Here is a 57,671-nt window from a genome sequence, read left to right as displayed (position 1 = left end):
TATAAAGGCTTGGTGGGTATTGGCCTGGTTTGCCTTCGCCCCCACATGCGGTTAAAGGGAGTGTAAACGCTAAGAGAACAGCTGCTAATAGTAAATATTTCATGAGAATCTCCTTTGTTATTAAAATCAAAAATTGTTTTTAAACAAATTTAATGTCACGTTGAAACTTTATTAATTACAAACCATATCCCAAATCTAAAATCTTTATCCGGAATTAAACTTTCTTATATGGAGAAAGATTCCTTTTTAGAAGGTCATTTAGTTTCCCATTTGCAGATTTTTCTAAAATCCCAACATATGGTTTTATTCGAATAAGAAAAGAACTTACTCGCAATAAGGATAACATTAAAAAAACCAGTATGGAATGGAAACGCATCAGAAGACTGCATTGTGATAGAAATCATTGAATGTTTGTATACTAAATTTCTACTTGTGATTTTTAATAAGGGCAAGGAATATTGAGTATTTGTTGTTGTAATTAATAAATATTTATAATATTTTCTGGCGCATATGATATAAAAAAATATTTTGTGTAATTGTTTATTAAGATTTTATTATTGTGGTCTAGACGGGTAGTGGAAGGGTGAATATTTGGTTAAGTGTGTCTTTTTTTAATCCATGCATAAATTCTGTTGAAAGAAAGGTAAGTAACTTTATGCAGTTGGCGTAGATACTTTCGATACTGTAATAGCCGGGCACATCAAAGAGTTGAGTGACTATTCTGCGTAGTAATTACATTCTTGCGAGGTTACTATCTCAGCATCTTTAATTCTGATATTTTTAGATTGTGTTGAACGAACCATTTGGCTAAAGCATTCATAATCTGATTGTCTGGAATAAACTTGACACTTGTTTGTGTCACAAGCAAACTCAACCGTATGCGTATTAGTGCTGTATGTATCAATTGTTTATATAGAATAGAGCTGCGTATGAAACTAACTGAAATGATGAGCAGTGATTTCTTCAATAAAATACTTAATCAACTGAAAAGTTCGTTGCGTTTGCTTCTGATTCCTTATTTGATTGTGTTAATCACTCTATTTTCGGTCTGGGTAATCAGTTGGCAGTACAACATATTGATTGATAATTTCTTCCGGGAGCCTGCTGCAATACTCAAATTCAACCCGTTTCTCGGGGTCATGTCTAATTTGGGAGTATTGCTATGGGCATTTACAGCAGCTATTTGTCTGTTTGTGGCAGTGCTCTTGATAAAAAGGGGCAGCAAGAAAATTGGGCTATACTTATTATATTCGGCTACGCTGACCTTTGTATTATTGGTCGATGATTTTTTTTTATTGCATGAGCATATCTTTCCACGGTACTTAAATGTGCCGGAGAAAGTTTTTTATTTGGCGTATATTTTAGCAATGCTGTTTTTTTTCCTTCTATTTGCCAGGATTATTTTGCAGACGGATTACCTCATTTTGTTGATAGCCTGTGGTTTTCTGGCATTATCCATGCTTTCTGATCTGGTGTTACGGCAAACGGGTATTGCAGTTCTGGTCGAAGATGGTTTCAAGCTGTTTGGTATAGTAACGTGGTTGATATATTTTACTCGTACCTGTTATCAACAAACAGTGCCATTACTCAAACAGTGAAGTCGATCTGGAGAGTGTGATCCGAACGATTGTCTCGTTCGCAACGGTATCGAGTTAATCGATAGCTTGTCGATAACTTGTAAGCAACGTTGACGCTTGCATGTGTGTTCAATCGGGCCGGCGGATGTGTGCCAGTCATTTATCCATGTCTGAGTATAAATGTAATCTTTATCAAATTTCTTGAGTTGCGTTTCTGGGTTGAAAATTCTAAAATAGGATGCGGCATTCACACCACAACCTGCTACCCGCTGCCACTTTCCGACATTGCTTGCAATTTCTCAATCCATTAATTTTCTGGCGAAATATGCTTCTTATCAACGCCAATTAATCAATAAATGTTTACACAAGAAACTCGCGCTGATCATGCGGAGCCGCTTGTGCATTACGCCGGTTGCACTATGTTGCAGTATGCCGTCATCGACCAGTGGATAACCGATTGTTCCCTCACACCAATGCCTGAATTTGGTTTCGTCATTTAGCCACTCAATGCGATCATGGTGCGACTTGAAACTGCTATTTTGGGTATGGGGGAAATGCCATAATATTTGGCGTGAAGAATTCACGCCAGACCAGTTCATTACTGAAGCTATCGTCTCCACTGTTTGGTGCTTTCTGAAAGATTTTTCGAATACTTATAGTGCCGAATCGCAAATGAGGCCCCAGCAGCGATGTGGCGGTTAATGCAGGAAAATCCCTGTCACGCGTATAATGTTGCACCAATGCCGCGTTCAATCGATAGCCTGGAATGACTATCCTAGATCGAACAAAACCAATATCTGCCAGAGAAAGATTCGGCAGCCGTTGATGTTTTATCGTATTCTCTAGTTTTGCCAGGGTTGAATAAGTCATCAGTATTGTCTGATTCTGAATCTTTCTCCATTTGCGCAGATAGGGGGTATACCCTAGATAGGGGCTGCTCGAATCCTTGTTGATCTCTTTTTTCAAATAACTCATGATCTTTATAGGTATAAAAACCAACCGATCGTGCTTGCAGTCATTTCCGGATTACTTCGCCCCGTTCGCCCACATAGGTTTCATAGTCATGGTTAGTGAAAACTGCTACGACAGGATATGAAGGCAGGATTTGATCGAAAACTTCTACTGGCTTGCCATAAAACAGCGCGATTGAACTCGCATATTTTTTCTCAAGCTGTGTACGCAAGGTTTGCAAGGTATCGTAGATGAACGTAGCGCGCATCGTTTTCGGGTAATCCTGTCAGAATTGATGGATCAAAAATAAAAACCATCAAAACCGGGTGTTCGGATGCCAGTGCATGTGAGAATCCGACTTTGTCGCCCGGTCGCAGATCACGCCGAAACCAGAAAACAGCAAGCTGTGGTGCCATTGCGTTTCTGGTTTTAATGTTAGGACTTGGTTGCGGGAAATAAATCGTTCAGCGCTGCCGTCAAGTTATTAAATTTAAACCTAAAATTATAGTCTTCCAACAATCGTCTGGGTGTGATGTGATAACTATTTAGAGCCAGTGCAGCCGCTTCGCCTAATACCAGTTTCAGGATAAATGCCGGAGTAGGAAAGTAGGAAGGACGACGAAGCGCCTTGCCAAGCGCGGTTGCAAATTCGCGATAGCGAACCGGACTGGGTGACACGGCATTTATCGGACCCTGATAGCGCACATCCAGCGCAGCCTTGCAAAACACCGAGACAATATCATCAATATGTATCCACGGTAGCCATTGGCGGCCATCGCCGACCGATCCGCCCAAGCCCAGCTTGAATATCGGCAGTAGTTTTTTTAGCATGCCGCCTTCGCCCAGCACCACCCCGGTACGGATACTGACTCGGCGCACGTTGCTGTGTTCAATCCTGACAGCTTCCTGTTCCCAGTCATGGCAAAGGGTTTGCATAAAACTGAGCCGCTCTGGGACAGTATAGGATTCATCATACAATTCATCGCCTACGCCTGGATAAATGCCGATTGCCGAGCCGCAGACGAAAGCTTGCAAGTTTTTTGGAGCAACTGCAATTAATTTGCGTGTGCTGAGGATGCGGGAAGCATAAATTTCATGTTTGCGTGCCTCGGTCCAGCGGCCATCGCCGAGATTCTCCCCCATCAGATTGATGATGATCTGACAATCGTGCATTGCTTCAGCAGGCACGTCTTGGGTAGCGTAATCCCAGTCAAATGCCGGGACGCCGAGTAGTTGGCTTGCACGCTTGCCGTTGCGGCTCAGTGCTTTAATCGTGTGATTCTCAAGTTGTAAGCGCTGCATCAGGTGGCGACCGATAAACCCCGTCGCTCCGGTCATTAGTATGTTCATACTCTGCCCCTCGCTTGGAATATAAGATAACTTCAGCATACACCCTTTCCTGCTCTTTTTCAGTCGAGTTCTGTAGTGAGGTAATCTCGGACGGTGCTATACCTGTATGGAATCCTTATGAATTTACTGGGAGTTATGATGCTTCAAGAATCGCCTCAAATGGAGATACTGACAGTATCCATCAATAAGTTAGTGAGAATGCAACAATGATCAACGGTAATTACAATCGAGATAGATGGGTGATGTGCTGCCCAACAGCATCAGTGGCGACAATGATCAAGTGGTGTTCGATATTGATTCATTTCACTGCTTCAGGCACCAAAGACGTGGTGTTGATGTTTTATTATTATAAATTCTTACCATGTCCCCTGGCCAGATAACTTTTCGACTGCATTTCCATTAGACGCGAAATTGTGCGTTCAAATTCGAAACTGATCTCTCCCCCGGCATATAGTGATTGAAGCGGTACCGCGGCTGAGCACAAGAATTTGACGCCATTTTCATACAGTGCATCGATCAAATGCATGAAGCGCTTGGCTTCGCTGTTGTTTTCCTGGTTGAATTGAGGGATCGCAACCATGATGACGGTATGATAGGTCCTGGCAATTGCGAGATAGTCTGCGGCTCCCAGAGGATTTGCGCACAGACGCTTAAATGAAAAAACAGCGACGCCTCGCGCAGCTTTGGGAACGAATAGCGTTCGCCCCTGTACGTTTAACTCTTCGCTGGGAACCTTATTCCGATCTTCGATGCTGCGATCGGTCAGACGAAAGAATGTTGCCGACAACTCGGCCGTAGTGGCTTCGTTAATCGGGAAATAGTAGGTTTGCGCACCTTTCAAGCGGTTATAGCGATAATCAATTGGGCTTTCCAGTGAAATAATCTCAAGCCTTTCTTTTATCTGCTGAATGAATGGCAGAAAGCGTTGACGATTCAAGCCATTTAAGTAGAGATCATCGGGTGGTCGATTAGAGGTAATGACTACAACTACGCCTTGAGCAAACAGTGCGTTAAAGAGCCGAGTCAGTATCATCGCATCAGCGATATCGGTAACCTGGAATTCGTCAAAACATAATAGCATTGTGGTATCGGCTAATTTCCGTGCGATCGATGGGATCGGATCAACGTCACTGGCGCGCCATCCCTGTTGTGCACGTTCCCGTACAGAAAATTCGTGCCAGTCCTTGAGTCGAGCATGTATATCCAGCATGAATTCATGGAAGTGGACTCGTTTCTTTGATGTTATTGGAATAGTCGCGTAAAACAGATCCATCAGCATGGATTTGCCTCGTCCTACTCCTCCATAGAGATAAATGCCTTTAGGCGCTGATTTTTCACTGCCAAGCCAGTGAAATAATCTGACAGGCCATTTCTTTCCGGTTGTACGGCATCCGATTAAATCGCGATGTAATCGATCCAGAGCGGCAACTGCTTTAGCCTGATCGGCGTCCGGCTTCAGTTCGCCCGCGCATAACAGCGCATTATATTCAGATTCTGGGTTTTTTTGCATGGGAGCATGTGGCATGATTGAATATAAAGGCTGCTATTGAGAGGAATGCGTAAACTTAGCCTGCCCGGCGAGCCAAACCAGAACCAAAACAGGCAGGCCTAGTATAGCGGTGGCTATGAAGAAACTTTCATAGCCGTATGCATCGACAAATTGTCCGCTGAATCCGGCGATAAATTTGGGCAGCAACAGCATTACCGAACTGAATAATGCATATTGGGTGGCTGAATATGCCGAATTGGTTAGGCCGGATAAATATGCGATAAAAGCGCAAGAAGCAATGCCAGCAGAAAGGTTGTCTGCTGATATGGTGAAAATTAACCCGCTCACATCATGACCCCGCCCTGCGAGCCAGACAAACATTAGATTGGTCGCAGCAGACAGCACAGCCCCTAAAAACAGTGTGCGCATGATGCCGATTTTGACAGTCAGCACGCCGCCGATCGCGGCCCCTACGATAGTCATAATTACGCCATACACTTTTGAAATCGTGGCGACTTCTTCTTTACTGTATCCCATATCGACATAGAAAGGATTGCTCATTACGCCCATCACAACATCGGAGATACGGTAGATGGCAATCAGGCCCAGGATCAGCAATGCCTGCCGGCCATGCCGCATGATAAAGTCGCGGAATGGCGCTATTAATGCACCGTAAAGCCAAACCAGCAGGTTGCCGATGCGGGGATGAAGATGCCACGCTGCAATGGCCTGCTGTGCGATTTTTTCGTTTTCTGAGATTAATCGATTGTAAGGTACATCTGGTTCGCGAATGACCAGCGTACTGATAATTCCGACGATCATGCTAAAGGCCATTACCAGATAAGCGAAACGCCATGGTGCGTGGTCGTAGGCATCAGCAGTGACATCAACCGCCGCAGCAATCCACAGCACGCCAGCTGAAGCCAGGATCATCGCGACACGATAGCCGGCTTGGTAGGTGGCGGCCATTGCGCCTTGCAATTCCGCTGCGACAGCCTCGATGCGATAAGCATCAAGTGCGATGTCCTGAGTGGCGGAAGCAAAAGCCACGGCAAGTGCAAAAAATACCAAATGTGTCAGATTGATAACAGGGTCGGTGAATGCCATGCCTGTCAACGCCATGGCAATGGTGATCTGCGACAGTAACAACCAGGCACGGCGGCGGCCCAGCCATCGCGTCAACAGTGGCAGCGATAGTCGGTCAACCAATGGAGACCACAGCCATTTAAAACTGTAGGCCAAGCCAATCCAGCTCAGATGGCCGATTGTAGTGCGATCGATACCTGCTTCCCGCAGCCAGAATGATAATGTGCCCATAATCAACAGCAACGGCAATCCGGCGGAGAATCCCAGCGACAGCATGCCGAGTACGCGGGGGTGAGTATATACCCGCAGTGCCTGCAACCAACTGGATAGCGCATCCGATGTCATAATTCGTGATCGTAGTCGATGATCAGTGGCGCATGATCGGAAAAACGCTCATCTTTATAAATTGAAGTAGTTCGCGCTTGTTGTGCGATAGCAGGCGTGGCGATTTGGTAGTCGATGCGCCAACCGACGTTTTTTGCCCAGGCTTGTCCACGATTCGACCACCAGGTGTAATGATCCGGTTCGGTGTTCAGCTGGCGAAATACATCGATAAAACCGAAATTTTCCAATACATTGGACAACCAGTCGCGTTCTTCAGGCAGGAAACCGGAATTTTTCTGATTGGAGCGCCAATTTTTAAGGTCGATTTTCTTGTGCGCAATGTTCCAATCTCCGCATAAAATGATTTCTCGATTACTAGCTTTTAGGTTCTGCAATACCGGAAAAAATTTTTCCATGAAATAAAATTTTGCAGCTTGCCGATGCTCGCCGCTGGAGCCGGACGGCAGATAAATTGAAATGATACTTAAATTGCCAAAATCGGCTTGCAAAAAGCGACCTTCGATATCGATATCAGAAATTCCAATACCTTCGATCACTTGATCCGGTTTTTTGCGAGTATATATGCCGACACCACTATAACCTCTTTGCTCGGCGCAATGGAAATAACCGTGATAGCCATTCGGCGCCTGCATTTCGGCGGAAAGGTCAGGCAATTGCGCTTTTAATTCTTGTACGCATACGATATCCGCGGCTTGTGACCCGAGCCATTCAAGAAAGCCTTTTTTCACCGCCGCACGGATACCATTTACGTTAAGCGTTATAATTTGCATCTATTCATTCAGGAGTTGATTAATTTATGTCCGATTTCCGGCAAGCCTTCATTGAATTCGCCATTGCGTGCAATGTATTATGTTTTGGTGAATTTAAAACCAAAGCCGGGCGCATGTCACCGTATTTTTTTAATGCGGGATTATTTAACGATGGCGATTCGCTGCGCAAACTTGGGCAATTTTACGCCAAAGCGATAGTTGCTGCAGAGCTTCCGTTCGACATGCTGTTTGGTCCGGCCTATAAAGGCATTCCATTGGTCAGTGCCATTGTCATCGCGCTGGCTGAGATGGGGTATAACTACCCATTCTGCTTTAACCGCAAGGAAGCCAAGGATCACGGTGAAGGCGGCGTATTGGTCGGTGCCTCGATGGTGGGTCGTGTGTTGATTGTCGATGATGTTATTTCAGCGGGTACTTCAGTGCGTGAATCGGTCGATTTAATCAAAGCCTCCGGTGCAACACCAAGCGGTGTCGTCATCGCCGTGGATCGCATGGAGCGGGGTAGCGACCAGTTATCGGCAGTGCAGGAAGTGCAGCAAATGCATGGCCTTACTGTGACTTCGATTATTAATCTGAACGATCTGGTGGTTTATTTACAGAATCATCGAGAATTCGAACAGCATTTGCTGGCGGTGCAGTGTTACCGAGAGCAGTATGGGGTGAACTACTAGCAGATTGTTTTCAATATATCCATTCCTCATGAAGAAAGTATTTATCAGTTACAGCCATGATTCTAAAGAGCATAGTGATAAGGTAATCGGCTTAGATGCAAGCCTATCCCGGGAAGGGTTTGATTGTCGCCTCGATGTTTACAAAGATACCGATGAAGACTGGCCATTATGGATGACTAAACAATTACGCGATGCAGATTTCATACTTTGCGTAGTTACTGAAACTTACAAGCGCCGTTTCCAGCACGAAGAATTACCCGATCAGGGATTGGGTGTTGGCTGAGAAGCTGGATTGATCCGGCGTTCTCTTTATTGCAATAAGCTTCATAATAGCCGAATCTTTCCTGTTTTCTTCAATACCTCGGATAGAAATCACATTCCGCTCGAACTTCAAGGCTACGATAGTTTCCTGCTCGACGGTTCAGCTGGTTATGAGGCGCTTTTACGTAAGCTTCAGAACCGCCCGCTTTATTCCAAGCCCGCCATCGGTATCCCACCTGACCTCGAAACGAGTACAACAAAACCTTTGTTTGCTCGCCCCGGTGAAGTTTCGTTAACAAAAGATATAGTTCTCAAGGTCGACATCTCCCACATCCTCAAATACGCACCTACCCAATTAATTGGCCGCGAAGATGAAAGCGCATTTCTCAGCGACGCTTGGGATAAAGTCGTGCGTGTGGAAAAGGAGCGCTCCCGCATTCTCACATTTGTTGCTTTTGGCGGCGAGGGAAAGACTTCCCTGGTGGCCAAATGGATTGTGGATGAGATGCTTGCCAAAGATTGGCCCGGTTGCGATGCCGCTTTTGCGTGGTCGTTCTATAATCAGGGTACGAGTGAACAACTGGTGACTTCCTCCGATTTATTTCTGAAGGAAGCAATTAGCTTTTTCGGTAATGCTGCAGACAAAGGATTTGCCGGCAGTCCTGTCGGAGCATACGAGAAAGGCCGGCATCTTGCACGCCTTGTAGGGCGGCAACGCAGCCTGCTTGTTCTCGATGGTCTCGAGCCACTCCAATATGCACCCACTTCGCCTACACCGGGCGAACTGAAGGATCAGGGTATCTCTGCGCTGCTCAAAGGGCTAGCGCAAAACAGTCACGGTTTATGTGTGATTACCACCCGGTATTCATTGCCAGATTTACGGGCGTTTCAGAATAAGACTGTGGTTGAAGTAACGCTGTTACGTTTGTCGCCCGACGCCGGTGTATTTCTACTAAAAACACTCGGTGTGCGCGGTATGGCGCAAGAATTAGAAAAATTGGTTGAAGACGTGAAAGGACATGCACTCACGCTGACCTTGCTCGGAGGATTTCTGAAACGCGCCTTTAATGGCGATATTCGCCGGTGCGATCGTGTAAGGTTTGAGAAAGCTGACGAGAAGATCAGTGGAGGGCACGCTTTTCGCACTATGGCGGCCTACGAAAAGTGGCTGTTGAACGGCGGCGACGAAGGACAGCGCGAAGTAGCTGTGCTGCGGCTTATGGGATTGTTTGATCGGCCCGCAGACGCCGGCTGCCTTGCGGCTCTGCGGAGTGAAACCATCCTCGGAATCACTGATCCACTCACCGAGCTGGCCGATGAGGACTGGGCGCTCTGCCTTAGTGGCCTCGAATCCGCGCAATTACTTACGGTGAACCGGGACGCTGCAGGCACACTTGTTTCGCTCGATGCGCATCCGCTGCTGCGAGAATACTTTTCGCGGCAACTGCGTGCGCAACAACCGAATGCGTGGCGCACGGCCCATCGTCGGCTCTATGAGTATCTATGTGCAACCACGCATGAAGGTAGTCAGCCCACGCTCGAAGACCTCCAACCTCTCTACCAAGCCGTGATCCACGGCTGTCAGGCGGGATTGCAATTGAAAGCATGTGACGAAATTTATTTGAGGCGCATTTTGCAATACCGTAACTACTATAGTTCACGAAAACTCGGAGCAATGGCATCTAATTTAGGAGCGGTTGCCTGTTTTTATGATCAGCCGTGGAAGTCCATTTCACCCATACTTTCAGAAAATTTACATATTTCACTATATAGTGAAGCTGCAATTTATCTCATCGCCTTGGGTAGATTGACCGAATCCTTGGAACCAATGCAGTTAGCAATTAATATGTTGGGCAAGGAGAAAAGTTTGAAGGATGCTGCTATCCTTCTTGGAATCCAGAGTGAACTGAAGATGTCTCTAGGCGATGTGATTGGGGCCATCAGTGTCGCCGAGGAATCGGTTATTTGTGCGGATCATAGTGGTATTCTGCACGAACAAATGACCAAGAGATTTCGATATGCTGATGCCCTGCATCAAGCGGGTCGTCTGACTAAAGCGAAGGCTTTATTCAGCGAAACCGAGAAAATAGGCCCTGATTATATGGACAGACTACTGTTTTACGGTCTGGCGAGTTTTCAATATTGGAATTTACAACTTGCTGATCCTGAGCGTGCCGCGTGGCAAGCAATGTTTTCTTCATATTGCTTGCAAGAGTTTGAACGCAAGAATCCGTTAGAAATTTGCACTGCATTTTCTCAACAATGCGCAGAGAGAATGTTTAGGCACGATGATCTTATCGACCTTGCTCTGGAGCGCCTCACGTTAAGCAGCGCCTTGCTCTACGAGGCGATTTTGGCAAAATCTGACACCCGGCATGCACAATTACAGGTAGAGCAAACCGTTAATGGTTTTCGTCGCGCTGGCATAATTGGGCATCTGCCTAGAGGGCTTCTCATCCGTGCTTGGCTAAGGTTTATTGGAGGCAAGCATACCGGCACCGACAGTGCACAAACCGACCTCGATGAAGCCTGGGAAATCGCCGAGCGTAGCTCGATGAAGCTTCATATGGCGGATATTCATTTGTATCGGGCGAGATTGTTCGGACAACTGCGAACTCTGGACGGCAGTTTGGATTATCCGTGGCAGTCGCCAAGCGCGGATCTGGAAGCTGCAGAAAAAATAATCAATACATGTGGCTACCATCGCCGCGACAAAGAACTCAGCGATGCCAAACAAGCATTGTTAGATTGATCTGACTATTCATTATCATTTCGTTACATGATTTGAAGTCGACCTATCAATTAACCTTAGCAGGGTCAGGTACCGAATCACGAATCCCAACAAAATTATCAGATGCAGAATTAAGAATACCTTTGGCACTGTGTAGATTATTGATTTTTTCAGCGCCGGATGAATCAGCAATGGCTAGTGCTACTTTCGAGAGTCAAGAATACGTATGTGCAGACAGATTTATATTTACCCGCCCCAGAAACGGTAGTTCCCAGTGTCCAAGTGAACAAAATTAGACGATGGATAATAACCGACACCGCCAATTTGCAATGACATTGCGGCGCTGCGCAAATCGGATAGTTTACGTCCCGGCAAGCGAATATCAATGGCTTTTCCATGCGTATGCAGGCTGTTTTTGGCGACACCGCCACTTTGTGCTGCCAGTTTGGCATTGGTGGCAGGAGAACGGTATGCGGAAATTACATGAAATTCTTGATTGGTTCTTAGTTTGTGTTGTAACAGATGCAGGAAATCGAATAAAGTCGGGTCAATGGAAACTCTATCGCCGGTGCGGTGGTCACGCAGCACTTGATTAATGGCGCGCATGCCTTCCGGAATATATCGGCCATTGGCCCAAAAGGTCGCACGGGTCCGTTCGCCGGTATGCAGATTAAGAAAACTCAGTTTCTTCTCCAAAGGTTTCTTGATGGCAGCATGTACGGATGTTGCCGCCATTGGCAGTGCCAACAAAGTGCATGCGCCTATGCCGGTTTTTAAAAAATTTCGGCGGCTAGGTTCTGTTTCTGATAAATACGTTTGATCCAGAAATTTTCGTATCATCGATTATTTTCTCCTGAAAATGCTGCGATTGTGTGCGAAAATAATTTACCAGCGAGCATGACGCAACGCACGTAAATCACGGTCATATATATCCGGGTAAAAATGAACTTTGTTTTGCTCATCAGCCCAGGCCGTAATATACACCATGTAAAGCGGTAATGGTTTAGGTAAATGGGTAGTAATGGTTTTATCGCTTACCAGATCAGCGCTGAATTTCTCCGGCAAGCTTTGTTTTTTTAGAGCAAAAGCTGCCAGTTCGAATGGTTTTTCGAGTCGGATACAACCCGAGCTGAAGGTTCGAATATCCTTCCTGAACAGTGACTTAGATGGCGTGTCGTGTAAGTAGATACTAAACGGATTGGAAAACATGAATTTGATTTTTCCCAGTGAATTGTGACTGCCAGGATCCTGACGTAGGAAGTAGGGAAATCCTCTCTTAATTGCGTTCCAATCGATTGTATCCGGATCAATCGCCTGTGCACCACGCTCCTGAGCGGGGAAAACCTTGAATCCAGCGGTAGTGAAGTACGTAGGATCCTGCTGCTGCTTGGGTAATAAATCTTTGCGTGCAATGCTGGCCGGAACATTCCAATAAGGGTTCAGCACCATATACGAGAGTGCACCGTTAAAACTGGGCGTTGAACGATAATCACGCCCGACAATAATGCGCATATTCAGGACTGGCTCGTCATTTTCAACAGCGGTGAGATAAAAACCTGCGGTATTGATCAGCAGATGACGCTGCCCCAGGTCTCTGGGCAACCAACGCAGACGTTCCATATTGATGCGTAGTTGGCGTACTTTCCATTCAAGAGGAATATTCAAAGCGTTAATCGTGTTTTTCCCGATAATGCCATCAGTATTTAGGCCATGTTGTTCCTGAAATGCTTTGATGGCGGTAACGAGTTCAGTATCGTAGAGTTGGCTTTCGCTGGGAATCAGATTAAATTCAGATAAGCCATCAGCCATATAAGCTTGCGCCATACGCTGGCGAATCAAAGGAATGCTGTCATAGATATCGCCGGGTCGGATAGACGGTGAACTGGGAATGCGAATCCACTCTATGGAGTCTCTGAGTAATGCCTGGTAGTGAGTCAATGTCTGTTTAAGTAATTGATAATTGGATGTTTGTGGAGACAGTTTCTGGAGTGATTGTTCCAGGTGATTGGAACGAATTGCTTCTTGCAGGAAAGCAATCGCATCAAATTCCGGTTGCGGGATATGCCAATCCCGATCGATTGCAGTGGCGGAAAAACGACCGCGAGACAAATCTCTTGCCAGCTTTAATAATGCATGCGTCGTGCGCACTTCCAGCTCAATCGCTGCTGATGAAGATTGATCAATCTGCTGTAGCAATTGTGTCAATTGCTGCAATTGATAGTCCTGGCTTTCCAACCCTTCGGCTTCTGCGCTGGCAATAAATGCCAGTGCTGTTTTCAATTGAGATAAACCCGGCTCTCCTGTAATCCATAATGGTTGAAATTTCCGTGCCGCATAAAATCGTTGTAAATCGTCAATTTCAGTTTTTCTTAATCCTGTCGCGGAGTTGGATAGTTGCTGTTCAATTCCTCTTGAATCAATGATGAGTGCAGCGGAAGTAATCGGATTTAATAGAAAAAGAAGATAACAAAGAAAACGGAGAGTCGTCAGTAAAGCAGATTGGGATTGATAGCGTGTCACGCAGAAATTCCTTTGTTGTGCTAATGTTTTATTGAGAGATTCCGGGATTTTAACATCAATGTTCTGCAGTGATATATTTGCTTGAAAGGGATAATTGTCTTTCATTTATCGAATTCAGAGCCATTTCAAAAAAATTTATGGATAAATACTAACAGGCCGTTGAGAAACGTTTTCGAGGCAACTGATACAAGGCAAAAACAGGCGAAAAGAACGGCTTAATAAATGAGCATTCTGTTTTACGTTTATTTCGCTTCATAAAAGGAGTGACACTTGGTTTTTGCACTGAAACGGATAAAGGCGAGATGTGCCCAGTGTTCATACCGAGATTAGAAGTAAGGGTAATGGGCGTCCCTTACAAAAAACTATTTGATGACACATCTCAACTTAGCGCGTGGTTCGGAATGACAGTTTAAAACCATCCCTCCTGCAGCATCACGCTGCCGATCAATTGTGCTGCTGCTTCTGTACTTTGTGCAATTTCAACCGCTAGCCATTGCCGATCAACTTGATTGTTAACCAGGCGGGAAACCTTAATGCTGAGTTCATCGGCTGTTGCAGAGCGTTCCAGTGTCTGAGAGTAGATCGTTTGCACGTACTCTGCATTGGATAAGGCATCCAGATCCGCATGTTGCTGGAACCAATCCAGAATCATGTCAGGATTGACCTGAGCTTGCAGTGCTTCTCGCCCCAGTTGCCATTCATCAACGCTGGCATTCCGATGCATGAAACTATGGAATAATCGACTTAGAGTACCTTCAGTTGCATTGTGCGCAATCACGACGGTTTCCCCGCTGTCAAAAGCAATCATCTCGGCATTTTTCAGGCTCAACATGGCGCCATCGCTCAGTTGTGTCAATTCCAGTCGGTCATCAACGAATTCCAAGTGCACGTCGTCGCGGGTACCTGGCATTCGCAATACATCATAACCTGCGCCTCCATCCGCTTGCAGAGCGAGACCCAGCGGCAAATAGCCCTGATTGTCCTCAACACCGCCCGTAAATTCTCTGGTTGCATTGATTCGGATAATATCTGGATTGGTCTCGAGACCATCGAGCAATTCAGCGCTGGTTCTGTCCTGCAATCCGGCAGCTTCAGGCAGGCTATAAAAGGCAGCCAAGATATCATCGGTTGTGGCATTCTGCCAATTTTGTATGGCGTTTCCTTCGGCCGCTGTTAAATCACGGTGCAGCCATGTTTTTGCCAGATGATGCGCAACGGCTTCATTTTCAGAATAAGCTATGGCCACGGTGTTGCCTGTGGCAAACTGGATCAATTCGATATCAGTCAATGAATCAGTCTCACCATTACTATTCTGTATCAGCGTGACTTTATCATTGCTTACTTCAATCCGGTAATCTGATAATTGCCCTTCCTGTAACGCAATATCGAAACCCAAACCGCCATTGAGTTGGTCATTTCCGCTTCCGCCGCTTAAGCGATCATTGCCGCTGCCGCCGAAAACGATATCATTGCCGCTATCACCCGAAGTTTGATCGTCGCCGCCGAGACTGCCGATCGTATCATCGCCGCCGCCTCCAAACAGAATGTCATTCTCAGCGCCCAGCACAATAAACTGATTCTGATCATCGCCGACAGCAAAATTTTCGCCGCTTCCACCAACAACCCGAGTGGCTCCGATAATTGATGCAAATGCAACATTATCGAGCTGAATGATAGTGCCAGATGGAAGGTTTCTGACATCGACTATCAAGATTTGCTTGCTGTTGTTATCGATACTTGACCCAGTAATAATAATGGGGATATCCGGTGCCCGATTGTCACTGATCGATGGCGTGATGGTATGTACCGTAACGCGTTCATCTGTATTTAGTGTCGATAAAAACTCTTGTGCCCGATTGATGATTTCCTGACTTAGAGTGCTATTTGAGCCAGTTTTCTGCTCAATTCGCTGCATCAGATCATTGGTAGCATTCTGCAGACTCTGCAACTGAGGTTTTCCCGCACTGTTCAGGCCGACACCCACAGGCAGGCTGATAATCAGCGAAGCATTGCCATTTGCATCAGTGGTAACAGGAATATCAGCATAATGACCGAATAAGCTGTTCGGATCATCTTGACGGTTACTGACAACCGGTAAAACTGTAGTCACAACGGTGCCATTCGATTGCGTTGTAACAGTGGCGGCTGCGCCATCAATGGTTTTGGAGTTAGGGGATGCATTGCCTCCGCTGCCAGAATTTCCTGATGAAGTGATCGGAATAGTTGCATTAATGCCATTGCCAGTGAGATCGGCCACATCGACAGATGCATCAGCACCTGCTGCCCAGTCTTCGGCGGCAGCCAGATTGTAGGTTTTTGCATCATTTGAAGCTGTGCCACTTTTGTTGATGATCATGTTTGCGCCAGCCTTGTCAGTCGCGCTCAGGGTGAGCGTAAAGGCTGTGCCGGAAGTAATATCGACATTGGCGGTATCGGTCAGCGTATAGGTTGCGCCGCCTTCGCCGGTGAGCGTGAATTTATTGGCGATGATGTCGTTGGCGGCACCGTGGCTACTCAGGAAGTTAGTGCCGGTTATCACCAGAACGCCACTGCTGGCGTCGTAAGTGGCGGATGTAATGGCAGGTATAGCCACGTTGGAAGCGGTAATGCCATTACCGGTCAAGTCAGCCACATCGACAGCCATAGCGGCACCTGCTGCCCAGTCTTCGGCGGCAGCCAGGTTGTAGGTGCTGATATCGGTAGAGAGTGTTCCGTTTTTGTTGATGATCATGTTTGCGCCAGCTTTGTCAGTCGCGCTCAGGGTGAGCGTAAAGGCTGTGCCGGAAGTGATATCGACATTGGCGGTATCGGTCAGCGTATAGGTTGCGCCGCCTTCGCCGGTGAGCGTGAATTTATTGGCGATGATGTCGTTGACGGTTCCGTTTCTACTCAGGAAGCCGCTGCCGGTTACCACCAGAACGCCGCTGCTGGCGTCGTAAGTGGCGGATGTAATGGCAGGTACAGCCACGTTGGAAGCGGTAATGCCATTACCGGTCAAGTCGGCCACATCGACAGCCATAGCGGCACCTGCTGCCCAGTCTTCGGCGGCAGCCAGGTTGTAGGTGCTGATATCGGTAGAGAGTGTTCCGTTTTTGTTGATGATCATGTTTGCGCCAGCTTTGTCAGTCGCGCTCAGAGTGAGCGTAAAGGCTGTGCCGGAAGTAATATCGACATTGGCGGTATCGGTCAGCGTATAGGTTGCGCCGCCTTCGCCGGTGAGCGTGAATTTATTGGCGATGATGTCGTTGACGGCTCCGTTTCTACTCAGGAAGCCGCTGCCGGTTACCACCAGAACGCCGCTGCTGGCGTCATAAGTGGCGAATGTAATGGCAGGTGCAGCCACGCTGGAAGCGGTAATGCCATTGCCGGTCAAGTCGGCCACATCGACAGCCATAGCGGCACCTGCTGCCCAGTCTTCGGCGGCAGTCAGGTTGTAGGTGCTGATATCGGTAGAGAGTGTTCCGTTTTGGTTGATGATCATGTTTGCGCCAGCTTTGTCAGTCGCGCTCAGAGTGAGCGTAAAGGCTGTACCGGAAGTGATATCGACATTGGCGGTATCGGTCAGCGTATAGGTTGCGCCGCCTTCGCCGGTGAGCGTGAATTTATTGGCGATGATGTCGTTGGCGGCTCCGTTTCTACTCAGGAAGCCGCTGCCGGTTACCACCAGAACACCGCTGCTGGCGTCATAAGTGGCGGATGTAATGGCAGGTGCAGCCACGCTGGAAGCGGTAATGCCATTGCCGGTCAAGTCGGCCACATCGACAGCCATAGCGGCACCTGCTGCCCAGTCTTCGGCGGCAGCCAGGTTGTAGGTGCTGATATCGGTAGAGAGTGTGCCGTTTTTGTTGATGATCATGTTTGCGCCAGCTTTGTCAGTCGCGCTCAGAGTGAGCGTAAAGGCTGTGCCGGAAGTGATATCGACATTGGCGGTATCGGTCAGCGTATAGGTTGCGCCGCCTTCGCCGGTGAGCGTGAATTTATTGGCGATAATGTCGTTGGCGGCACCGTGGCGACTCAGGAAGTTACTGCCGGTTACCACCAGAACGCCGCTGCTGGCGTCGTAAGTGGCGGATGTAATGGCAGGCACAGCCACGTTGGAAGCGGTAATGTTATTGCCGGAGTCATCAGAAATATCGGTATCACCGATCACAGTATTCCAGTCATCGGCAGCTTCCAGATAGTAGGTGCTGATATCGGTAGAGACTCCGCCGTTTTGGTTGATGATCTGATTGACGCCAGCCTTGTCAGTCGCGCTCAGGGTGAGCGTGAAGGCTGTGCCGGAAGTGATCTCGACGTTGGCGGTATCGGTCAATGTATAGCTCTCAGCACCTTCGCCGTATAAAGTGAATTTGTTGGCGGTAATGTCGTTCGTGGCACCGCTGGCTTTGACGAAATTTACTCCGGTAACGACCAGGCTTCCTGTACTGGCATTGTAGGTAGCGGATGTGATGGTAGGTATCTGTACGTTGCTGACAGTAACCGGGTTACCCGTAGTGTCCGAATTGCCGGTCTGCGCAGGATTCCAGTCAGCGGCAGCGGCGAGGTTAAACGTTGTGGCGTCGACGGCGGAGGTGCCGTTCTTGTTCAGCAATCCTTCTACATTGATTTGATCTTCAGCATTCAAGGCAACGGTAAACTGAGTTGCTGAAGTGATTTCCACGTTTGATGAAGTCAACGTATAGGTTGCGCCTCCTTGGCCGGTCAGTGTCAGTTTTGAGACATCGATATCGTTGGTTGCACCGGATGTGGCTACCATGTTGGTGCCGGTGACAACCAGCGAATTGGTGCTGGCGTTGTAAGTGGCTGAGGTGATGGTGGGAGGAACAACCGCTGCCGAGATGTCAATATCATCAATGGTAAGTTCTACAGCACTGTTAAAAGCAAAACGTATTTCGTCAATATTGTTGAATGCAGAATTAAATGTCAACAATCCACTATATTCTGGTCCTGCGTTGCTTTGCTGCGTATAAATGATATTTCCGGTTGCATCGCTGGTAATTAAATTGACTGCTTCCGCACTAACGATCAAAGCGTTATCACGGTACCCGGAAATGGTCAAAGAATTTGAAGCGCCATTTGGGCCATTGTCAATCTTGAATGAATTGAGCTGAAAATCGGAGCCATCCGAAGATTTGAAATAGAAATTGGTTACATTGGCTCCGCCATAATTGAGAATAATGGACCGTCCACCGGATTGATTCAGAAGCACTGATATATCTACATCATGGGCATTTGCGAAATCAACAGCGCTGCTGGCACCGAACGTCCATCCGCTATAGGTAGCTGAAGTAACGCCATCGTTAAAGATTAGCGAACCGCTGTCGAAATTTGTAGTCGTCATTGCATAACTCCTTTGAATGTTTTAAAACTAGAGAATAATTATCGATTTTGGAAAGACGTTATTTAAGCGTTATCGTTTTCCGGGCGATAGCTTTGATACCAGTACGATTAAATTTCATCAGATGGTTTCCGCTTAATTTTCCTGCAAGTGCTGTGCCACTTTCTGGTCGAGTTCGGCGAGCCATGTTTGCGGCATCACGACCAGTATTTGTTCCAGGATCATTTTTGCTGCGGTGATTTCTTCCATATCCTCGGATCGTTGAATCGTTGCTGACAGCCACAAATAGGCTTTTGCCAGATGTTCTGCGGACAGTTGATTTGTTTCTGGATCAGGTTCTGCATGAAAAAAATGTTTTCCTGCCTGAAAATAAGCTGGAACATATTTGAGTGCTGCGGCTTGTTCAAACAATTGCCTGATTTCTTTTGGCGCGTGCCTGGCCGGTAAATCGGACTGCAGGATGAGGCCCAAATAATAGAAAGCTTCGGGCGCTTGTTTTTGTGCTGCGGCTGCAAACCAGCGATAGGCTTCTTGTTTATCTCGGATGGCTGAGTCGCCTTGCAGATAAAACTTCCCCATCCATATCTGCGCGGGGATGGAACCTTGCTGTGCAGCAGGGCGGCAAAGCTCCAGCGCTTTAGCAGGATCTTTGGGAAAACCTGTGCCGGTCATCAACAGATTGGCGAGATGGCAATAAGAATGAATATGTCCTGCCTGAGCCGCTTTTTGGAACCAGTTGGCTGCCGCAATGGGATCTTCCGGATGATGCGTGCCTTGCTCAAAACATACCCCGACTAAATGCTGAGCGGTCGGAATACCTTTTTGTGCGGCTTTTTCGAACCACTGACACGCCACGACTGGATTGGTTTCGCGCCCCCAGCCATTGCGGTAGAAAAGACCCAGCGAAAATTGTGCCAGGGCATTATTGTCATGCACGGCGGCATCATAATATCCGCTAAAAGCTTTTTCATAATTGCCGGATGCTAGTGCATTTTGGGCATTTTTAATGATCAGATTGTTGCTTGTTTGTTCTTTTGCGTCGCTTACTTTATCCGCCAAAGCTTCGGATAGAAAGATAGCGGCGCACAGAAACGCCCATAAAGCTTTTTTCATTTTGTGCTGACGGTTGCGATTCAGTGTCAAACAGAGCCAAGCTAAGGCCGCGAAGGATAAATGCCATCTCCGGCAATAATGCAATTCACAACGGTGTATGGCTGCATAACTGAAAATGATTGAGATCCTCCCGCAGTGCCGATATCGACGTTGGTACTGGTTGTGGTGACGATATTGAGTCCATTCAGCGTAGTCTCGATCGAGGCGGAATGCATGTTAACATTCGGTGCAGATGCCGAATAAGCTGTGTTCAATCCTTTAGCATTGGCCAGCGAATTTCCTGCCGCAGTTTTTATGTCAGCATCACTATTCACCGCTTTCAATGTCGATGTTGCGGTACTGCCCGGTGCTACAGCTGATGTGGAAGCCGAGGTGGCTGTGGCGGAGTGACTATGGACAGGCATATTATTCACAGTCAGTGTCATGGTTTCTGTGCCGCTGGATCGTCCCAAAATGAATGTCGAACCACCCGGGTGTTGCCCTTGATGGACAGGAACTCTTCCGCGCATGTCAGGAAGGGCAAAAGTAGTTGTTCCATTACCGCCATATGTTGTACCAAGTAGCGAGTAGAGGACTGCATATTGATTGATAGAGAGCGTTTGACCATCACATGGAAACCATCCTTGCGGTGCAAAATTAAATGCTACATAGCTTATTTCGCCGACAAAGGGCTCCATTCCGGCGTTGGCGCTGTTAGGCGCTGTGCTCATCAGCATCATGGCTGCGGCTAAAGAAAAAAAACATGGCGTTTTCATGCTCGGTTTCATCAGTTTTCCCCTTAATTAAGATTTAACTTTCAATTTATTGTGTAACAATTTGATATTAACAATGAATTACACTTTACACAATAGTATAGCATCGCGATAGCTCTATTAAATCGTTGTGGTAAGTGGTTTTATATCTTTTGTTTTACGCATACATCCAGCCTTATGTCTGCTGCACTCTAGTGATAAGATGGCGACGTGATGAAATTGAGCGATCTGAAAAACTGGACAAATTACTGGGAACAGCTTCGCACGGCTTTGCTGGAACCCAGAGTCGACGAAAATTTGCTGGAAGCCTCTTTGCGTGAAGCGCGCGCGAAGATGCCGATACCAGTGCTATGGTTGTTGGGCAAAACACAGGCCGGCAAGACCTCAATTATCAGGGCATTGACAGGTAGTCCAGCGGCTGAGATCGGTAATGGTTTTCAGCCATGTACCCGCAATTCCCGTTTTTATGATTTTCCAGTCGATATACCGATCGTCAGGTTTCTGGATACCCGCGGCTTGGGTGAAGTTTCTTATGATCCGGGTGACGATATTCAATATTGCGAGTCTCAGGCGCATTTGTTGGTTGCTGTCATGAAAGTGGCTGATATCAATCAGGACGCAGTGTTTGAGGTGTTGCATTCTATCCGTCGGCGGCACCCTGAGTGGCCTGTATTGATCGTACAAACGGGTTTGCATGAACTTTATCCCAGCGAATCCGGCCATGTGCATCCTTGGCCTTATGATAATGATCCATTGCCGGAAGCGGTTCCGATTGATTTGCGTCGTGCTATGCAGGCACAACGTAGCGCTTTGGGACAATTGCCCGGTTTTGCTGCCATACATTGGGTAGCGGTGGATTTAACGTTGCCTGAAGATGGATTTGAGCCACCTGATTACGGACTGGAAGCGCTGTGGCAGGCCATTGAATCGCTGACTTCTTTAGGTCTGCAACACCAGCTAAGTGGCGATAAGGAGATTCACGATCTATATGCCCGCACAGCGCATCAGCATATTGTCGGTTATTCGCTGACAGCGGCAGGATTGGGCGCTTTGCCTGTGGTTGACCTGGTTGCCGTGACGGCTGTACAGACTAAACTTTTGCACAGTCTTGCAACCTTATACGGTCAGTACTGGGATAAAAGCACAATCTCAGAATTTTTGAGCTTGGTAGGTGCGGGAATCGCTTCCAGTTTTCTTACGCGCATGCTGAGTCGCGCGGTGGTCAAGGTAATCCCATTCTGGGGGCAAACGGTGGGTGCGGTATGGGGTGCCAGTTCCAGCGGCGCGACTACTTATGCGTTAGGAAAAGCTGCTATCTATTTTTTTGCTAGACGTAAAAATGGCTTGAATGTTGATCCTGAAACATTACGCAGAATTTATGCGGAGGAGCTGAAACAGGGTGCCTCCGTACTCAAAGATCGGTTACGGGATCATCCCAAATGAAGAAACCGGTTGCAGCCGTTGATCCGTTACGATTATTGGTTGCCATTCTGCTGCTTTTGCCGCTGCTGGCATTAATGGGTTTCGGCATGCTTTGGCTATGGCAAAGCGGATACCTGCTGTATTGGCTGATTGCGATGGTGGTGTGCGGTGTTCTGGGCTATGGTTTGCAACAGTTGCTGGTGCGGCAGGAACGTCAATTATTAATGAATGCGGCTACTGAGCCCAATCCTGAATGGCCACCCAGTGCAGATGCGGTATGGCAGCAGGTTGAAGCGCTGTCTGCAACCTGCAATCCGGAGGACTGGCCGCTTGAAGATGGCAGATGGATATGGGATTTGGGACAGAAAGCGTTGGAAACAGTGGCGCATTGCTATCACCCAGAAGTTGACAAGCCTCTCTATGAGCTGACCGTGCCGCATACTTTACTGATTATTGAGCGGGCAAGTCGCGAGCTGCGCAGAGATATCGCAGAAAAAATACCCTTTAGCAATCGTCTGACGGTAGGCGATTTATTTCGGATTCAACGTTGGAAGGTTAAGGCAGAAAAAGCATTCAATATTTACCGCGCGGGCAGTATCCTGATTAATCCGGTGAATGCCTTACTGAGCGAAGCCTGGCGACATCTGCGCGAGCGCAGCTTTGATCAGGCCAGAAATGAATTGCATCGCTGGTTTTTGCGGGCTTATGTGTGCAAAGTGGGTTATTACGCTATTGATCTTTATAGTGGGCGTTTGGCGCTTGGCGATGAAAATTATGCTGAATCTGTAACACCGGAATCCAAGGCAGATCTAGAGCAGACTGAGCAAACAGCAGAAGCGACGAATGAGCCATTGCGGATTCTTGTTCTTGGGCGCTCCAATTCAGGCAAATCAAGTTTGATCAATGCCTTGTTTAGGGAGCTTAAAACTGTCACTGATGTGCTGGCGGGCACTACCCAAGCGCTGGAGCCATTCGTATTGTCACGTGAAGGATTCACCCAGGCACTGATCTTCGATAGCCCAGGTTGCGATAGTCCGTTTTTTGATAGCAAGCAAATGCTGATAACGGCTGGCAGCGCAGATCTGATCTTATGGGTCAGCCCGGCTAATCGCCCGGATCGGCAAGCTGAACGGCAATTTTTGGATGCCTTGCGCAGCTACCAGGCTGCACGAATGGATCGGCGCTCTGCGCCGTTGCTGGTTACTGTTAGTTTTGTGGATCGGCTGCGTCCGGCGAATGAATGGCATCCGCCCTATGATTTGACCGACACAACGAATATCAAGTCGGCTAATATAACCGCCGCCGTGCGAGCGATTGCTGCTGATCTGGCGGTGCCGGCCGAACAGGTTATTCCTGTCTGCTTGTTGGAGGGTAAAATTTATAATGTGGTGGATACGCTGTGGTCGGCTATTCTGAACCATCAGGATGAAGCGTTGAGAATCCGCTTGATGCGTTGTTTGGATGCCAAAAAAAGAGCGGAAGACTGGGTCTTGCTGCGTCGCCAGATGGCGGGAGCAGGGCGGTTTTTGCGTGATTTGCCGGAGATGCTGGGCAAACGTTCTGAACACTAACTGGTTTTGCTATATTTTATTTAATCTGGACATTCCATCATTTGATTAATGTGGATTGGATCAATTACTCGTTGGGTTGATAAGTGAGTCGTGTTTTACCTATATTTTTTTGTGTCTTGTTATTAAATCTTATATTGATAGCGATTTTTCCGAGTTGCGCCCAAGCCCAATACTGGTGGAATGCGAGCCGCGAACCGGTCGGTATAGCGCCGGATCCCGCCACGAATCCTGAGGCGATTATTCAGGTTTATGGCGCGCGCGCATTTGGCTGGCGCGGCTATTTTGGAATTCATACCTGGATTGCGGTGAAGCCTTCGGGTGCTCAGTCTTATACTATTTATGAAGTGATCGGATGGTTGCGGCGTAGCCAGAGGTCGGTATTAGCGGTTTATGAAAATGCGCCTGACCGGCGCTGGTACGGGAATGTGCCCGAGATCCTGGCAGAGAAAAGAGGCGATGGCGTGGATGCGTTGATCGAGAAAATTGATCTGGCGGCTAATCGTTACCCTTACATGAAAGATTACACCATGTGGCCGGGACCGAATTCGAATACTTTTACCGCCTGGGTTTCACGAGCGGTACCGGAGCTGCAGTTGGATTTGCCGCCTACGGCGATTGGCAAGGATTATCTGGGTTACCGGTTTATATCGCATGCTCCAAGTGGCAGTGGTTTGCAGATTTCATTTTTTGGCTTGCTGGGTGTGTTGATTAGCGCGGTGGAAGGAATTGAATTCAATTTTCTGGGTTTGTCTTTTGGTATTAATTGGAATCCCCTCGCCATTAAATTGCCACTGCTGGGACGCATTGAATTGAATCCATGGTCATGGCCGGTAACCGAGAATTGATCGGAGTCTTGCCATTCTTTGCCGCAGATATTTAATTGATAATTATTCTTATTCATACTATAGTATTTGCCAGTGATTAATTCAATTGATGAAACTTTTTCCCCGGAATTTCTCTCATGACGAGCTCAAATTTAAACCGTTTTCTTATCTTTGTTTCTTTGCTTTTTTCGTTATTTATTATTCATCCAGCGCATGCCAATGAAGTGGTTGTTTATTCGGCGCGAATTGAGCAACTGATTAAGCCGATGTTTGATGCTTTTACCCAGGAAACCGGGATTAAAGTTAAATACACCACCGACAACGAAGGTGCGTTGCTTGCCCGGCTGGAGGCAGAGGGTAAAAATACACCGGCAGATGTGTTAATAACTTCGGACGTCGGTAATCTCTGGGCAGCTGCACAGAAAGGATTGTTAAAACCTGTTAAATCCGAGGTGCTTGTGGGTAATATTCCAACGCATTTACGCGATCCTGAGAATGAATGGTTTGGGTTGTCAATACGCGCCAGGACTCTGGTTTATAACACCAAAAAAGTAAAGCCCGAGGAACTTTCAACCTATGAAAATCTCGCCGATCCCAAGTGGAACAAACGGCTTTGTTTACGCACTTCGAAGAAAGTGTATAACCAGTCGCTTGTCGCTATGATGATTGCTGAACATGGCGAAGCTGAGACAGAGAAAATTGTTAAGGGTTGGGTGGCTAATCTGGCAACCGATCCGTTATCTGACGATACCCGGGCATTAGAGTTTGTGGCTGCCGGAAAATGCGATGTGACTTTGGTCAATACTTATTATTTTGGCCGCTTAATGAAACAAGATCCCAAGTTGCCGTTGGCGATTTTCTGGCCCAATCAGGATAACAGTGGCGTGCATGTCAACATCTCAGGTGCGGGAGTCACGCGCTATGCCCGCAACGAACAGGCTGCCATTAAGTTGTTGGAATTCTTGTCATCCGCTAAAGCGCAGAATCTTTTTGCTGATGTGAATATGGAATATCCAGTTAATCCTCAAATTGCGGCTGATCCGTTTGTCGCAACGTGGGGTGATTTTAAGCAAAATCCAATGAATCTGGCTAAAGCTGGAGAATTGCAGACGACTGCTGTAAAACTCATGGATCGCGCAGGATACCGGTAAAACAGTGTGAGTAAGGCGGTACATGCGGTGGTAGCAAATCAGTTTTCTGAAGACGCAAGTTTTTTTCTGTTCTGTTTTTTTTCAAACGTTTGATGATCATCTGGCGCTGGGTACCTTTTGTCGCCGCTGCATTGGTACTGGTACCCGTTGGCGTGATTTTTTCATCCGTATTGATGCCGGCAGGTGAGATTTGGCGGCATCTGGTTGAAACCACACTGATTTCCTTGTTGCTCAATACGTTTTGGCTGGTGTTGGGCGTAATCGTTGGGACGGCACTATTAGGTATCAGCCTGGCCTGGTTTACCGCTGTTTATGAGTTTCCCGGACGACGATTTTTTTCATGGGCGTTGTTATTGCCGATGGCGATTCCTGCCTATGTGACAGCATTTGTTGCACTGGGTCTGTTTGATTTTACCGGCCCGATACAAACTACATTGCGTGCCTGGTTGGATTCTGATCTGTCCTGGTTTCCAGATATACGCGGCAGGATGGGCGTTATCATCGTCATGACCCTGGCTTTTTATCCTTATGTCTATTTGCTGGCACGGAATGCTTTTTTGAGCCAAGGCAAGCGTTCATTAGAAGTTGCGCAATCACTCGGTTTCAGTCGCAAGCAGGGTTTCTTCAAAGTAGTGTTGCCGATGGCGCGTCCCTGGATAGCCGGAGGTATCATGCTCGTATCAATGGAAACATTGGCGGATTTCGGTACCGTCGCAGTGTTTAATTACAATACGTTTACCACAGCTATCTACAAAGCGTGGTTCAGCATGTTTTCATTGCAAGCAGCGTCTCAACTTGCCTCTCTATTGATTGTTATGGTTTTTATTGTGATTGTGCTGGAGCAGCAGTTCAGATCGCGTATGCGTTATGCGGAAACCAAAAGCAGTGCGAAAGCGCAACGTATTCAATTGGCAGGTTGGCATAATTGGATGGTTACCGGTTTTGTAGTAAGCGTATTGTTTTTTGCATTTTTTCTGCCTGTTGCGCAATTGGGTTATTGGTCCGTGCAATCGTTTGCGCAGAACTATGATGTGGGTCGTTACCTGGAATTTCTCTGGCACTCCCTGACTTTATCCGGTCTGTCGGCTTTGTTGATTTGTCTGGTTGTAATTGCTATGGTTTATGCGCTGCGGCGTTATCCTGATTCCGCTACGCGTTATGCAGTGCGTGCTGCAACCATTGGTTATGCATTACCTGGCACAGTATTGGCAATTGGCGTATATGTGCCGCTGGTCTGGCTGGATGGTCAGCTTAGCGAATTGGCGTTACACTGGTTGCAAATAGAAACAGGTCAGTTGATTCAGGGTACATTAGCCATTATGTTGATTGCTTATTTGATCCGATTTATGGCCGTGAGTCATTATCCTATTGATAGCGCAATGCAACGGATTACGCACAGCATTGATGAGGCGGCGATGAGTTTGGGCATACATGGCTGGGCGATGATCAGAACAGTACATATTCCAATATTGAAGCCGGGTATTTTTACCGCCGCCACCCTGGTGTTTGTCGACGTGATGAAGGAGATGCCGATTACCTTGATGACCCGTCCATTTGGTTGGGATACGCTGGCTGTCAGAATTTATGAATTGACTTCAGAAGGCCAGTGGGAGCAGGCGGCTTTACCTGCGGTTACGCTGATATTGGCCGGACTAATACCGATATATTTATTTATGCGTCAAACTGAAATTTAGGTGATGACTAAGATTTTACTGCAACTGAACAATGTCCGGCAAGCTTATGGTAAACAAGCCGTAATTAGTGATTTAACCCTTTCTTTGCAGAAAGGACAAATCGGTTGTTTGTTAGGGCCGAGTGGTTGCGGTAAAACCACGGTGTTACGTTGTATTGCAGGATTTGAGTCGGTGTTGGCAGGGGAAATTTACCTCAACGGTGTTTGTGTCAGTAGTACAAAGGTCTTTGTGCCACCGGAACAAAGACGAATCGGCATGGTTTTTCAAGATTATGCTTTATTCCCACATCTTGATGTGGCCGCCAATATCGGCTTTGGTTTGCATCGTTTAGCCAAGAGGGAACGTGAGCGACGTGTTGACGAGTTGTTGCATGTGGTGCATTTGACAGAAGCTTCTAGAAAATATCCGCATGAATTGTCAGGTGGGCAGCAACAAAGAGTGGCGTTAGCGCGTGCATTGGCACCCAAGCCAGAATTGCTGTTACTGGACGAGCCATTTTCCAATCTGGATATCAGTTTGCGTGAACGCTTAAGCATTGAGGTGCGTGAAATTATTAAAAATCAATGTACTACAGCTATTCTAGTTACGCATGATCAAGCCGAAGCGTTTGCGATAGCTGACGAAATTGGCGTCATGCATCGTGGCGAGATTCAACAACTGGATACTGCTTTCAATTTGTATCATCGCCCTGTGAATCGGTTTGTTGCCGACTTTATTGGACAAGGTGTATTTCTCCCTGGCAAAGTGATTGATGCCCGACAGGTTGAAATTGAACTTGGCGTTTTACAGGGTGAGACTTTACATAAACATGCGAGTGGTAGTATCGTGGATGTATTGTTGCGGCCGGATGATATCGTGCATGACAACACTAGCGCTTTACAGGCTACTATAGTGAGCAAAGCGTTTCGTGGTGCTGAGATTTTATATACTCTACGCCTTGCTGGTGGTGATCGAGTACTAGCATTAGTACCCAGTCATCATAATCATGCCGTGGGCGAGAAAATTGGTATCAAGCTTGAAGTTGACCATATTGTGGCATTTCAACAATTGGAGTTATGAGTCTTGATTTTGAACCGATTTTCTAGACAAACTTTATCAGATTGGTTTTTTAAACAATTTTTGAGCTAATGCTACTTCCCTTTTAATAGTTTTTTCTATAGCATAATCAAATTGGTATTAATACCTTTCTTTTGCAGCTTTATTCCAGGCAATCACGTAAACCAGTCTCAGAAATAATATTGAGGCTACTATTCCAAAAACTAAATAATTTTATTGAGGGTTTTTATGAGTCAGCATATTCATTACGTTACAGATGCTAATTTTGAAACAGAAGTTTTACAATCTACCACGCCTGTATTAGTTGACTACTGGGCCGAATGGTGTGGCCCTTGCAAAATGATAGCGCCCATACTTGATGAAATCGCGAGTGAATATGGAGAGCGACTTAAAGTGGCTAAATTGAATATTGATGAGAACCAGTTAACACCTCCTAAATATGGCATTCGTGGTATCCCAACATTAATGATTTTTAAAAATGGAAATATTGAAGCAACAAAGGTGGGTGCACTATCAAAATCGCAGCTAACGGCATTTATTGACAGTCACATTTAAACTCGCTAGTCTAAAAGACAGATAGATTTGTGGACTATGTATTGAAAAAGACTACATCACAACTTTTTTTATTATCCCATCTGTAACATTTTTCCTTTCCAGTATCTTTACTTTATTCCAAAGTATTCTTTTTTTAAGAGCTTCCTCATGCGCTTATCTGATCTAAAAAATTTACATGTCACTGAATTAGTAAAAATGGGCATCGAATACGAAATTGACGGTGCCAATCGAATGCGTAAACAAGATTTAATCTTTGCATTGCTTAAGAGCCAGGCACGCAAGGGTGAGAATATTTATGGTCATGGGACACTAGAGGTGCTGCAGGATGGATTTGGTTTTTTACGCTCTCCAGATACTTCATATCTAGCCGGTCCGGATGATATATATATTTCACCAAGTCAAATCCGACGTTTTAATTTGCATACGGGTGATTCAATCGATGGCGAGATTCGTCCGCCAAAAGATGGGGAGCGTTATTTTGCGCTGGTGAAAGTTGATAAAGTTAATAACGAACCGCCAGAAAATTCTAAACAGAAAATACTCTTCGAGAACTTGACGCCGCTGTTTCCTGATGAACGATTGATACTAGAACGAGATATTAAGGCTGAAGAAAATATTACCAGTCGTATAATCGATTTGATTGCTCCCATCGGCAAGGGTCAACGCGGATTGCTGGTGGCTAGTCCAAAATCAGGTAAAACCGTTATGCTGCAACATATTGCGCACGCCATTGCGGCTAATCATCCGGATGTAATTCTGATGGTGCTGTTGATAGATGAGCGCCCTGAAGAGGTAACGGAAATGATTCGGTCTGTCAGGGGGGAGGTAATTTCTTCCACTTTTGATGAATCTGCCGCACGACATGTGCAAGTAGCGGAAATGGTCATTGAGAAAGCCAAACGCTTGGTCGAGCACAAGAAAGATGTTGTAATACTCCTTGATTCTATTACAAGGCTGGCTCGTGCCTATAATTCCGTGGTGCCTGCCTCTGGTAAAGTGCTGACTGGTGGTGTGGATGCAAGCGCTTTACAACGTCCCAAGCGATTTTTTGGCGCTGCTCGAAATATAGAAGAAGGCGGATCATTGACTATTATTGCAACCGCATTGATTGATACTGGATCACGAATGGATGACGTGATTTACGAAGAATTCAAAGGCACCGGTAATATGGAAATTCATCTTGATCGCCGTATGGCTGAGAAAAGAGTATATCCTGCAATTAACGTGAATCGGTCAAGCACACGTCGTGAAGAATTATTAATTGCTGCCGATGTTTTACAGAAAATATGGGTTTTACGTAAATTGCTGCACCCAATGGATGATATGGATGCAATGTCGTTTCTGTTGGATAAAATCAAGGGAACCAAAAACAATTCTGATTTTTTTGATTCAATGAGACGGGTATAGATGAGATGATCTGTCGCAAAGTTTTCGCATAAACCAGCAAATACGCTTCTTTGGGCCACCTTATCTGGATAGCGAATAGAACTGTGCCGCGAGAGTGACGGCCACTGCCCAGAATGATTTGAATCCCCGCATTTGTCTGTGATTGGTTTATTTGTTTTATCGCACGGTGATCTTGCTCCACGACATTATTCAGATACTTTGCCTGTCGAAGTTCAATGCATGCCTCATTGTCAGTGTTGTATTCTTCTATCGCCGCGGTGTTGGCCTGATTCCTGTCGGTGGCCCAATCAGTGCACCCTGCGTGTCCAGTGCTTTGTTGATTAGAAATCTGCCTGCTGATTACGATTATGGGTGTGTGTGTGTCTGCGCCGGACCGCGAGACAGCAGCGTCGAAGGTTCCGCCCCGGTCATGATCAAACAGCCGGCCAACTGCCAGGATAGGGGATGTCACAGTGCATGCGGATACTGTTAATGTTGGCTTTTCAACTGTGTTTAACGATGATTAATAGAAGAGTGGTATAAGAGTATAATCAAGTTAACCGTTTCTTGACGACTATAGCAGAATGAATAGTTCGCTGATCCTGCAAAAACGTTACCGATTTAATCGAAACCATTCGGATCTATCATCCATTTATATAAGAGCTAATCTGGCAGTGCTCCGTCGCAGGAATATTCAGATTTTCATCTTGCAACGTACAGCCCAGTCAAAAAGTCGGCTGCCTAAGAGCCAGCGTGAAATAACCGCAGTTCTGGAATCGCCAGGTACTGCGTGGCGCATGGGTGGGAAAGAAGCTTTGGCTGCTTTGAGTACGGCCTTGGCGATGATCTCTGGTCCAGGCGCTATGGCTTCATCCTTCAGTAGGCGGGGGAGGGCATCCAGCAATTTCTGATAAATGGGCGGGTGCTCGACTGTTTTGAGTAATTCAAATTCTTTTTCGGCAAATTCGGTTTTTATCAACCCTGGTGCAATGACGACAACATTTATTCCAAACTTCATGACTTCGCCACGCAAGGATTCAGATAATGCTTCCACGGCATGTTTTGAAGCAGCGTACCAACCAAAGCCCGGGATCGAAATTTGACCCAGTATCGATGCAATGTTGATAATGATCCCGGAATTCTGTGCGCGCATGTGCGGGAGTACGGCTTGCATAAAGCGTGCGTAGCCGAAAACATTGACCTCAAACTGTTCATGCGCAGCTTCCATTGAAACGCATTCGACAGCACCTAATTGTCCATAACCAGCGTTGTTGACAAGTAAGTCAATACGACCTTTTGTAGTCATAACATGATCGATTAATATTTTTATAGCATTTGCATCCGTTACGTCTAAACAAATGGGTTCTATATTTTCCGAACGTATTTGTTCGAGCCTATTCATGCGTCGCGCCATGGCGAAAACGTAATAGTTATTGTTTGCTAGAAGTTCTGCAGTTGCTTTTCCAATACCACTGGATGCGCCAGTAACTAGTGCAATGGGTTTTGTCATTAATGTACTCACATAATATAGATGTCTGCCGGATCGTGCCGTAGATAGCGAAGTAATACTGTATCACTACGTAGCATAATTTAATCGGTAATCGTGGAATCAAAGTGTATCACTGATGTTGGTAAGCTGACGCATTACGCATCGCGCAAAGGGCGAGAGAATACATTCGGTGGAACTATACGTGAAAATTGGACGAGCAGTTGCTTTATGGTAGTTAAAAATGCTCGAAACATTTGTCAAGACTGGTTTCGGTAAGAATTATTTCGACACCAATCTAGCCAAAAATCTGTAAGTACACTGCTCATGCCTCATCTTGTCACACAGTTACTTAACCTGACAGTGCCTCCAAAACCATCTGTCAAGTAATCAGGCTATTTTATCCAACCTTCATGGACGGGATACAATTGATCAATTTCTCAAATTCATTTTCAGGAAGAGGAAGAGAATAAAAATGACCCTGTGCATAATCGCATCCAAGTTCAATTAACAAATCTTGTTGTTCCCGTGTTTCCACACCCTCGGCAATAGTCTTGATATTTAGCTTCTGAGCCATCAGAATAATTGCTTCAACTAATGCGGGATCAGTTGTATTTTTGGTCAAATTGCTTATGAAAGAACGATCAATCTTGAGATAGTCGATATCAAAAGCTTTGAGATAGGATAACGAGGAGAAACCAGTTCCAAAATCGTCGATAGAGACATCAATCCCATTGTTATGAAACTCCAGTAAACAGTCTTTAATTTCAGCAGTGTCTTTTAACAACAAGCCTTCGGTAATTTCCACATTAATACAATTCCCAGGCAGTTTCAGTCTGGTCAGTTTTTCAGACCATAGCTGTTTGTTGGCATGTTTAAACTGAGCTGGAGATTTATTCACGCTGACTTGAATAATATGGCCAAATTGCTCATGCCATTTTTGAATATGCACGATAACTTGATCAAATACCCAATCGCCAATTTCATGAATTAAACCACTTTCCTCTGCAAGGGGAATAAAGGAAGCAGGATTAATCATGCCACGTTGTGGATGCTTCCAACGAAGCAAGGCCTCTGCTTTAACGATACGGTGATCTGTTAGCTTCAAAATTGGTTGATAGTAGACATGAAGCTCATTGCGTGTCAGTGCCTCTCTAAGATCACGCATAAGTGTCATTTTTTCATTTACTTTCTGTTGCATGGCAGCAGTAAAGTAACAATAACGTCCGCGTCCCTGCTGTTTTGCAACATACATTGCCTGATCCGCATGTTTCATTAAGCTTTCCATGTCTGCACCGTCTTCCGGAAATACCACAATACCTATACTGGTTGAGATATGATAAAGAGTTTCATTTTGATTAAATTGGAATGGTTTGCCGAGTTCTTGAATAATATGTTGAGCAACTATTTCAATACAGAGTTTGTTGTTGATCTCCGGTAAAATAACGATAAATTCATCTCCACCTAGTCGAGCTACGGTATCTATTTCACGCATACATGACTTGATGCGATTTGCGGCTTTTTTAAGCAATTCATCACCTGCAGCATGCCCGAGCGTATCATTAATTTCCTTGAAATGATCCAGATCAAGGAGACACAATGCCAATGGTAATTTATTACGGTGAGATTTTTTGATTTCCTGCGCCAACCGATCCTTGAATAAGTTGCGATTGGGTAAGCCCGTAAGCTGATCGTAATTAGCTTGAGTTAGGATTAGCTCATCATATTGTTTTTTCTCAGTGATATCTGAAAATTGTGCGACATAGCAATAGATATCTCCATTGGGATGACGAATAACGCTGATGCTTAACCATCGGGCATAAATAATGTCATCCTTATGACGCTCCCATATTTCACCTTGCCAGTGATCGGTTCGCATAATTGTTTGCCACATTTCCTGGTAAAAATTTTTGTCGTGGCGTCCAGAATTTAAGATTCTGGGGCTCTTACCCATTACATCTGATAGTTCGTAACCTGTCATATGGGTAAATGCAGGGTTAACGTGCCTTATAATATTATTTTCATCAGTTACCATGATCGCCTCTCCGCTTGATTGATAAATCGCGCTAGTTAACGACATGAAATCATCGGATTGCATGTGACTGGTAATGTCACTGTTCGTGCCGACCATATGCAAGGGTTTTCCAGAAGCATCGGGTATTACGGTGGCAATGACATGGATGTTATGAATCGTTCCATCTGGCCAGCAAACACGAAAAACGGTATCGAGCTTTTTTTCTCCACACAACGCCATTTGGATTTCTTTCTCGGCTCGCTGTAAGTCATCTGTATAAACAGCTGAACTCCAGTCCTTGTAGACACCACGGAAGTTATCTTTCGAGATGCCATACAGAACAAACATCTGATCGTCCCAAACCAATTTATCCTGGACGATGTCCCAAATCCAGATGCCCACACCGCTGGCATGCCTGGCTAGTGACAAATGTTTGATGATCTGGTTAAGTGTATCCTCTGTTTGTCTGAATTGTGTGATATCGGTGGAAATCCCATACAAGCCTGTGATTTGGCCTTGATCATCACGTATCGGTTTCTTAATCGACTGGTAAATTCGCATTGCGCCAGTCGATTTGATAATAACCCTTTCTTCTTGCTTTACGGTTTCTCCAAACTCAAGTACGAGATTGTCATTATGTTTTAATTGATCTGAAGTTTTCAAATCAAAAAAATGGTGATCACTTTGACCAATAATATGTTCAGGAGGTATGCCAAAAAGATCTTGAGCGCTCTCATTTACATAAGTGTACCGCCCCATTCTGTCTTTCATATAAGTGTAGGAAACAACCTGGTTCGTGAGCGTTTTTAGCTCAACCATCGTGTTTTTCATTGAAATTTCTGTATTACTTGTTGCAGAATTTGTGTGGGATTCAGCTGAGGTTGCTGCTGTTTTTTTAAGAAGAGTGGGTTTTGTTATATTTTCTGATGACATGGCTTACATTTATTTACCTGTATAGATAATATTTTGAACAAAGCCTATTATTTGTAGTGCTCATATAGAGTGAATTTTAAATATTAAGTATTTTGTTGTTGCCATACAACACTATTTTTTTCTATACCTCTAGCACGGAGAGTTACAAACACATATCATTAAAATCGTTGCTCAATATAAATGTTTTTACCCTCCTAGACAAGGAGCTAGAACCTATAAGTCGTTTTTTAGTGTGTAGGACTGGAAGCATAGGCAAGGTGACAGGGTCGGATATGGCAAACGCATTGATTACGTCGTCTGGATTGGCAGTGCGTCACAGATACTGATTTTTACGCTCGATCGAGGGGGTTCACTTCATTAAGCTACCAGCGGTTTTCTAGAGGTAAAATCATGGATCGAAGTCATTTAGCGTTAATTCTGCCGAATTTTTGCACCTAAGCAAGCACAATCTCATAAATTAGAATCACCTCATGCGAAGTCATGATTTTTCAGTAACACGCTAACTTATAGCGAAGGGGAGATAAAGTCATGCAAATTAATTAATAACTGAAGAAGGGAAGTGGTGACGATCTGGCGGCTTTGATGGACTCATGTCGCGATTAGATCCTGGCTTATAGCCACTTAACCTGAAAGCACTTTCATCCAAGCTCAAAAGTTGTTACACCGAACAATCGATTTATGGGTAAATTAGGGTTCTGACCTTTATACATCCGTGCGGTTTCGAACGAAATTGTCATATTATGCCGCTTCACTAAATCTAACGCTGCCTCATTTGGTGCCGGTATATCCAGAAAAACGGAAGAGCCTTTTGAGGCATGTGACCTTAAAGACAAGAAGAGATGTTCAGCATATTCAGGGCTGTCGGCAAATAATGGTCCTATCTTGTAGCCGTTGTGGCAGAGCCGCATAACTCCATAACCGGCCAGTTTATTGTTGCTTAAAATGCCTAATGCAACACTTTGTGACTGATTTATCCAACATCTCAGAAATTCTCTACGCTTATCAGGAAAAAAAGGTTGGTCATAGGTGCAAATATCATCAAAAGTCAGTGTGGACAATGGCACGATATTCGAATTAAATGGATAATATTCTCCCCCGGTTCCCTGATATCGAGCATTATTATGAGCAAATATAAATCCTGACTTCCTGTAATTGTCCTGCTGTCCGATTACGCCATCAAGCCCAATGATGCGGTTACCCAGTATTTCTAATCCAGCTTTCCATATCTGAATGCCGTAGCCTTTACCTCGATATTTCGGTTTGACAATGTAAAGACCCACAAAACCAAAGGATTTACCATACCTTACAGATGAGATTGTTGCAACCGGCTCATTATCAAGTAATCCGATAAGAAAACCGTTCGGATCGGCAGCGTAAAAACAATCCGCATCATGAAACCCCGGATTCCATTCTTCCTCGACAGCCCAATCAATGGCAATATTTACATCTTGACGAGTCATCGTTTTTATTATCAGGCTGTTTTTTTGCATAATTTTTCAATGGGGTAATGTGCAAATTACTATCTTTAAGGTAGTGTCAAGTTAACTGTTTCTGGACGATAATAACAATAAATAATTCAACGATTCTATACAACTAATGCCATCAATTTCTATCCCGAATCATACAACATGTAGCGGGAATATCAGCCAGCAACTATAAAGATTTGCGACAAAGGGGTTTTTCGTGGATCAAAGATTGCTTGTCAGCATAAAGACAATAATTCCACTGTAGTGTGCCTTGCGAGAGTTAACCTAGCAATGCCAATTTTGGTAAATAATGCGGTAAAATCTGTTAAATGTAACCCTAATCAGCAAAATGCACGGCATTGCCGCCGTTTTTCTTAACGACATACATCGCTTTATCGGCTTGACGTAACAGGTGTTGCTCATCAGTTCCATGCCGCGGAAACAGAGCGATACCGATACTGGGCAATATCTGTCGTTGACTGTTGATCAATGTAAACGAAGATTGAAGTGACAGCCGTATTTTTTCCGCTATCTGCGACACGACACTATCGTTGTCAATATGCTCCAGCAGAATGACAAACTCATCGCCGCCAAAGCGGGCGATTGTATCTGTCTGACGTAAACACGTCTGCATACGCTGCGCTGCTTGCCGCAACAATAAATCGCCTTCGCTGTGACCACATTCGTCATTGATCTGTTTGAACTTATCCAAATCGAGATATAACAAGGCAAGTATGCCCTGATCGCGCCGACTCCGTGCCAGCGCGGATTGCATGCGATCGTGAAACAGTTCTCGATTTGGCAAACCGGTTAAGCGATCATACAATGCCATTTGCTGTAACCGCGCCAGCATTTGTTTACGTTCAATTGCCAATGCGATCTGCGTGGAAACAAATTCCAGTACATCAATCTCCATAGTGCTGTATGTGGGTTTGTTGATGTCATTCTGTAAAATGAGAGTACCAATTATCGCCTGATGAGATTTTAGCGGTACACTCAGCCAGTTAAACATAGTACCCGCCACGATTTTTTGCAATGCAGATGGTTGTTCTGCCTGATTATCGGGTATCACCAACAGGGTTTCTCCACTGCGGATTACTTCATCGCACAAAATTGCAATATCAATTTCATCAATGCTTGACTTAATAGTACTGTACGGAAAATGAACCTTGTTGTGTTCATTGTCAAGCAGGGCGATGGCGAAATGCTGTGCCGGCATCAGGCAGGTAATAATCTGATGTATACTGCGATACAAGGCCAATAAGTCTTCGGCCGCAAAGGCTGCTTCAGAGATCGCAAATAAAGCCGTCTGTCTTGCTTCAGTCTGCTTGATTTTGGTGATATCTCGCGCTACAGCAATCCGACGCTGATCAGTTTGCGATCTGCGCGCCGACCAAAGCAAGTGTACTGTCTGTCCATCTTTCCGGATATAGCGGTTTTCAAAATCAACTTTGATTACTCCGTTGTTTATTTCACTGGCTGTTTGTAAAGTGCGCTTACGATCATCCGGATGCACCAGTTCAATCATTGATCGCCCCAGCATCTCCTCTGATGTGTATCCAAAAATACGTTCGGCACTAGCACTGACAAACTCAAAACGACCATCTTTATCTACCACGCAAATGGCATCGAGCAGTAAATCAATATAGTTAGTCAGCGCTTTGTAGCTGTCAGTTTTCATAATAGAAATTGTTACTGGCCCAGACCATATGGTTCAATTGCTCAATTGACGGGGTGTTTGTATCAAATTGGATTTGATTCAAATTCTTACGCTTGCAAAGTTTGCAAAGGAATTTTCTCATTGCAGAGTTTGTTCTGATGAGTTTTATTCATTATTGTGATAATCATTCCATCTGTCCAATCCAGTTTTGTAATGGGCTAAGTGGGAAGTTACTATCGCTATACATAATTCTGAGTGTTTTTTTAAAAAATCGGAAGTACTTCAAAGTTGATGAAGTGAAGCATATCTTAATTCAGGTTATTGCCTGCTCAAATTAAATTAACGACAAACTGTATTACAAATGAAGTATTTTAGGGTTGATTTATTTATTGTGTTTATTTACTAATAGAATAGTGCAAAGATATCGGTACAAAATTCATGAATATATTATGCCGAATCGCTCATTGAGTGCTTGCAAACCACTATTTCTAATATCTCAATTAATGATGTCATTAAACAAGATAGTTAGAGTTGCTCAGTTTTTACATATAGTATGAAAGCACGCAGGTCATAGAGATAATTCTCGAAATAGGCGCCCTATGACAGTTAACCTGCATATCAAATTCATGGAGATAGTATTTTTCATGGTTTTCCTTCTTGAACTGTGATGAAATAAATATTCTTCGATCTTCTGCTACCCCATGCCGTTCCGTCATTTTTTTGCGCGTAAAATGTCTTTCTATTTGAATACTTGTGTATATTGATGGCGGTGACATCGGTCAACGCCGTTCGTGCGCTGCGGAAAACGCGAAATCAGTTTTCGTTTAACTTGCCATTCGCCTAAAAGCATGTGAGATGAATTCGAAGTTCAAGGATGGCGCTGTCAAATGAGCTTTAATTTTACTGTTAAGCGCCTCGTGAGAGTTAATTTGGCAATAAACTTAAGTATATTTTATCCTATTCATCGTCATTATTAGCAACAGAACTGTTTGTTTTCCTCATACTCTAACTCAGGAATAGTTCCAAATTGAGCTATTGAAGTCTAGCCAAAATAAATTTGAGTATTTTGATATTTCATTGCATTGGTCGGGCTTTAAATTGGATGGTATACAAAATGGTTAGCAGAAAAACAATCGAAAGAATGATAATTAGCATACACATACATTGTGCAGCGCTTAAATATAGCATTATTTTTCTGGCCATTTTTTGTTGGTCGTCTTTATTACTTGCACAAAGTAGTAACCATGCCCTGTGGCTAAATATTGACGGTGCCATTGGTCCTGCCAGTCATGACTATCTGCAACGCAATTTTCATAAGGCTATTGAACAGAATGCCCAGATTATTATCATTCAGATGAATACACCCGGTGGCCTGGATGCCTCAATGCGCAAAATCATTCGGGATATTATTGCCTCACCTGTTCCTGTCGTCAGCTTTGTGTCGCCAAGCGGTGCGCGTGCAGCAAGCGCCGGGACATACATTCTTTTTGCCAGTCATATTGCCGCTATGGCTCCTGCAACTAATTTAGGCGCTGCAACGCCTGTACAAATCACTGGATTTCCTCGGAAGAATACATTTGATGACCAACAGGAAGAACGCGGTGATCAGGCACCTGAAGCGAAAGATCCTATGACGAGTAAGCTCATCAATGATGCTGTGGCATACATCCGTGGGCTTGCACAGTTACATGATCGTAATGCCGAATGGGCTGAGAAAGCTGTGCGTGAGGCTGACAGCTTGACATCAGAAGAAGCATTGAAAGAGGGAGTGATTGATCTGGTCGCAACCAGTATTCCAGATTTGTTGTCCAAAATTGATGGACTTACAGTTCGCGTTTTGGGAGAGGAAATAACATTATCAACGAAGCATATTTTATTACAGCACCAAGAGCCAGATTGGCGGACACGCTTGCTAGCGGTGATTACCGATCCCAATGTAGCTTATATTTTGCTGCTTCTCGGCATTTATGCCGTGATATTTGAATTTTCTAACCCAGGCATGGTGTTTTCAGGTGTTATTGGGGCTGTTTGCTTGTTGCTGGCCTTGTATGCATTTCAGATACTACCCGTTAACTATGCTGGATTAGCATTGATATTACTTGGTATTGTCTTTATGCTGAGTGAGGCATTTGTGCCGAGCTTTGGAGTGCTCGGCATTGGCGGGATTATTTCTTTTGTTTTCGGATCTGTCATGCTATTGGATACAGAGATACCAGGTTATGGCGTTTCTATTCCGCTTATTGCTACATTTGCATTATTAAGCGCAGCCTTCTTTATGCTGGTATTGGGAATGGCAATAAAAGCCCGGCAACGGCCTGTTGTCAGCGGAGTGGAACAACTTCTGCATAGTACCGGAGAGGTGCTTGATAATTTTGACCGTCAGGGCTGGATTAGAGTGCATGGTGAATTATGGGAGGCGCAAACTAACGCACCATTGAAGCGTGGACAGAAAGTTCGGGTAACGTCATTAAATGGTTTAGTGCTGAACGTAGAGCCCCTGGATGCAATTCAGAACACATAAAGGAGAACCAAGATGGATTTAGTCACTGTTGCTTTCTTTATTTTAGGAATCACTATTCTCTTTCTGGCGAGTGCCTTAAAAGTACTGCGTGAGTATGAGCGTGGCGTAGTGTTTCAATTGGGGCGATTCTGGATGGTTAAAGGCCCTGGGCTTATTATCGTTATCCCGGTAATCCAAACGATGGTTCGCGTTGATCTGCGTACCATCGTGATGGATGTGCCGAGCCAGGATGTTATTTCGCGTGATAATGTATCAGTGAAAGTTAATGCGGTGCTTTATTTCCGAGTTATTGACCCGGAAAAAGCAATTATACAAGTTGAAGATTACGATGCTGCAACCAGTCAATTGGCACAGACTACTTTGCGCTCTGTACTTGGTCAGCATGAGCTGGATGAGATGTTGGCCAGTCGCGACAAGCTCAATAGCGATATTCAAAAAATTCTTGATGAACAAACGGAATCCTGGGGTATCAAGGTAGCCAATGTTGAGATTAAGCATGTCGATCTCAATGAAACAATGATCAGAGCAATTGCAAAGCAGGCAGAAGCTGAACGTGAACGCCGGGCAAAAATTATTCATGCCGAAGGTGAATTGCAGGCATCCCAGCACTTATTGGAAGCGTCACAAGTGTTAGCCAAGCAACCACAGGCATTACAGCTACGATATTTGCAAACACTTACGGAAATTGCAGGTGACAAAAGTTCGACGATTGTGTTTCCTTTGCCAATGGAACTTATTGCGCCTCTCCAAAGAATTCTTGAAAAGGAGATGAAAAAGGAAGAGAGAGGTACGGAAAGTTAACTGTACGTGGACGACACAATTGCGAGATGAATAATTCCGTGACCTTATACAAACGTCATTTGATTTTCATCCGAAATCTACCGCTCGCAAAGTGGCTCTATTATCGATTTAACTCAGCTGTCGTGAGATTTGAATCTACTTTAAGATCTATTAAGACTCAGTTGTTATTTCTTGGTTATGTATCGAGTAGACATGATAGAGATCTAGGACAAGGGTTTTTGCGTCGTGGAAAAGAATTGCGCAGGGTATAATGACAATAATCATAACGCAGAACATCTTTCAAGCGTTGACTTGGCAATAACATTTTCTTTCGTAAACTCTTTTTGTTGTGCTGAGTGCTAAGGTAATAAACCCAGCGCTAAACGTCATTGAAGTTCACGTAATGAGCGATAATGTTTCCTTGCTTCTTCGTCCTTCAGTGTGTCATTTATTTCACGCAGGACACTTTGAATACTAACGGGTTTCTCATTATGCTCGAAGTGGCCGCTCAAAACAGTTTCTGGATGTAATTGTCCGTTTTGGTAGAGTGACCATATCTCCATGCCATAACTGGTGGCTAGTAATTCGGGTGCAAATTGACCGAAGTAAATAGCCAAGTTCTCGACATCACGCAGCAGCATTTTACAGGCTTGGTTGTTTGCAGCCGCATCAATAGCTTGTGGCAAGTCAATGATAACTGGCCCTGTGTTATCGACTAGCACGTTATATTCAGACAAATCACCGTGAATAATCCCGGCACAAAGCATGCGCACCACCTGCGAAACGAGTATGTGGTGATATTCGCGAGATAATTCTGCAGTCAGAATCAGATCGTTGAGTCGCGGAGCTGCGTTACCTTGATCGTCTGTCACCAAATCCATCAGCAGTACGCCTTCATGGAAATTATACGGCTTAGGTACACGCACACCTGCAGCAGCAAGTCGATACAAGGCATCTACCTCAGCATTCTGCCAGGATTCTTCCTGTGCCTTGCGTCCATATCGAGTCCCTTTTGCCATGGCACGAGCTCGACGGCTGTTTTTTACTTTGCGGCCTTCGATGTAATCCGTGCTTTGGCGAAAACTGCGCTTGTTGGTTTCTTTGTATACTTTGGCGCAGCGAATTTCATCTTCACATCGAACAATATAAACCGAAGCTTCCTTGCCACTCATTAACTGACGAATAACTTCATCCACAAAGCCATCCTGAATCAGTGGTTCAAGTCTTTTGGGCGTTTTCATTGTCGAAATCCTGTGCTTATATATAGATACTCATAGCTTAGAAACAATTTAAAACACCTGTATCGGAATAAAGAGGAAACGGGATTGGAACTAAGCCATTCAAAGTGTTTTGTTTTATATGGTAACGACTAACCAATATCTCAATAGTAATTCATATTCTACAGATTGTGTTGTCGTTCTCGAAGAGGCGTTAATAGCGATGCAAGACCATTGTGATCCAGTTCATGCATCAATGCCAAGAGTTTTCCTATTTCGCCAGGTGGGAATCCTTGGCGAGCAAACCAGTTAAGATAATTTCCTGGCAAATCAGCGATCAATCGTCCTTTATATTTACCATAAGGCATGACTCGGGTCACTAATAGTTTTAAATGCACAGGATTCATGGTTATCGATAAATATTTCTTTGGATCATGTGCTTGTGAACGAGGTCTTCAGCAATTCACATAAATGCATAATGGATAGGTTGCGGGTATATTAAAGATTATACATCGTAATATCGCGAAACATTTTTACAATCTATTGAAGGATAAACTTTATTTAGTATTAGCCAGCTATTAATGAGACCTGAGACAAGAAGCCTTTACATTTTTGAAAAGTATTACGTTAGTATAAAGAAGCTATATCTAGCGTAAGACACCTTGCGATGGTCAACTTGGCAATATCGATGTTCCTCATTGCTTAAAGAGACTGTCGGTTTTTAAAGTAATTATTAGGAGCTTATTATGCATAAATTGTTATTAATCTTTCTAATTTCAATATCTGCTTTGCTTTCAAACAATATTTATGCGGAAAAAAAACAGTCGAATAAAGAAGCTGATATTGGAAAACCTGGTAATCCAGCAGAAATATCCCGGACAATTAACATTACTTTGTTAGATAACATGTTTTTACCTCCAGAACTTATTGTTAGTGAGGGCGAAGTAATTCGGTTCGTTTTAAATAATCGTGGTAATAATACGCATCAATTTTTGATTGACTACGCAGATGAACTAAAAAAAGCTGCAAATACGAAACAAAGAAATAAATATTTAATGCGAATAAAACCAGGTGAAAAGGAGGAATTGATATGGCAATTTGCTAATCCGGGAACAGTTGATTTTGCTTGCCCGTTAAAGAATCATTTTAAGACGATGCGTGGCCGAATAACTGTAATAGCTAAAAACTAGGAGATGATGTCGCTTAGCTTGCAAGATAAACTCATTAAGTATAGGTAAGTAATTGTAGGCTATCTGAATATTTTGTATTGGAAGTTGCAGAGTGATTTCTGTGTCAATTATCCTAAGGATTCAACCTGAAAGTAAGGTGGTCGTGTTCGGTATATTAAAATCCAATGTGTTCCCCACCAGCACAAGTTGGACAAAATAACCTAACGACCTAAGAAACAATTTTAGTTTCTTGCTGCTATTGCTTAAAAAGCATGATGATTAACGACAGTTAAAACGCAAATAAAGAGATATTCGTCGCACATCAAATAACAGTTTTGATCGATTGCACATGAAATTCAACTGACGCTTTACAAATAAATGCTTGCGATAGCAAAAGACAATTTTTTAGCATAGGTTGCCCTTCAGGAGCTAACCTTGTAATACCGTTTTTCATCTTCGATCAGCTCACAATATAATTGCTGGTAATTATCTGTACAGACAGAGGAACAATTAATGATGCACAAGGATGTAGAGATCTTGGATAAAACAGTTTGTTATAAAGGCTTTTTCCGCATAGATCGTTACCACCTGCGTTATCGCCTGTTTAATGGCGATTGGAGTCAACCGATTACGCGCGAATTATTCGAACGCGGTCATGCGGCAGCGGTTTTGCCTTACGATCCGGTTAGAGACGAAGTAATCCTGATCGAACAATTCCGTGTTGGTGCCATGAATGCGCCATACGATCCTTGGCTATTGGAAATCGTCGCTGGCATTATTGAACCCGAGGAAATAGCTGAAGATGTGATCAAACGCGAAAGTATCGAAGAAGCAAACTGTAATATCACTGATTTGATTCCATTGTATGATTATCTGGCCAGTCCTGGTGGTATGACAGAACGGATTGCGTTGTTCTGCGGCAGGACGGATACAACGCTAGCAGGCGGCGTATATGGCGTAACAGAAGAAGGTGAGGATATCAAAGTCCATGTCGTCTCCCTTGAAACAGCACTGCAGCTTTTAAAGTCGGGAAAAATCAATTCGGCCAGCGCCATCATTGCATTACAATGGTTAGCATTCAATCGCGATCTTGTGCGAGCGCAATGGTGCCTGGGAGATACCGAGCATAAATAACTAAGCGTCACAAAGCAAAGCGAACGCCATCTATTTTTCTGCAGAAATCATACAACGTGAAGTTTGGCTTTATTATCGAGGTCTGAGAAAAGAGGTATTTGCGGCTAGAAAAAAGATTGTGTCGCCATATTGACGCTAATTCTAGCGAAGAACCACTTGCGAGAATTGCTTTAGCAATAACGCTTGGAGTAATCTTTTAGTTTTATTTTTTTTGCTCGGAAGATGGTGTATCTATTGCTTGAACTTTAACAGCCTTCTTAAAAGACCCAACTTGCGGTGGCAAGGTCAGATCAGTTCTCTTAAATGAAATTAAGAACAAAACGCTATAATCGTTATAATGCGTTTCAGCAAAAAAAGGAGAAGTCGATACGATGAATCGGTTTGATGGAATCTCAGAAATATCAAAGTAAAATTTTACAAACCCTGTTTGATATTGTGCTTTGAAGAAAGCCAATTCTGGAGTTGCAAAAGGAATCACCAAACTCTGTATTGGTGGTACCCCAAAAAAAGTTTCACCAAACTCTGTTCCAAACGACTCTACAATCACACCGATGCGGTGTGTGGCCTTATCAATATCACCTTGAGCATGATAGCCTTCTTCGCCAAACCACCCAATCATGACATGATAACCTTGTTTCCCCAACCATCCAGCCAAGACTTGACGCACAATATCCTTATCTTCACTAATGCCTGAAGTATCGAGTATTACATTCGCACCCCGAGGAATTGGCAATGGGCTATCGAGTTCATCCGGAAGGCTTTTTATAACTGCTTCACTAAGTAACAATTGTTCAATTGCTGACCTGGCAGTTTGGGTTGTTTTGTGAGTTGTTGCACATGCTGACAATATTCCAAGAGTAATCAGGCTTAGAATTGGTTTTTTTAAAAATAGATTCATAATATTTTACTCTCGAGTTGCATATAAAGATCTGACAGGGTACAAGAAATCCTGTCATGTACGAAATACTAATTCAGTATACGAAAACGATATTTAGTTGAGTGTGTGCTCGATCTGCAAGCGGAAATGCCAAATTAACTGTACCGTATCTGGGTAATATTACAGAATGAATAATTCGGTAATACGTAATACTTACAAACCTCATCGATTTTTATGCAGAAGCATATAACATTCGGGAGGGGTAATTTCAGTCAGCCATTATCGAGATCTGAAAAAATGGGTCTTTGCGTCTTGAAAATAGATTGCATCATTAGTATACAGACGCTAATTTTAGCGTAGGCCGTCCTGCGAAAGATAATTTTGCGATACAGATCAAATTGAAGCAGAAGGGAAAAATTGGAAAATTTGCTAAACTGGCCTGTCAAGGTTTAGTAGATTCATTAGACTACTTCAGAGTGGAACTCATACAAATAGGAGAATATTCTAGATCTATTAATCTTACATTTCTAGATCAACTATTCTAGTTTATTGAAGATCCGAAATCAGTCAAGAATTCTTGACGAAATCCTGTTTTTCCCTCCAATTCACAATTAATATAAACCTCTTTAGCGAGTATGTCTGTCGTCAATTTACATTCTTTGGATATCGCAGTCATTGCTGGCTATTTTATTTTCGTCATAGCCATGGGTTGGTGGGTTTACCGCAATACGAGAACCGGTGACGATTATTTCCTCGCGGGCAGGACGTTGAGCTGGTCGGTGATCGGTTTTTCACTTTTCGCATCGAATATATCGTCGACTACCTTGATTGGGTTGATGGGCACGGCGTATACCACAGGTATATCGGTGGCCAACTACGAATGGATGGCGGTTTTCATTCTGGTATTCATGGTGTTCTTCTCTATCCCGTTCTACTTGAAATCGGGAATTCGAACGATTCCCGAGTACTTGGAGAAGCGATACAGTCGGCGTTGCAGGACGTATTTCTCGACGTTGAATATATTTCTCATTGTATTTGTGGATATGGCGGCAGGTTTGTATGCTGGAGCCATGGCTTTGCAGCTTTTTTTTTCGGGGCTTGAGCTTTGGCAGTTGTGCGCCATCATTGCGGTGGTTGCGGGATTTTATACCGCTAGTGGTGGGCTCAAAGCGGTCGCCTATACCGATGTGGCTCAAGCGGTGATTCTATTGATCGGAGCATCGGCAATTACATATGCCTTACTCGCCGAATTGGATTTTGACTGGATTTTAGCATTGGCTCAGTTGCCGAAGGAACAGCTTTCGTTGATCCGTCCACTGAACGATCCCACGCTGCCATGGTTGGGCACGCTAGTGGGTGTGCCAATTATCGGATTTTATTTCTGGTCGTGCAATCAGTTCATTACGCAACGAATTCTGGGAGCACGCAATATAAAACATGCCCGCTGGGGCGCCTTGTTCGCGGGATTTCTTAAGGTGATGCCTCTGTTCATTATGATCATTCCCGGAGCTCTAGCGTTGCTTGTCTTTCCGGATATTGCAAACGGAGATTTGGTCTTTCCCACATTGATGGTGGAATTGCTGCCTGCCGGGATGCTGGGGTTGGTGTTATCGGCATTGATTGCCGCAGTCATGTCGAGCGTCGATTCGAGTCTGAATTCGGCGTCCACTTTGATCACTTTGGATTTCATTGAGAACCCATCGAAGCCATTGAAGCCGGAACAGACTGCGAAAATCGGGAGGATTCTCACTTTGATATTGATGACGATATCTGCGATCTGGGCACCGTGGATTGAGCACTTTCCGGGACTGTGGTTTTATTTACAAGCAGTGCTTGCTTACGCGATTCCTCCGGTAGTGGTGGTGTTCCTTTTTGGGATGCTATGGAAACGGGGCACTGCTAAAGCTGCGTACGTAACGCTGTGGGTGTCTCACTTAAGCGCTGCTGGGCTGTTTGTCCTGACTATGGGAGGTTTTCTGTCATTGCATTTTACCTATGTGGCAGCAATTTTGTTTGTTGTAGGAACTATAGTGTATGTCGCTGTAAGTCTTGCGACGCCGCAACCGACCGCAGATCAATTAAGAGATCTTTGTTATAGTAAGGGCGCAAGCGATGAAGCTGAACAAGGAGATGTCGCATTGTGGAAGGATTACCGCTGGCAGTCTGCGGTTCTCGTTCTATTCACATGCGTGGTGGTTATTCTGTTTTGGTAAGTCGGGATGCGTTCTAAGTTTTTAATCACTTTATTATGTGAAACGAAGTTTAGTTGTATCCCGTCAGAAAAAATTCTAAATAAGAGCACCGATGTAGACAAAGAAAGATTGGGTTATCAGCCATCAGTAGAATTTACATAACGATACTATTCCGTTTGGTCGCTGCTTAACCATATGCATTCCATTCTTGACAGCACATATCACGTGTATCTCAGATCCAGATAATGTAAAGCATAAAAAGTGGGATGGGATGTTGACATTTAGATTCAGCTATGTAGAATAATTTTAGTCTTGTGTTAATAATTTGCTTAAATATTGTTTTTGATAATTGATTTTTATCGAGCTAATCAATCAAAATTCAAATTACAAGACAATGCAGAGGGAAACTAGGGTTCCGGCTTTTTAAATGAAAGCGCTTGGTCCGAGAGTTTCCGGCCTCACTAGTAACGAGGTTCCACGGAGGGATAAAAGCCCGGGAGATAAAATAACATATTTTTATATGTTACGTTCTCATTAATCCGTTGAACAAAGGAAACTTCGTTATGCCTTTAGTATCGAAACAAAATACTCCTACCCTCCCTGATAATGATGCAATCGTGCCCGACATGCTCCATCGTAGCATGAGTATATGGCACAGCTTTACCCTTGGTTTTGCTGTCGTTTCACCAGTAGTAGGCCTCTATGCCATTATTGGCGTACAAACCAATGTGACTGGTGGGGGCTGGTTTGCCGCATTATCCGTTTGTTTGTTCATGCAGTTACTGGTGGCAACCGTTTATGCAGAGTTGTCATCACAATTTCCAATTGCCGGAGGTGCCTATAAGTGGGCACGCCAGCTTGGTGGAGTCACTGCCGGTCAGTACGCAGGTGTAATTTACGTTTGTTCAACCATTGCGATGCTGACCACGACTGCTTATACCGGTGGAATCTGGCTCGGCACTTTTTGGGGATCAACGGATGGCGGCGGCGGCATGATGGTATTTTGGGGTGCTGTATTTTTGCTACTTTGCTTGTTCCTTAATCTAGCTCATGTAAGTGTTTTTAAGTCAACGATTGCACTGGGGGTATACGCAGAGATCATTGGCTCTTTTGGTATTGCAGTGCTGTTGTTTTTTTTCTTCCGTCAGTATTCTTTTTCTGAATTATTTCAGCATTTAGGCACGGGGACTGCACCTACCGAGACCGCTGCTTTTTTGGCAGCACTTGCCATTGCAGGATGGGCTTTTATTGGTTTTGATGCCTGTTCTACCACTGCTGAAGAAACCCATCAACCCAAGCGCATGGTCCCGCGTGCGATTTTTCTGGCTCTGAGTGCAGTGGGGGCGGTCGTGCTGTTCAATTCCGCTTCACTGATATTAACCTTCGATCATGACGCGCTGGTGAATTCCAGCAAAACATCCGATCCAGTTACGCCCCTGATTGCGGACAGTTTTGGAGCCTGGATTGAAAAACCCTTTGCAGCCATTGTTATGATCGCTTTCCTTGCCTGTGGGGCCTCTGTAGTCAAGTACACTTCCCGTATTGTCTATTCCATGGCGCGTGAAGGCAATATGCCCGCCGTGCTGAGTCAGGTGACAGCAGATAGAACGCCACGGAATGCAATACTTTTTACAGTATCACTGGCAGGTCTCGGCTTGTTACTTGGACTGAATGATGGCGCTGTAGCGACGGTGATCGCTTTTGGTACCGGCGGCTTATACGCCATGTTTGCTATGACGACGGGTGTCGGTCTATTTGCCCGACTTACTGGACGCTGGAATCCGGCGCTGGGAGAGCTGAAATTGGGTGTCTGGGGCTTGGTAATCAATATATTAGCTTTTCTCTGGTCAGTATTCGAGCTCGTAAACATTGCCTGGCCGCGTGCTTATGCAATCTCTGCCAATGCGCCTTGGTGGCAACTATGGGCGATTCCTCTTGTGTTAGGCAGCATTTTAAGTGTAACCACTTTATATGTTTTTACGAATAAGATTCGCAAAAATTCAAAGTATTCGTTTTAAACAGGAGCCAATAATGAACCGACACAATACATTGCAATGGGAAACAAATATTCCGGGTGGCTGCCACTGGTCAGGCATCGTGCGCAGGGGTACGACTTTGCGCCTGCTGGATATAGAGGGCGGGGCGAATGCCGCTGTGCTTTTCTTTAATCTGGAAGAAAAACTGGAACGCTATAACATGGCTGATACGCTCAAGTCGCAGCATACGTTTAGACTTACCAAGGGCCATGCCTGTCATTCTGACATGGGGCGTATTTTTTGTTGTATTACTGAAGATACCGCGGGATGGAACGACACGGTATGCGGCTTAAGTGATGCTGAGTTGATTCGGCAGAAATATGGTATAGGACGATATCAGGAACATCGTAATCAAATGTTCCGCAGTGGGTTGGATGGGATGCTGATCGAATTGGGAAAGTGGGGACTGGGTATGCGCGATATTGTGTCCAACATCAATTTCTTCAGCAAAGTGACTGCTGATGAATCGGGCGCGCTAACATTTCATAAAAATAATAGCAAAGCAAACGATTATGTTGACCTGAGTTTTGAAATGAATACGTTAATGGTGCTATCTGCGGCGCCGCATCCGCTTGATCCAGCAGAAATCTATCAACCAGGTGCCATCCGTCTGGCGATGTTTGTCACACCAATCGATGTAAAAAATGAATGTGCGCAAATCGCTGAAAATCTACGTGGCTTGCAAAATACACAGCATTTTTATGCCTGTAGTGGAGGTGTTTTATGAATATGCAGACTTTAACAGAAAGCAGACTTGATCCCGCTTCCGCTGTAGTGAACGAAATTTGCGCGGCGGGTGAACCGTGGGTCAAGAAGGTGAATAAGGGGCAAACATTTCGGATTGTCGATGCGGAAGGCAATCAGGCGGTCGATACGTTATTCTTTAATGCCAATCACGCGCTGGAACGCTATAGCGCAACCGACACGATATGCCGCCAGAACAGATTGTATCTGACTTCTGGCAGCAAGCTTTATTCCAACTTTGGCAATGTGATGCTTACTATTGTCGCGGATACCTGTGGGCGACATGATACGCTAGGCGGTGCCTGCGCTGCGGAAAGCAATACGGTGCGCTATGCGCTGGAGAAATACCCGATGCATAGTTGTCGTGACAATTTCTTGCATGCGCTGGCACATGATCCACTCTGTGAACAGCTTGGCATGGGAAAACGTGATCTGCCCAGCAACATCAATTTTTTTATGAATGTCCCAGTAACAGAACAAGGCGAGCTCGAATTCGTTGATGGTATTTCGGCACCAGGCAAGTATGTAGAGATGCGAGCTGAAATGGACGTCATGGTATTGATCTCGAACTGTCCGCAATTGAATAATCCTTGCAATGCCTATAATCCAACACCGATTCGATTATTGATCTGGTATTAATTCGATCAGTCGATAAATAGAATCCATCAAAAATATCTCGAAGGAAGCAAGGAGATGAGTATGTTTGAGAAAGTATTGATTGCCAATCGTGGTGCGATTGCCTGTCGGATTATCCGGACATTGCGGCGGATCGGAGTGAAGAGTGTCGCGGTTTATACCGATGCAGATGCTTTGTCGCGTCATGTAATTGAAGCGGATGAAACATATTGCATCGGTAGCGGAGTTGCCGCCGAGAGCTATCTGCGCACGGATAAGATTCTTGAAGTTGCCCATCAAGCCGGCGCACAGGCAATTCATCCGGGCTATGGGTTCTTGAGCGAAAATGCAGCATTTGTCGATCAATGTGCGGAACAGGGTATTTGCTTTATCGGCCCTAGTTCTCAGCATATGCGCACATTTGGTTTGAAGCATACAGCACGTAAGCTGGCACTGCAGAGTCAAGTACCCTTGCTTCCCGGAACAGATTTATTGGAAAGCATTGAGGATGCACGGCGTGAGGCATTACATATTGGTTATCCGGTGATGCTGAAAAGTACTGCTGGTGGCGGCGGCATTGGTATGCGTTTATGTTGGAATGCGGATGAGCTAAATGATGCCTATGAGTCAGTAAAATATCTAGCGCAAAACAATTTTAAAGACGCCGGGTTGTTTCTGGAGAAATTCGTCGAAAATGCCCGCCATATTGAAGTACAAATCTTCGGCGATGGTAAGGGTGGGGTGGTTGCGCTGGGTGAGCGCGATTGTTCAATGCAGCGCCGCAACCAGAAGGTGATAGAAGAGACGCCCGCACCCAATCTAACGCCGCATTTGCGCCAGACTCTGCTAGAGGTTGCAGTGCGCTTAGGTAAGACAGTCAATTATCAATCCGCAGGCACGGTAGAATATATTTTTGATGCAGTCAGTGGCGAATTCTATTTTCTCGAAGTGAATACCCGCCTTCAGGTAGAGCATGGCGTGACTGAAGAAGTGACGGGCATTGATCTGGTGGAATGGATGGTATTGCAAGCTGCTGGCGAATTGCCGCCACTAGATTCGTTTGAAATAAAGCCATTAGGGGCTGCCATTCAGGTGCGTGTGTATGCTGAGAATCCGGCCAGAGATTTTCAGCCTTCCAGCGGCACACTAACTGGCGTGACATTTCCTTCTTCCGCACGCATCGAAACCTGGGTGGAACGCGGTGTCGAAGTCTCTCCGTTTTATGATCCGATGCTGGCAAAAATTATTGTGCATGCGCCAACGCGTGAGCAGGCTATCGTCAATCTGTTAGGCGCGTTGGACGTTACAGAATTGCATGGTATTGAAACCAATCTCGATTATCTCAGGCAAATTTTACATACCACAGCGTTTGGCAAGGGTGCGCACACTACAAGCTTCCTGAATGGATTTTATTATATTGCACATACGATTGATGTAATGAGCCCTGGCGTACAAACTACGGTGCAGGATTATCCGGGACGAATAGGCTACTGGGCTATCGGGGTGCCGCCCTCAGGACCTATGGATGCGCATGCGTTTCGCCTGGCCAATCGTCTGGTAAGTAATACCGAAGATAAGGCAGGGCTTGAGATTACCTTATCGGGGCCGACGCTGCGCTTTAACTGCGATAGTATCATTGCAGTAACAGGTGCGCCGATTGAGGTGCGCCTGGATGGTGAGCCATTGATGCTATGGCAATCCCATGCGGTTAAAGCGGGCGCATTACTCCAAATTGGAAAAATTAGCGGTCATGGCTGCCGTGCCTACCTAGCCGTGCAGGGTGGCTTCCAGGTGGCAGAATATTTAGGTAGCAAATCTACTTTCATGTTGGGTCAATTTGGGGGGCATACCGGGCGAACCCTGCGAACCGGCGATGTGCTGCGCATTATTGCGAACCAGGACCATTTCTTTCAAGCATTGCCACACGCGCTGATCCCGCACTATAGTAATAGCTGGGAAATAGGTGTGATGTATGGTCCGCATGGAGCACCGGATTTTTTTACAGCTGAAGATATCGAGGAATTCTTCGTTACAGTATGGAAAGTACATCATAATTCCAGTCGTACCGGTGTGCGTTTACTTGGACCAAAGCCACAGTGGGCGCGAAGTGATGGGGGTGAGGCAGGATTGCACCCATCCAATATTCATGACAATGCTTACTCAATTGGCGCGGTGGATTTTACTGGAGATATGCCGGTTATATTGGGGCCAGATGGTCCCAGTCTGGGTGGTTTTGTCTGCCCAGTTACCATTATCCATGCTGAGTTATGGAAGATGGGGCAACTGAAACCGGGCGATAATGTCCGCTTTCACTTGATGAGCGTGGAACAGGCGCTCCTGCTGGAGAAATCTCAGAATGCATCTATTCAACATTTGCGGCTGACAACACCCGCTTCTGTTCTGACATTGAGCGCTGCGAATGCAGTGTCATTGAATAGCCCCATACTGCGCGTTATTGCGGAAAGTGCACAGCAGGTGCAGGTAGTTTATCGCCAGTCTGGGGATAAATATCTGCTGATTGAATATGGACCATTGGTACTCGACTTGAATTTGCGTTTTCGTGCCCATGCACTGATGGAATGGATACAAAATGCACTTGATTCAAGTCGCCTTGAAGGGATTATCGATCTAACGCCAGGGATTCGCTCATTACAGATTCATTTTGATTCACTTGTATTATCTCGCGACAAATTACTGGATTTTCTGATCGATGCAGAAAACCAATTGCCGGCGATTGAAGACATGGAAGTGCCCACACGTATCGTGCATCTGCCCTTGTCATGGGATGATGCAGCGACGCGATTGGCAATTGAAAAATACACGCAATCGGTGCGTAAAGATGCGCCATGGTGTCCGAGTAATATCGAATTCATTCGTCGCATTAACGGTCTGGACAATATCGAAGTCGTGCAACGAATTTTGTTCGAAGCAAGCTATCTTGTTATGGGTTTGGGCGATGTTTATCTGGGTGCGCCAGTAGCCACGCCGATCGATCCCCGTCATCGTCTGGTCACTACTAAATATAATCCGGCCCGCACCTGGACGCCAGAAAATGCAGTGGGTATCGGTGGTGCCTATCTGTGCGTGTATGGCATGGAAGGGCCGGGTGGTTACCAGTTTGTTGGTCGCACGGTGCAAATGTGGAATCGCTACCGTCAAACGGCTGACTTCAAGGAAGGCAAGCCATGGCTGCTACGCTTTTTTGATCAGATTCGTTTTTATCCAGTAAGCGAACGTGAGCTTCTAGCGTTGCGCAAGGATTTTGTTACGGGTCTGTTCAAGCTGCGGGTGGAGGAAACCACTTTCAGTCTAAAACGATACAATCAATTTTTGCAAGAGAATACTAGATCTATCAGGGAATTTAAAACCAAGCAACAAGCGGCATTTGAGGCTGAGCGCGATCGCTGGAGGCTGTCTGGTCAGGCAGAATATGTCAGTGAAGAAAGTTTAGAAAAAGCCGATGCTCAAAGCGAGTTGGATTTACCGGCAGGTGCCTGTGCAATCAGCTCCCATGTAACGGGCACGGTGTGGAAGCTATTAGTTAGAGAAGGACAGCACGTCACAGCAGGTGATTCACTGGTAGTGATAGAATCCATGAAAATGGAATTTCAAGTGGATGCCACGGTGAGCGGCACTGTAACGCAGATTTCTTGCAAAGAAGGCGGATATGTGTCCAATGGCCAGATACTGCTGATGATTCAAGAAGATTAAATATGGATAACATATTACCCTTAGGCAGTATCGCGTCTTTGATGCAACGCTATGCCAGCGGAAATCTGACACCCAGTCAGGTAATGCGAGCAATACATAATCAAATTCAGAATGATGATGATCATGTGTGGATTCATAAATTACCGTTTGAGGAGTTGTTGAGCCATGCCCACAGAGTAGAAACTAAGGGCGTTAAAGCATTGCCGTTATATGGCGTACCCTTTGCCATCAAAGATAACATTGATTTGGCAGGTGTGCCGACCACAGCGGGTTGCCCTGCATTTGCTTATACGCCTGAGCGCAGCGCAACTGTTGTGCAAAAATTGATCGAAGCGGGCGCTATCCCCATTGGCAAGACCAATCTTGATCAATTTGCAACGGGATTGAACGGTACGCGTTCGCCTTATGGTGCATGCCGCAATGCATTTAAACCCAGCTATATTTCTGGTGGTTCTAGCTCTGGTTCGGCGGTAGCAGTTGCAAAAGGCTTGGTATGCTTCAGTCTCGGGACTGATACAGCTGGCTCTGGCAGAGTGCCTGCCGCCTTTAATAACCTTGTCGGATATAAACCATCCTTCGGCTGGTTATCTACCTTTGGTGTCGTGCCTGCTTGTCGCTCTTTGGATTGTGTTTCTATTTTCGCTTTTACTGCAGCTGATGCGGCGCATGTATTGGCGATGTGTTCCGGTTATGATTCCGATGATATTTATTCTCGAAAGCAAGAAGCATGTGGAACTGATTTCGGCCGGACGTCGCATTTTAGATTTGGTGTTCCTTGTGACGAACAACTCCAGTTCTTTGGAAATGACGAGAGCGAACGCTTGTTTAAAGAATATGTAGAACATCTTCAAGGATTGGGTGGTAAAGCGATAGGAATCGATTTTGATCCTTTTCGGAAGGCAGCACTTCTACTTTACGAAGGTCCATGGGTAGGGGAACGCTACGCGGCAATTCGGGAGTTTTTTAAACTACATAGCGAACAAATAATATCACCTGTAAGAGAAATTATCGCTGGTGCTGAACAATTTTCAGCTGCAGATGCTTATGATGGCTTATACCGTTTGCGGGCACTGAAACGTCAGGCAGATCGTATTTGGAACGATGTGGATTATTTAGTCACGCCCACGGCCGGCACTATTTATACCATTCAGGCGATATTGCAGGATCCCATACGTCTCAACGCTAATCTTGGCTATTACACCAATTTTATGAATCTTCTGGATTATGCTGCAGTAACGGTTCCAGCTGGATTTCAAAACAACGGACTGCCTTTTGGAGTCACTCTGGCGGCACCCGCTCATCAGGATCATGCTCTTTTGCATCTTGCCGCACGTATGCAGCATGCGTTTACGTTGCCGCTGGGCGCGACAGGTGCAATAAATAATAGCCCTCCGAATAGCTTCACAATTTTTTCTGAACCCCGGTCTGATCAAGTACGTGTGGCAGTTTGTGGCGCACATTTATCAGGCTTGCCACTGAATTGGCAATTAACTGCGCGACAGGGACGATTGTTGATGTGTACTGAAACTTCCCCAGACTACAAACTGTTCGCGCTTCCTGAAGATCCGCCTTGCCGACCGGGAATGGTGCGTGTAGACAAGGACGAACAAGGTGTCGCGGTCGAAGTTGAAATATGGGAATTGCCTGTACGTGAATTCGGTAGTTTTGTGGCAGGAATTACAGCGCCACTAGGTATAGGTACTATAACCCTGGCAAGTGGCGAAACGGTGTTGGGCTTTCTATGTGAGCGTTATGCAATAGCAAGTGCCGCTGACATCAGTCAATTGGGTGGATGGCGTAAGTACTTAAAACAACTGAACGGATAGTCGCACGGTTTGCACATTGTACGCAAGAGAAATGTGGAGTAGCTTTGTTATTGTCAAATGCGATTTGTTACTCTAGATCCAGAGATGTAAAATTGGGTTGCATTAGAGTGGTGGTCCAAGAAAAAAATTGCCTAAGCAAATGGATGGGCTACTGTTGAGTCTAATTGTTATTAATAATTTGCATTTATTAATAAAAAATCCCAACACGGCAGGTGGAAAATTTAACTCGAAGAAATTTAATTTTCAGATTGGATCCAAAAATAATCGAACATTGCAGTAGTTGCGATTTGTTCTGACAATCACTTTGTCAAATTGGGTAACTGTTACATCAAATCGCAACTACTTCAGATCAGGAAAAGATTAATTCCAGATACAGGAAGGATAGGCCTTTGGGCAGGCAGATCTCAAGCCGCCTGACGGACTGCTCTTTTGTCTTCTCCAGCTCATTACCTCTAGAACTTTATCAACATATGGGGGAACGCGTTGCCAGAAAATATAATTAGCTTTTAAATCATCGCGTGCAAATACAAGAAGCTCTTGGACAGTTGGCACATGGCCTTTTTTATCACCGCGAGTGTTTAAATAGTTGACCTTCTCAACGGTCGGAGCAATGGGTATAACTCCTGAAAGCTGAGAAAAATAGCGGTATGCTCCTTGAGGAGTATATTGATTACCAC

General features: G+C 45.1%; 43 protein-coding genes, 2 pseudogenes and 1 riboswitch (1 of these 46 running past the window's edge). Of the genes and pseudogenes, 22 read left to right on the top strand and 23 right to left on the bottom strand.

What is annotated here, in order from left to right:
- Nucleotides 1-103, bottom strand: partial view of a hypothetical protein gene (locus tag C7H79_RS19190; protein WP_258577617.1) — the 5' portion only. The gene continues 23 nt to the left of window position 1, outside the view; the window shows 103 of its 126 coding nt (coding positions 1-103); its start codon is at nucleotides 101-103; its stop codon lies off the left edge, out of view.
- 826 nt (nucleotides 104-929) lie between these two features.
- On the opposite strand from C7H79_RS19190, the gene C7H79_RS00200 reads away from it, so the two are divergent.
- Nucleotides 930-1,598, top strand: coding sequence for a DUF8692 domain-containing protein (locus C7H79_RS00200; protein WP_106705281.1), 669 nt, complete (start codon nucleotides 930-932; stop codon nucleotides 1,596-1,598).
- Here the strand turns inward: C7H79_RS00200 and C7H79_RS19370 are convergent.
- The 8 genes and pseudogenes from C7H79_RS19370 to C7H79_RS00175 all read right to left on the bottom strand — a co-directional run bounded on the left by C7H79_RS19370 (nucleotide 1,568) and on the right by C7H79_RS00175 (nucleotide 7,568).
- Nucleotides 1,568-2,176, bottom strand: a pseudogene (locus C7H79_RS19370) (FAD-binding domain-containing protein). The gene C7H79_RS00200 and the pseudogene C7H79_RS19370 sit on opposite strands and share 31 nt — an antisense overlap.
- A complete protein-coding gene (locus tag C7H79_RS18280; protein WP_197714558.1) occupies nucleotides 2,112-2,552 on the bottom strand; it encodes a cryptochrome/DNA photolyase family protein in 441 nt (146 codons plus the stop codon). The pseudogene C7H79_RS19370 and the gene C7H79_RS18280 overlap by 65 nt, the downstream one beginning before the upstream one ends.
- Nucleotides 2,553-2,592: 40 nt before the next feature.
- A complete protein-coding gene (locus C7H79_RS19185) occupies nucleotides 2,593-2,796 on the bottom strand; it encodes a deoxyribodipyrimidine photo-lyase (RefSeq protein ID WP_197714557.1) in 204 nt (67 codons plus the stop codon).
- Nucleotides 2,744-2,944 carry a deoxyribodipyrimidine photo-lyase gene (locus C7H79_RS19180; protein WP_197714556.1) on the bottom strand — a complete coding sequence of 67 codons (201 nt, stop codon included), beginning with the start codon at nucleotides 2,942-2,944 and terminating at the stop codon, nucleotides 2,744-2,746. Before C7H79_RS19180 ends, C7H79_RS19185 begins: the two co-directional genes overlap by 53 nt.
- A 19-nt stretch (nucleotides 2,945-2,963) precedes the next feature.
- The gene (locus tag C7H79_RS00190) at nucleotides 2,964-3,917 is read right to left on the bottom strand and encodes a TIGR01777 family oxidoreductase (protein WP_242447049.1); all 954 of its coding nucleotides are present in this window, start codon (nucleotides 3,915-3,917) and stop codon (nucleotides 2,964-2,966) included.
- 307 nt (nucleotides 3,918-4,224) lie between these two features.
- Nucleotides 4,225-5,403, bottom strand: a complete 1,179-nt coding sequence (gene zapE, locus C7H79_RS00185) for a cell division protein ZapE (protein WP_242447048.1) — start codon at nucleotides 5,401-5,403, stop codon at nucleotides 4,225-4,227.
- An 18-nt stretch (nucleotides 5,404-5,421) separates the two neighbouring features.
- The gene (locus C7H79_RS00180) at nucleotides 5,422-6,798 is read right to left on the bottom strand and encodes an AmpG family muropeptide MFS transporter (protein WP_106705280.1); all 1,377 of its coding nucleotides are present in this window, start codon (nucleotides 6,796-6,798) and stop codon (nucleotides 5,422-5,424) included.
- On the bottom strand, nucleotides 6,795-7,568 hold the full coding sequence (locus C7H79_RS00175) for an exodeoxyribonuclease III (RefSeq protein ID WP_106705279.1): 774 nt from the start codon (nucleotides 7,566-7,568) through the stop codon (nucleotides 6,795-6,797). The genes C7H79_RS00180 and C7H79_RS00175 overlap by 4 nt, the downstream gene beginning before the upstream one ends.
- 26 nt (nucleotides 7,569-7,594) lie before the next feature.
- Between C7H79_RS00175 and pyrE the strand changes: the two genes are divergently transcribed.
- The 3 genes from pyrE to C7H79_RS00165 are packed head-to-tail and all read left to right on the top strand — an operon-like array spanning nucleotide 7,595 to nucleotide 11,252.
- Nucleotides 7,595-8,239: an orotate phosphoribosyltransferase gene (gene pyrE, locus C7H79_RS00170; protein WP_106705278.1), complete on the top strand. Its 645-nt coding sequence runs from the start codon at nucleotides 7,595-7,597 to the stop codon at nucleotides 8,237-8,239.
- Between the two features lie 28 nt (nucleotides 8,240-8,267).
- The gene (locus C7H79_RS18265; RefSeq protein WP_197714555.1) at nucleotides 8,268-8,522 is read left to right on the top strand and encodes a toll/interleukin-1 receptor domain-containing protein; all 255 of its coding nucleotides are present in this window, start codon (nucleotides 8,268-8,270) and stop codon (nucleotides 8,520-8,522) included.
- A gap of 9 nt (nucleotides 8,523-8,531) precedes the next feature.
- The gene (locus C7H79_RS00165; RefSeq protein ID WP_197714554.1) at nucleotides 8,532-11,252 is read left to right on the top strand and encodes an ATP-binding protein; all 2,721 of its coding nucleotides are present in this window, start codon (nucleotides 8,532-8,534) and stop codon (nucleotides 11,250-11,252) included.
- A gap of 225 nt (nucleotides 11,253-11,477) precedes the next feature.
- Here the strand turns inward: C7H79_RS00165 and mepK are convergent, their stop codons facing one another.
- The 5 genes from mepK to C7H79_RS00140 all read right to left on the bottom strand — a co-directional run bounded on the left by mepK (nucleotide 11,478) and on the right by C7H79_RS00140 (nucleotide 20,957).
- Entirely contained in the window at nucleotides 11,478-12,071 is a 594-nt protein-coding gene (gene mepK, locus C7H79_RS00160; RefSeq protein ID WP_106705277.1) for a peptidoglycan L,D-endopeptidase MepK, read from the bottom strand.
- 45 nt (nucleotides 12,072-12,116) lie between these two features.
- Nucleotides 12,117-13,751 (bottom strand): L,D-transpeptidase family protein, encoded by a 1,635-nt coding sequence (locus C7H79_RS00155; RefSeq protein ID WP_106705362.1) that lies wholly within the window; start codon nucleotides 13,749-13,751, stop codon nucleotides 12,117-12,119.
- A 409-nt stretch (nucleotides 13,752-14,160) separates the two neighbouring features.
- Nucleotides 14,161-19,092, bottom strand: coding sequence for a beta strand repeat-containing protein (locus C7H79_RS00150; RefSeq protein ID WP_106705276.1), 4,932 nt, complete (start codon nucleotides 19,090-19,092; stop codon nucleotides 14,161-14,163).
- Nucleotides 19,093-19,224: 132 nt separating this feature from the next.
- Nucleotides 19,225-20,202 (bottom strand): tetratricopeptide repeat protein, encoded by a 978-nt coding sequence (locus C7H79_RS00145; RefSeq protein ID WP_106705275.1) that lies wholly within the window; start codon nucleotides 20,200-20,202, stop codon nucleotides 19,225-19,227.
- A 41-nt stretch (nucleotides 20,203-20,243) separates the two neighbouring features.
- Entirely contained in the window at nucleotides 20,244-20,957 is a 714-nt protein-coding gene (locus C7H79_RS00140; RefSeq protein WP_242447047.1) for a phage tail protein, read from the bottom strand.
- Between the two features lie 210 nt (nucleotides 20,958-21,167).
- On the opposite strand from C7H79_RS00140, the gene C7H79_RS00135 reads away from it, so the two are divergent.
- The 8 genes from C7H79_RS00135 (at nucleotide 21,168) to rho (ending at nucleotide 30,634) form a co-directional block, all read left to right on the top strand.
- Entirely contained in the window at nucleotides 21,168-22,397 is a 1,230-nt protein-coding gene (locus tag C7H79_RS00135; protein WP_106705273.1) for a YcjF family protein, read from the top strand.
- Complete coding sequence (locus C7H79_RS00130) at nucleotides 22,394-23,947, top strand: GTPase family protein (protein WP_106705272.1); 1,554 nt, start codon at nucleotides 22,394-22,396, stop codon at nucleotides 23,945-23,947. Before C7H79_RS00135 ends, C7H79_RS00130 begins: the two co-directional genes overlap by 4 nt.
- A gap of 83 nt (nucleotides 23,948-24,030) precedes the next feature.
- A complete protein-coding gene (locus C7H79_RS00125) occupies nucleotides 24,031-24,792 on the top strand; it encodes a DUF3750 domain-containing protein (protein ID WP_242447046.1) in 762 nt (253 codons plus the stop codon).
- A 116-nt stretch (nucleotides 24,793-24,908) separates the two neighbouring features.
- Nucleotides 24,909-25,922: a Fe(3+) ABC transporter substrate-binding protein gene (locus C7H79_RS00120; RefSeq protein ID WP_106705271.1), complete on the top strand. Its 1,014-nt coding sequence runs from the start codon at nucleotides 24,909-24,911 to the stop codon at nucleotides 25,920-25,922.
- 92 nt (nucleotides 25,923-26,014) lie between these two features.
- Nucleotides 26,015-27,616 (top strand): ABC transporter permease, encoded by a 1,602-nt coding sequence (locus C7H79_RS00115; protein WP_106705270.1) that lies wholly within the window; start codon nucleotides 26,015-26,017, stop codon nucleotides 27,614-27,616.
- Nucleotides 27,617-27,619: 3 nt separating this feature from the next.
- The gene (locus tag C7H79_RS00110) at nucleotides 27,620-28,675 is read left to right on the top strand and encodes an ABC transporter ATP-binding protein (protein WP_106705269.1); all 1,056 of its coding nucleotides are present in this window, start codon (nucleotides 27,620-27,622) and stop codon (nucleotides 28,673-28,675) included.
- Nucleotides 28,676-28,900: 225 nt separating this feature from the next.
- A complete protein-coding gene (gene trxA / locus C7H79_RS00105; RefSeq protein WP_106705268.1) occupies nucleotides 28,901-29,227 on the top strand; it encodes a thioredoxin TrxA in 327 nt (108 codons plus the stop codon).
- A 147-nt stretch (nucleotides 29,228-29,374) separates the two neighbouring features.
- A complete protein-coding gene (gene rho, locus C7H79_RS00100) occupies nucleotides 29,375-30,634 on the top strand; it encodes a transcription termination factor Rho (protein WP_106705267.1) in 1,260 nt (419 codons plus the stop codon).
- Here rho and C7H79_RS19365 read toward each other — a convergent pair.
- The 5 genes from C7H79_RS19365 to C7H79_RS00075 all read right to left on the bottom strand — a co-directional run bounded on the left by C7H79_RS19365 (nucleotide 30,582) and on the right by C7H79_RS00075 (nucleotide 38,193).
- Nucleotides 30,582-31,085: an IS6 family transposase gene (locus C7H79_RS19365; protein ID WP_172592309.1), complete on the bottom strand. Its 504-nt coding sequence runs from the start codon at nucleotides 31,083-31,085 to the stop codon at nucleotides 30,582-30,584. The two genes, rho and C7H79_RS19365, sit on opposite strands and share 53 nt — an antisense overlap.
- A 222-nt stretch (nucleotides 31,086-31,307) precedes the next feature.
- The gene (locus C7H79_RS00090; protein WP_106705266.1) at nucleotides 31,308-32,123 is read right to left on the bottom strand and encodes an SDR family NAD(P)-dependent oxidoreductase; all 816 of its coding nucleotides are present in this window, start codon (nucleotides 32,121-32,123) and stop codon (nucleotides 31,308-31,310) included.
- Between the two features lie 376 nt (nucleotides 32,124-32,499).
- On the bottom strand, nucleotides 32,500-34,932 hold the full coding sequence (locus tag C7H79_RS00085) for a sensor domain-containing protein (RefSeq protein ID WP_172592308.1): 2,433 nt from the start codon (nucleotides 34,930-34,932) through the stop codon (nucleotides 32,500-32,502).
- Nucleotides 34,933-35,684: 752 nt separating this feature from the next.
- The gene (locus tag C7H79_RS00080) at nucleotides 35,685-36,536 is read right to left on the bottom strand and encodes a GNAT family N-acetyltransferase (protein WP_106705264.1); all 852 of its coding nucleotides are present in this window, start codon (nucleotides 36,534-36,536) and stop codon (nucleotides 35,685-35,687) included.
- 313 nt (nucleotides 36,537-36,849) lie between these two features.
- The gene (locus C7H79_RS00075) at nucleotides 36,850-38,193 is read right to left on the bottom strand and encodes a GGDEF domain-containing protein (protein WP_106705263.1); all 1,344 of its coding nucleotides are present in this window, start codon (nucleotides 38,191-38,193) and stop codon (nucleotides 36,850-36,852) included.
- A gap of 1,120 nt (nucleotides 38,194-39,313) precedes the next feature.
- Between C7H79_RS00075 and C7H79_RS00070 the strand changes: the two genes are divergently transcribed.
- Together C7H79_RS00070 and C7H79_RS00065 are read left to right on the top strand one after the other, a co-directional pair.
- Nucleotides 39,314-40,693, top strand: coding sequence for an NfeD family protein (locus C7H79_RS00070; RefSeq protein ID WP_106705360.1), 1,380 nt, complete (start codon nucleotides 39,314-39,316; stop codon nucleotides 40,691-40,693).
- A 12-nt stretch (nucleotides 40,694-40,705) separates the two neighbouring features.
- Nucleotides 40,706-41,494: a slipin family protein gene (locus tag C7H79_RS00065; RefSeq protein WP_106705262.1), complete on the top strand. Its 789-nt coding sequence runs from the start codon at nucleotides 40,706-40,708 to the stop codon at nucleotides 41,492-41,494.
- A gap of 365 nt (nucleotides 41,495-41,859) precedes the next feature.
- On the opposite strand, the gene C7H79_RS00060 is transcribed toward C7H79_RS00065, so the two are convergent.
- Both C7H79_RS00060 and C7H79_RS00055 read right to left on the bottom strand, forming a co-directional pair.
- Nucleotides 41,860-42,714, bottom strand: coding sequence for a PA4780 family RIO1-like protein kinase (locus tag C7H79_RS00060; protein WP_106705261.1), 855 nt, complete (start codon nucleotides 42,712-42,714; stop codon nucleotides 41,860-41,862).
- 158 nt (nucleotides 42,715-42,872) lie between these two features.
- Complete coding sequence (locus tag C7H79_RS00055; protein ID WP_106705260.1) at nucleotides 42,873-43,097, bottom strand: DUF3820 family protein; 225 nt, start codon at nucleotides 43,095-43,097, stop codon at nucleotides 42,873-42,875.
- Nucleotides 43,098-43,436: 339 nt separating this feature from the next.
- On the opposite strand from C7H79_RS00055, the gene C7H79_RS00050 reads away from it, so the two are divergent.
- Nucleotides 43,437-43,880 (top strand): cupredoxin domain-containing protein, encoded by a 444-nt coding sequence (locus C7H79_RS00050; protein ID WP_106705259.1) that lies wholly within the window; start codon nucleotides 43,437-43,439, stop codon nucleotides 43,878-43,880.
- A 492-nt stretch (nucleotides 43,881-44,372) separates the two neighbouring features.
- Complete coding sequence (nudF, locus tag C7H79_RS00045; protein ID WP_106705258.1) at nucleotides 44,373-44,993, top strand: ADP-ribose diphosphatase; 621 nt, start codon at nucleotides 44,373-44,375, stop codon at nucleotides 44,991-44,993.
- A gap of 202 nt (nucleotides 44,994-45,195) precedes the next feature.
- Here nudF and C7H79_RS00040 read toward each other — a convergent pair whose 3' ends face one another.
- Nucleotides 45,196-45,891 (bottom strand): hypothetical protein, encoded by a 696-nt coding sequence (locus C7H79_RS00040; protein ID WP_106705257.1) that lies wholly within the window; start codon nucleotides 45,889-45,891, stop codon nucleotides 45,196-45,198.
- Between the two features lie 614 nt (nucleotides 45,892-46,505).
- Here C7H79_RS00040 and C7H79_RS00035 point away from each other — a divergent pair.
- From C7H79_RS00035 to atzF, 6 genes are all read left to right on the top strand, one after another.
- Nucleotides 46,506-48,083 (top strand): sodium:solute symporter, encoded by a 1,578-nt coding sequence (locus C7H79_RS00035; protein WP_106705256.1) that lies wholly within the window; start codon nucleotides 46,506-46,508, stop codon nucleotides 48,081-48,083.
- A gap of 375 nt (nucleotides 48,084-48,458) precedes the next feature.
- Nucleotides 48,459-48,564: riboswitch (guanidine-I (ykkC/yxkD leader) on the top strand.
- Nucleotides 48,565-48,625: 61 nt separating this feature from the next.
- Entirely contained in the window at nucleotides 48,626-50,080 is a 1,455-nt protein-coding gene (locus C7H79_RS00030) for an APC family permease (protein ID WP_106705255.1), read from the top strand.
- Nucleotides 50,081-50,093: 13 nt separating this feature from the next.
- Complete coding sequence (locus tag C7H79_RS00025) at nucleotides 50,094-50,825, top strand: urea amidolyase associated protein UAAP1 (RefSeq protein WP_106705254.1); 732 nt, start codon at nucleotides 50,094-50,096, stop codon at nucleotides 50,823-50,825.
- A complete protein-coding gene (locus C7H79_RS00020) occupies nucleotides 50,822-51,481 on the top strand; it encodes an urea amidolyase associated protein UAAP2 (RefSeq protein WP_106705253.1) in 660 nt (219 codons plus the stop codon). The genes C7H79_RS00025 and C7H79_RS00020 overlap by 4 nt, the downstream gene beginning before the upstream one ends.
- A 60-nt stretch (nucleotides 51,482-51,541) precedes the next feature.
- Nucleotides 51,542-55,168 (top strand): urea carboxylase, encoded by a 3,627-nt coding sequence (uca, locus tag C7H79_RS00015; RefSeq protein ID WP_106705252.1) that lies wholly within the window; start codon nucleotides 51,542-51,544, stop codon nucleotides 55,166-55,168.
- Nucleotides 55,169-55,170: 2 nt separating this feature from the next.
- A complete protein-coding gene (gene atzF, locus C7H79_RS00010) occupies nucleotides 55,171-56,994 on the top strand; it encodes an allophanate hydrolase (RefSeq protein WP_106705251.1) in 1,824 nt (607 codons plus the stop codon).
- A gap of 360 nt (nucleotides 56,995-57,354) precedes the next feature.
- Here atzF and C7H79_RS00005 read toward each other — a convergent pair.
- Nucleotides 57,355-57,671: pseudogene (locus C7H79_RS00005) on the bottom strand (glycoside hydrolase); the annotation flags it as partial.

It is taken from the genome of Nitrosomonas supralitoralis (assembly GCF_003011925.2).
In the GTDB taxonomy this organism is placed as follows: domain Bacteria; phylum Pseudomonadota; class Gammaproteobacteria; order Burkholderiales; family Nitrosomonadaceae; genus Nitrosomonas; species Nitrosomonas supralitoralis.
The sequence above is the reverse complement of the archived record's forward strand: the minus strand, read 5'-3'. Positions and strand labels throughout refer to the sequence as shown.

Bases quoted from the DNA above. Each gene is read 5' to 3' on its own strand.
- C7H79_RS00080 (WP_106705264.1), bottom strand. From the start codon at position 36,536: ATGCAAAAAAACAGCCTGATAATAAAAACGATGACTCGTCAAGATGTA.
- C7H79_RS00150 (WP_106705276.1), bottom strand. From the start codon at position 19,092: ATGACGACTACAAATTTCGACAGCGGTTCGCTAATCTTTAACGATGGC.
- C7H79_RS00120 (WP_106705271.1), top strand. From the start codon at position 24,909: ATGACGAGCTCAAATTTAAACCGTTTTCTTATCTTTGTTTCTTTGCTT.
- C7H79_RS00050 (WP_106705259.1), top strand. From the start codon at position 43,437: ATGCATAAATTGTTATTAATCTTTCTAATTTCAATATCTGCTTTGCTT.
- C7H79_RS00060 (WP_106705261.1), bottom strand. From the start codon at position 42,714: ATGAAAACGCCCAAAAGACTTGAACCACTGATTCAGGATGGCTTTGTG.
- C7H79_RS00130 (WP_106705272.1), top strand. From the start codon at position 22,394: ATGAAGAAACCGGTTGCAGCCGTTGATCCGTTACGATTATTGGTTGCC.
- C7H79_RS00200 (WP_106705281.1), top strand. From the start codon at position 930: ATGAAACTAACTGAAATGATGAGCAGTGATTTCTTCAATAAAATACTT.
- zapE (WP_242447048.1), bottom strand. From the start codon at position 5,403: ATGCCACATGCTCCCATGCAAAAAAACCCAGAATCTGAATATAATGCG.
- C7H79_RS00030 (WP_106705255.1), top strand. From the start codon at position 48,626: ATGCCTTTAGTATCGAAACAAAATACTCCTACCCTCCCTGATAATGAT.
- C7H79_RS00180 (WP_106705280.1), bottom strand. From the start codon at position 6,798: ATGACATCGGATGCGCTATCCAGTTGGTTGCAGGCACTGCGGGTATAT.
- C7H79_RS00110 (WP_106705269.1), top strand. From the start codon at position 27,620: ATGACTAAGATTTTACTGCAACTGAACAATGTCCGGCAAGCTTATGGT.
- C7H79_RS00070 (WP_106705360.1), top strand. From the start codon at position 39,314: ATGATAATTAGCATACACATACATTGTGCAGCGCTTAAATATAGCATT.
- atzF (WP_106705251.1), top strand. From the start codon at position 55,171: ATGGATAACATATTACCCTTAGGCAGTATCGCGTCTTTGATGCAACGC.
- C7H79_RS00055 (WP_106705260.1), bottom strand. From the start codon at position 43,097: ATGAATCCTGTGCATTTAAAACTATTAGTGACCCGAGTCATGCCTTAT.
- C7H79_RS00190 (WP_242447049.1), bottom strand. From the start codon at position 3,917: ATGCTGAAGTTATCTTATATTCCAAGCGAGGGGCAGAGTATGAACATA.
- uca (WP_106705252.1), top strand. From the start codon at position 51,542: ATGTTTGAGAAAGTATTGATTGCCAATCGTGGTGCGATTGCCTGTCGG.
- C7H79_RS00040 (WP_106705257.1), bottom strand. From the start codon at position 45,891: ATGAATCTATTTTTAAAAAAACCAATTCTAAGCCTGATTACTCTTGGA.
- C7H79_RS19185 (WP_197714557.1), bottom strand. From the start codon at position 2,796: ATGCGCGCTACGTTCATCTACGATACCTTGCAAACCTTGCGTACACAG.
- C7H79_RS00090 (WP_106705266.1), bottom strand. From the start codon at position 32,123: ATGACAAAACCCATTGCACTAGTTACTGGCGCATCCAGTGGTATTGGA.
- mepK (WP_106705277.1), bottom strand. From the start codon at position 12,071: ATGATACGAAAATTTCTGGATCAAACGTATTTATCAGAAACAGAACCT.
- C7H79_RS18265 (WP_197714555.1), top strand. From the start codon at position 8,268: ATGAAGAAAGTATTTATCAGTTACAGCCATGATTCTAAAGAGCATAGT.
- C7H79_RS00075 (WP_106705263.1), bottom strand. From the start codon at position 38,193: ATGAAAACTGACAGCTACAAAGCGCTGACTAACTATATTGATTTACTG.
- C7H79_RS00140 (WP_242447047.1), bottom strand. From the start codon at position 20,957: ATGAAAACGCCATGTTTTTTTTCTTTAGCCGCAGCCATGATGCTGATG.
- C7H79_RS00020 (WP_106705253.1), top strand. From the start codon at position 50,822: ATGAATATGCAGACTTTAACAGAAAGCAGACTTGATCCCGCTTCCGCT.
- C7H79_RS00035 (WP_106705256.1), top strand. From the start codon at position 46,506: ATGTCTGTCGTCAATTTACATTCTTTGGATATCGCAGTCATTGCTGGC.
- C7H79_RS00175 (WP_106705279.1), bottom strand. From the start codon at position 7,568: ATGCAAATTATAACGCTTAACGTAAATGGTATCCGTGCGGCGGTGAAA.
- pyrE (WP_106705278.1), top strand. From the start codon at position 7,595: ATGTCCGATTTCCGGCAAGCCTTCATTGAATTCGCCATTGCGTGCAAT.
- C7H79_RS00145 (WP_106705275.1), bottom strand. From the start codon at position 20,202: ATGAAAAAAGCTTTATGGGCGTTTCTGTGCGCCGCTATCTTTCTATCC.
- C7H79_RS19180 (WP_197714556.1), bottom strand. From the start codon at position 2,944: ATGGCACCACAGCTTGCTGTTTTCTGGTTTCGGCGTGATCTGCGACCG.
- C7H79_RS00135 (WP_106705273.1), top strand. From the start codon at position 21,168: ATGAAATTGAGCGATCTGAAAAACTGGACAAATTACTGGGAACAGCTT.
- C7H79_RS00065 (WP_106705262.1), top strand. From the start codon at position 40,706: ATGGATTTAGTCACTGTTGCTTTCTTTATTTTAGGAATCACTATTCTC.
- C7H79_RS18280 (WP_197714558.1), bottom strand. From the start codon at position 2,552: ATGAGTTATTTGAAAAAAGAGATCAACAAGGATTCGAGCAGCCCCTAT.
- C7H79_RS00085 (WP_172592308.1), bottom strand. From the start codon at position 34,932: ATGGTTGAGCTAAAAACGCTCACGAACCAGGTTGTTTCCTACACTTAT.
- C7H79_RS00025 (WP_106705254.1), top strand. From the start codon at position 50,094: ATGAACCGACACAATACATTGCAATGGGAAACAAATATTCCGGGTGGC.
- C7H79_RS00115 (WP_106705270.1), top strand. From the start codon at position 26,015: ATGATCATCTGGCGCTGGGTACCTTTTGTCGCCGCTGCATTGGTACTG.
- nudF (WP_106705258.1), top strand. From the start codon at position 44,373: ATGATGCACAAGGATGTAGAGATCTTGGATAAAACAGTTTGTTATAAA.
- rho (WP_106705267.1), top strand. From the start codon at position 29,375: ATGCGCTTATCTGATCTAAAAAATTTACATGTCACTGAATTAGTAAAA.
- trxA (WP_106705268.1), top strand. From the start codon at position 28,901: ATGAGTCAGCATATTCATTACGTTACAGATGCTAATTTTGAAACAGAA.